The sequence below is a fragment of the Chlamydia serpentis genome (assembly GCF_900239945.1).
GTDB lineage: Bacteria > Chlamydiota > Chlamydiia > Chlamydiales > Chlamydiaceae > Chlamydia > Chlamydia serpentis.
The window spans coordinates 749731-807401 of record NZ_LT993738.1 but is presented as its reverse complement, the minus strand read 5'-3'; the positions used below and the strand labels follow the sequence as shown (position 1 = coordinate 807401).

Here is a 57671-nt window from a genome sequence, read left to right as displayed (position 1 = left end):
AATTATTATTTCAACCTTTGGTTTCCTTTCTAAAAGAAGTGGATAAAGGCTCTGTAATTTTATTGCATAGTTGTTGTCATAATCCTACAGGAGTAGATTTCACAGATGTCATGTGGAAAGAGCTTGCTATTTTAATGAAAGAACGTGAATTGATTCCTTTTTTTGATACAGCATATCAGGGATTTGCTTATGGAATAAATGAAGATAGAAAACCTATAGAGATTTTTATATCAGAAGGAAATACTATTTTAGTGGCTGCTTCAGCAAGTAAAAATTTTTCTCTTTATGGTGAGCGTGTTGGATATTTTGCTGTTTTTAGTACATTTGCGGATGACTTGATTAAAATTCGTAGTTGTTTAGAAGAGAAAATTCGAGGGAACTATTCATCACCTCAACGTTGGGGTGCAGAAATTGTTTCTACGATTTTGAGTAATCCGTATTTGAAAGAAGAATGGACATCAGAAGTCAATTGTATACGCGAGTCTTTAGATAAAATGAGATCCAGGTTTGTTCAGGCTTTGCGTAGAGTTGCGGGTCATACATTTGACTTTTTGTTATCTCAACATGGATTTTTTGCTTATCCGGGATTTTCTGAGAACCAGGTTCTCTTTTTAAGAGAACAAAAAGCTGTCTATACAACAGCTGGAGGAAGAATTAACTTAAACGGTATTACGGAAAAAAACATAGATTATGTAGTAGAAAGTTTTATTCAAGCTTATGAGCTATCCTAGCGTACGCAATAAAAAAATAAAAATATATATATATATACTTGTTGCTTTAGGGGTGCTTTCTTTCCGTAGTCTTCCTAAAAACGCTTATGATAACATAAGAAGCAACTTTGTTTCTCTACATGCAAAACTCTTTCCTAAGATTAAACCCGCTCCCTATTCCGATCTCGCTAATTTAGAATTAGAAAACCTTATTCTTAAGGAAAGGGTTGCTGCTTTGGAGGGAAAACTTGCTTTTTATAAAGTGTCAAATCATACCCCCTCTTTATTTCCTGAGATCTTAACCCCTTATTTTCATAACTTGGTAGAAGGTAGGGTTATCTATCGAGACTATGCTCATTGGTCTAGTTCTTGTTGGGTGAACATAGGAAAAAGTCATGGAATAAGAAAAAACTCTCCAGTACTTTCTGGAAAGGTGTTGGTTGGACTTGTGGATTATGTTGGAGAAAATCAATCTCGGATACGATTAATTACAGATGTAGGAATGAAACCTTCGGTAGTTGCTATGAGGGGGAAAATTCAAGTATTATGGATAAAAGATAGTCTTAACGAATTAATCACACAAGTAGAAGAGCTTTCTCATGCTTATATTCTTGAAAAAGATAAATACGAAAAAATTATACTCCTTAAAGAATTAGACTCGTTAATACAAGGAGAGCAAGAAAATCAAATCCTCTCGAGAGGTATACTTTCTGGAATCGGCGGGGCTTTTTGGAGAGAGGGATCTTTATCCTTAGAAGGAGAGGGATTTTGCTCCAGCGAAGGTAAGAGTTTATTGCCTGGAGATATTCTAGTTACAACAGGATTAGATGGAATATTTCCTCCTGGATTACTTGTGGCTCGGGTTACTAAAGTAAAAGCTCCTCGAGATGGAGCATGCACATTTAAGATAGAAGCTCAGCCTTTAGAGAGGAATATGATGGAGCTCTCTCGTCTTTTTATTTTACCTCCCCTAGAGTTTAACCCTAATGATAGACCTGATATTTTTGGGTTGCTTTGGGATTAAAGTTTAGGTTTTCTTTGAATGCATTTTTTAAAGTAAAAAAACCATTTCCGTTCGTATCTATACCACGAATAAAGATAACACCAAACTCGACATCGTCATTTATGTCGAATTGACTTAAAAATTTCTTAGTGGCTTTTACATAAATCTTTCCTTGATAGTCTAGTTTTTCTTGATGGATATAAATAGCTATATTGGTTGCTGAATAATCTGAGGTGGTTTCTCCTAAAAATGATGTTTTCCAATCTATGATGTAGTATTTCCCTTTATACTCGAATAAAAGGTCGATAGTCCCTTGCCAAAGCTCATCATTTTCTAAAAATAAGAATGGGGTTTCTCGAAACATTTTATTGGGTGAAATCTGAGATAAAGAAAATGTCTGGGATGCGAATGGTAAAGGAGAAAAAAATGTCTTAGAAATTAGACTAACAATGGTGTCCTCGAATCCTTCAAGATGGCTATGTTTTACGAAACGCATGACCGTAGATTTTAGGTAATCTGCATCCTGTAATAGATGAAATTGAATAGACTCTAAGATTTTATGTATTAGAACGCCTGTTTTTTCTCCAATGGGAAGTTGTTGTTTCGAAAGTAGTTTAGATGGGGAAAAATATTGCTGATCTTTATGAGTATCTAACATGAACTTTGTAGAAGAGAAAGAAAAGATTGTTTTTGGATGAGGTGCTTTTAAAGAAAAAGTCTTCAAAGGTGGTAGAGAGAAAGTTTTGGTAATTTGCTTATTTTGCGTAGATAATGAATAGGAGAATAGTTCTGAATATTTTTGAGACAAATCAATGGCTAAGTCATAAGGCGAGGAATGCACGCCTACTAATTTCACATAATTTGTTAATGCAGATATCTTCTGTAAAGAGGAAGACTGTTTGCTTATAGGTAGGTATAGTTGTTTTTTTGCCCGAGTGAGAGCCACATACATTTCGCGTAGTAATTCTGAGGAGCTTTTATTTTTTTTGTTTCTATCAATTCCTGGGCAAAAGACTACTTCATATTCCAGACCTTTAGAAGAATGAATCGTGGTGATTTTTAGAGTCTCCAAGTCTTCAGAATAGGAAGATATAGTGAGTTCTTCTTCCCACATTCCAGTTTCAGAGAAATTTTTCAAATGAAGAAGCTGATGATGGGGATAAGAAGAAATTGTATCTAAATAACCACAAAGTTTTTCCATTTCTTGGAAAATAAGATCTCCTTGAGAAGATTTTAATAATACCTCCCCTTGTGTGCACATTATATGATAAAATGTTGCTAAAAATTTGTACTTCAAGATGTAAGTCTGTAATGATTGAAAATAAATAGTATATTTTTCTTTTTTACTAGTGACTTCATCTATAGAAAGCCCAAAAAGAGTAGAGAGTAAAATCTTACTAATTTTTTCGTAATTTTCTGGATAAAGGATTGCTTCTAGTAAAGCTATAGTAAGAACGTAGGTTTCTGTCAGATGCAATATAGACTTGTTTTTAGAAAATGCAACAGGCAGTGTTGCATAAGACATTAGCTCGAAGGCTTGCTTAGAGTCAGAGACCAAGATAACCATCTGTCCTAAAGGAATGCCTTGTTCTTTTTTTAACCGTTCAGCCTCTGAAAATATCCATAGGGCTTGGTCTTTAATATTTTCATATAAGAAGAAATGAATAGGAGCATAATAGGGAGTAACTTCAAATGTCTCAGTGCTCTGAGGATTTAAAGGATAGTATTCTATGGGTGGATAGCCATGGATCTCTAAGAAAGGGGAGATTTTTCCAAACATCAGATTTATTGCTTGCATCAGCTTGGGCGTGGCACGATAGTTGTTAATGAGTTGAAGTTGCATATCTTCTGAAAAAGAAGATTTTGCCTTAAGGTAGGTAGGTAGATCCGCATTTCGCCATTCATAGATAGATTGTTTAGGATCCCCAATAAGAAACAGAGAACCTAAGAATTCATCAGGAAGGAACAAATGTGAAAAAATATTCCATTGGTATTTGTCGGTATCTTGAAATTCATCAATTAGGACGAGTTGATATCGCTTTCTTATAGAATCAACTACAGGTTGTGCTTCGGGTGATAACAGGAGTTTCTCTAATGCTAAGACACTTTCATCAGGAGAAAGCCATGGGGTATAGTTCTGCTTAAGGTGGAATTGGACATCACGTAACAGAGTGTTGAAGATAGTATCTAAATTACAAAATTGTAGCGTAAGTTCTATCCAAGACATCTCTTCTAAAAGAGTAAAAGCAGGACAGGGTTTATAACGTGTGAGACGGTGTTTAAAATTGAAAGTTTCTGCAATTTTAAAAAATGAAAACAACGTACTATGCGTTTCTGAAGAATAAAGAAGATCTACAAAATGCTCAAGATCATCAAGAATAGAAAAAGGCTGCTTTTTAAATCCTGAGGTGAGAGCAATCAGCTGCTCTAGAAAACTTTGTTTTGGAAAGTCTAAAAGCGATGGACGTATTTTTTGATGCCAACGAGTAATTTGCTTCATTGTTGTAGAACGTGGGGGAAGATAGGAAGGGACTTTTTGGCTATAACTGGTAAGAAGTTTATCAATCAGAGAAGATGTATATTTAGAAGTTACATTATACCGAACTGCTAGTAGATGAAATTGTTCAACAAAAAGAACGTTTTTCCAAAGATCTTGTTTTAAGTAGTTCCGGATATGATAAAGGATTAACTGAGGATGACTCAGAGAAGGATTTTTATGAATTAGACGTCTACCGGGGAAATATTGTTCTAAAACAAAATTACAAAAGCCATGGATGGTAAATAAAGACATTTGATCTAGAGTAGAAAGAGCATTCCGTATCTTCATGTAAATCTGTTTTACATTAGAATTGATATTTAAATATCGAGGTAGAGAAACAGTTTGAGAGTTTAAAGCTTCCTTTAATTGTTTTAGACTATGCGAAAGATTATCTTTTATTCGCATTTTGAGCTCGTTAGTGGAAGCATTAGTAAATGTAATTGCTAAGACATGTTCTATGTGAGTTAAAGAACCTTCGATTAGAGCTCGTAAAATAATTTGTTCTATGGTGAATGTTTTTCCTGTGCCAGCAGAGGCTTCCAGGAAAAATTTTCCTTCAATTGAAGAATTGCAATCAAAAATGTTAAACGGCTGCACAGGTACCTTTAAAAAGAGATAATATTTTTAGGCGTTCCGATTCACTAATGTTTTTTAAGATCCCTTGGATGTTGCGATTATGAAATTTCCAGAAAATTGGGAAGTTAGGATTTTTTAAGTCTTCATCTATAGCAGCAAACACTGCATGATGAAACTTCTCCTCATCATGCAGTGTTTGCCAGCACGCTGGAGAGAGTATTGGGATAGGTTTCGAACACATGAGATTATAGACCTCTAAGATTCTAAGGAGGTAGTCTTTAGCATCTAGAAAAGGAGGAAAGATGATTTCCTTAGATTTAAAAGATAGCAGTTTTATTAAAACGGAATTTAAGTCTAGGTGCCCACAAGCCTGTAGTGCTGCTAATGCTAAATACTTTTCTAAGAGTTCTTTTTGTTCGAATAGAGTATCTGGAATCGCTCCTGAATTTTTTTTTGTTTTTTTTAGAGGTCCGCTAGGATCAATGGCGCATAAATAGATTCCTTGACTGCATACACCATGAATGGTTCCGTGAATCTGGGTTAGACTCTCTTTCAAAGAAAGAGAAAGGGGAGGCAAAAGAAAATGTTGATGATAGGGTCTTTCTTCAAAAATTGATGAAGAGAAAACTACTGTATAAGGTGAATATTTAACATCTTTATTCAGATTGTCAAAGCACACGCCCATCTTTTCTCTGTAGTAAGTAAATAGCTCCTCTGAATGGAGAGATATATTATGCGCAGGGTCTCTCTCTTTGTCTAGAAACAGCTCCTTCCAAAACTTTTCGATCTGATGTTTTGTCGGAAAGAGTTTAGGTTGTTTTTTGAGATGTTCTGGAGGAGAAATTTTGACATTGTAGTTGGTTTTTAAAAAGAGATCTAAGGGTGCGAAGATTCCGTTAACAATTTCGTAAAGAGATAAATGATCAGGAAGATTCGAGGTGTTTGTTTCTTGAATAAATAGCGAAGGGAAGAGAGATTTTTCAGAATAGAAAGCTTTGGCAAGAAAGTAATTATATGCTTGTGAAGTGTGCAACTGAACTTTATTAGTGAAAAAATTAATGAGATAAGGCTGTGTTGCTAAGGTTTTTGTAGGTAAATTTAGCGTTTCTTTAATGTGATTTAAGAATGGGCTGGGCAGGTTGAATTGGGCTGCTGAAGATATATAAGTAATGTGAAGCTCGTATTTTGTAGAAACTAGAATTTGTAAGAAATGAAAATTTTCTTCATCTTCTGTAGAAGAAAATGCAAGTTCTTCGTGTGTTGTCGCCTTGTTTAAAAGATCTAAAATGCTAAAAGATGTTGTTTTGTTGGCTCCTAGGATAAAGGTATAGCCTTTAGGTATCAAACTCAAGCTACTTAAACTGCCTACATAGGGTCCTGGTTTGTCATAGAAGGGACAGGGCTTGTGTAAGTGAAGCAAAAAGTCTAAGCAGAAATCAGTGAAGAAAGTAAGAGAACATGAATATGTAGCAAACGTTGGGAATAGAGAATTTTTCAGAGATGTAATAAAAGACATTTCTTCTGGAGACAAGAGAAATATTTTTTCTAAAAAAGAAAATAAATGATGAAAAAGATCTTCATAACTATGTTTAGGTTTGGTAATAAAAAGATTTATACAATCTTGAATTGCATAAATTAGGGGTACTGTTGTTTCCCAAATTTCTACTTGGCTAACCCGTCCTCCTTCTTGATCAAACGGATATTCTTCTATTATCAAATCACCTAAAGCTTTCACTTGTTGACCTAAGACTCTATCCTTGGTCGGTATTCTTTCCCATTCTGCAGAAAGCTTTTTAATCAGATAGGTTATCTTACTTTGCTCTAAGGGCTGCTGTAATTGTGGATGTGTAAGTAGCTCTAGAATATAATTTAAGTCCCCTTGTGTTTGTAAAATCGATGAGAGCAAAAGGATTTTATTTCTGAGATCTTCAGCTCGTGCATCTACCTCATCGATAAAATATATAGGTAAATGGGGTTGGAAAAGAGCATTTAAATGCACTCTATAGCTATCTATATGAGAAGATAAGATGAAGATTTCTTCAGGTAAGACTCCTTGATGCAAAAGTTCAGTAACCTTACAGAATAGTTCTTGAACTTCTCTAGAAGCATTAAGCGCTTTATAAATGGAAATAGTTGGCTTAGTTTGGGAGATATTTTCAGGAAATATTGGTTTCAAATCTAAAATTGAATTTTGCAGCACCCCTAACGCATGGTCATTTTTTGAAGTAATAAATAATTCTTGATAGTCTATCTCTCTATCTAAGAAAAAATTTTGTGATGCTTGAGACTTATGGGCCAAATTGGCAAGTAATGTTTGCCTATCTGACAAGACATAATGTTCCCAAGCATTTTTTATTGGTGATTCGGGAAGCTGATTCCAAAAAAAATCAATAGCCCTGTCTGAAAGTAGGTCGCCAAAATATTCTCGACAAGGAGAAAAGCAATAGAAATAAACAGGAAAAAATTTACTCAAATTGATAAAAAATTCTGATATATGCTTTGGGAGATGAGCATAACCAAAGATATGAAGAGAGCAGTCCTGATGTTGGGGTAGTGTATTTAGAATAGTAGAGAAAATCTCTTCATAGGAAGAAAAATGACCTTCTAAATCTTGAAACAGTTGTTGGTAGTGTTTAGCATTGTCTTTAGGAGTTTGTGAAAAGGTATAGAATTTTTTGAATAGAGAGGCTAGTTTTTTCGATGCTTCATAATTTGGTTGAGATAAAAATTCATTACTTTTTTGAAATCGAGAATTTCCATGCGTGTTTTCTAAAATATTGTTTATCAACAGAGGAAGCGTAAGGTAGTCTGGAATATTGGGTTGTGATTGACAGATACTTGAGAAGAAGTGTTTGACAATGGAATCAGAAGAAGTAAAAATAGTTGATCCCATGAAAATGTGATCTGACAAGGCGTTCAAAAGCTGTTGTTTTATCCAATGCCCCGTAGCCGCATTTGCAACAAGAATCCACCGTTTGGTAAAAGGTTTTTGATACGTGGACGTAATATCCTCTGCAAGCTGTGCTAAGAGGTGAGGGAGCGAGTTACTGAAACTTGCTCGACAATGTTTGGTGGAATTCATGACTGTTTCGGTTAAAAAAAAATCGTTTAGGGCATTGGTAATTACTCATTTCCTGACGATTATAAATGATAATTTATATAAATTTCTTTTAGCCTTTTTTCTATTGGAAGGCAAAACTTTAACAGAAAATGCAAAGATTTTGTCTTGTGTAAGTTTCTTTTTTGCGCTTCCCTTTCTTTTATTGGCTCCGTTGGCCGGAAGTTTAGCAGATCGCTTTCAGAAACGGAATATTATCTTGGCTACTCGGTTTATTGAAATTTTATGTACCGTACTGGGTGCTTACTTTTTCTTTATCCAATCTATAATTGGGGGTTATTTAGTTTTAATTCTAATGGCGTGTCACACTACGGTATTTGCACCAGCCAAACTAGGAATTCTTCCAGAGATGCTTCCTTCAGAACAACTCTCCCAAGCAAATGGTATTATGACCGCAGCTAGTTATACAGGAAGTATTTTAGGCTCTTGCTTTGCTCCTCTTTTAGTAGATTTGACTCATCGTCTTGATGTAAATAGTTATGTTTGGTCTACATTACTCTGTGTTGTTGTCTCTATCATTAGCACCGTAATTTCTTTTAGCATTCGTCCTAGCAATGTGAAAAATGTTAAGCAGAAGATTACCTTTGCAACATTCAATGACTTATGGAAAATTTTAAAAGAAACACGGACAATCCATTATTTGACCGCATCAATTTTTTTAGGGTCCTTCTTTTTATTGATAGGTGCTTATACACAGTTAGAGATTATACCGTTTGTAGAATTTACTTTAAAATATCCTAAACATTATGGGGCCTACCTGTTTCCAATTGTGGCTTTAGGTGTGGGTATGGGTTCATACATTACAGGAAAAATTTCTGGAAAAGATATTAAGGTTGGTTACGTTCCCCTAGCTTGTATTGGTCTTGCTCTAGTATTTATGGGGCTCTATGCTTTTGCTTGTTCCATAGTTATGGTTTTGTTTTTTTTATTTGTTCTTGGGTTCTTAGGAGGGGTATATCAAGTTCCTTTACATGCTTATGTCCAATATGCGAGTCCAGAACATAAGAGAGGACAAATTTTAGCAGCAAATAATTTCTTAGACTTCTTTGGAGTATTAGTGGCTGCCGGAGTCATTCGAATTTTAGGAAGTAGCCTAGGCCTATCTCCTGAAAAAAGTTTCTTTTATGTAGGATGGCTTGTCTTTGTTGTGTCTATCTGGACATTATGGATATGGAGAGAACATATTTATCGTCTACTATTAGGTATTATCTTAAAAAAACAGCTGGGTCCTTATTTAAAAACGCAACAGTCCTCAACTTGTAAATGCTATTTTATTCAAGTACAGAGTTATAGAGAAATACGACGTGTTTTAGCTATGGTAACTAAAACAATAAGAACTAAGGTAATTATTTTAGATCAAAAGTTAGTGCCAGGATGGAGAACGTGGTTGTTGTCTTGCTGTGTTCCTACAGTGGTTGCTGATTTAGCAACTCATGATTCTGCATCTCAATATGCCTGGGCCATTTTACAGGCAGATTCTTTAAAATCAGCTTTAAAAAAGTTGCCAGACCTCTGTGTTGTATGCTTGGGGTTATCAAATAGTGTGGAGAAGTTTATCTCGACACTAGAAGCACAGGGCATAGAACTGCGTTTTATAGAACTTTTGCAGAAAGAAGAAAACAAAAGAACTATTTATACGCTAGCTTTTCCTTACACAGAGTAGTGCTTAGCCTAATTAAAGATAAAAAATTGAAGCTAAGACAATAATCTTGCGAGGCTAAATGATCGCGCTTCGCTTTTTAAATCTTTATGTACGCTAATTGACGTTTTGTATATAAAGCTGCTCCGTTTGTTTATGTGAGGGATATTCTTTTGCTGTTGAAGTGATCGGTTTTCTCCGACTTTAACTGAGAATTTAATTACAAGATGGTTTATTTCAGAACAGTCGTTTTTAAGATCTTTTCTTTTTGTTCAAATAAGAGATATCTTGACATAGGAAGTCTTTGATTTTTCTGATTTATTTAAAGATTTCTAGCTGCTTATTCCTTTTTCTTTTTCATCTTACTAAATCACTAAATTTTCGGTACGCAACTATATTTTGTTGTGTTGTGCTTTAAACGAAGATATTATGGAGAAAAAGCTATGTTGTTCATGCTTATGATGGTTATTGGAATAGCAGGAGGCTCTGGGGCAGGGAAAACAACTTTAACCCGAAATATTAAAAAAATTTTTGGCAAAGATGTTAGTGTCATTAGCCAGGATAATTACTACAAAGACGTATCATATCTCACGCTTGAAGAGCGTTCACAATTAAATTTTGATCATCCAGAAGCATTTGATAATGATTTATTGATTCGCGATATAAAACATCTAAAAAATAATCAGATTGTCTGTGCTCCAATTTATGATTTTACTACAAATAATCGATCTCAAACAGAGACCGAAACAATATATCCTTCTAAGGTTATCATTGTTGAAGGCATTTTAGTGTTTGAAAATCAAACTCTTCGAGATCTAATGGATATTAGGGTTTTTTTAGATACTGACGCTGATGAAAGGATATTACGACGTTTCATACGAGACATTAAAGAACGGGGATCCAATGTAGATAGAATAATAAACCGCTATCTTTCTATAGGGAAACGCATGCATCATCAATACATAGAACCTACTCGAGAATACGCTGACATCGTTATACCTGGAAACTATCGACGAGATGTGGTTGTCAATATCCTATGTCAGAATATTAAAAGTTATATTGAACAAAGAGAAGAGCACATAGATATAGCCAAATGACCTATTGAAAATAATCTCATTGGACGTCTTAAAGGTTGAAGAGATTTATAGTAGGCAACAGCTTGTAGAATTTTCATCTTCTCCAATTTCACACAGGTGAGCACGTCGAAACGGTTTATTTCCTCGTGAACTATCAAATTTGCGAACCCGTGGGCTTTGAGAGCATTCATGAGAGCAACAGCCTTTATATGGGTGAATACAGTCAGAACAACAGATAAATAGAGAATTGCAGTCGGTATTGGCACAATTGTAATAAAAATCACAAGCAATTTTACAAAAACAGCATTCTGCTATAGGAGTCACATTTTGATCTTTTTCATCAATAGGAATAGCTAGGCGATCATCGAAAACAAATAACTTTCCTAACCACTTACCTGTCCCCACTTGTTGACCATAAGCAATTACACCACCGTCAAGTTGATAGACTTCTTTAAAGCCTTTTTCTAATAAGACTGGAGAGTAAAGCTCACAACGAATTCCTCCTGTACAATACATCATAATAGGAGTCGTTTCGGGATTGTATTCCTGAGCAAGACGCTCAGCATATTCTGGGAATGCTTTGAAAGTTTCAATGTCAGGTAAGGTGGCATTGTCAAAATGCCCGATTTTCCACTCATAGTTGTTTCTAACATCTAAAACAAGACAACGATTTTCTTGTAATTTCTCATGCCATTCTTGAGGAGAAATATGTTTAGCTTGCTGAGAGAGATCTACTTCACGACCTAAAGCAGCAAGTTCTTTACGATACTTTACTGTGATTCTTGGAAAGATATTTTCTTTAATATGATGGATTTTAAACTTAATCTTTGAGAAAACAGGACGTTTTTTAAGCCAATCCATATAGAGTTCAGCATCAAGTTTATAGCCACTGAATTGTCCGTTGATACCCTGCTCTGAAATATAAATACGACAAGAAACATCTAAGTTCTCTAAAAACTTTTTGTGTAAAGCAATTTCTTCATGTGGATTATCCACACGAGTAATATAGTAATAGGCTAGTGCATAATATTTCTTTTCCATGATAAATACTTTAACATAATCTGAGAAATAATTGCATTGTAGAAAATTGGCATTGGAACTAAAATGCTCTTTGGTATTTTGTCAAGTTATGAGTGCGAGTTTTATTTTTATTGTTCTTGTGCTTTCGGCTTTGTACATTTGTGCCAAAACTACGTCCCTAAGTGAAGTCAGAGGGGCGAAGATGATTTCCAAGGACTAAATATAAGGACTGAAATACATGGCTCGATATTGTGGCCCTAAAAATAGAGTGGCACGGCGTTTTGGTGCGAACATCTTTGGCAGAAGCCGAAATCCTTTGTTAAAGAAGCCTCACCCTCCAGGTCAGCATGGTATGCAGAGAAAGAAAAAGTCTGACTATGGACTCCAGCTCGAAGAAAAACAGAAGCTTAAGGCTTGCTATGGAATGATCATGGAAAAGCAGTTAGTTAAAGCTTTCAAAGAAGTTGTACATAAGCAGGGAAATATTGCTCAGATGTTCTTGGAAAGATTTGAGTGTCGTCTTGATAATATGGTCTATCGTATGGGATTTGCAAAAACAATTTTTGCTGCTCAACAACTTGTTTCCCATGGTCATGTATTAGTCAATGGGCGAAGAGTAGACAGACGCTCGTTTTTCCTCCGTCCTGGCATGCAAGTTTCTCTAAATGAAAAATCAAAACGACTACAATCTGTGAAAAATGCCCTAGAAAGTAAGGACGAAAGCTCTCTGCCTTCTTATATTTCTTTAGATAAGGCAAGTTTCAAAGGAGAACTGCTTATATCACCTGAGCAAGATCAAATAGAGGCTCAATTGCCTTTACCTATTAATATTTCTGTAGTTTGTGAATTTCTGTCTCACAGAACCTAATTGCGATTATTAAGAAATTCTTTCAGAAAACGCCGTTCTAACAAGGACGGCGTTTTTTTTCTGAAGTTTTTTTGGTTAAAAAATAGCAGTTTTTAACTGCGAAGATAACCAAATTATTGATTGTGATTTTTTGAAAGTTCCAAAAGTTCTCGAATTTCTTTTTGCCAGTTTTCAGGACCTCCAGGAGTTTCTAAATATTTAGGAATTTTTTTAGTTTGTTCATTTGTCATTAGAAATTTAAAAGATTCCTTCCCTATGTAGCCTTTCCCAATAGGCGCGTGACGATCTTTATTTTGTCCTAATGGAAACATAGAGTCATTGAGATGAAAAGCGCGTAAATACGATAGACCTACGTATTTATCAAATTCTTCAAGAACATTTCGCCATCCCTTTTGTGAAGTGATATCATAACCCGCAGCAAAAATATGACATGTATCTATACATACGCCAATGGGAATTTTATGCTTAAGATTTTGAACAAGATAACCTAGTTCTTGAAAAGTACTGCCAATTAAACTTCCTTGTCCTGCTGTAGTTTCTAGTAAGACAACAAGAGGAGGCGAATTATCAAATAAAGAAGCAGACAAGCTAAAGCTTTGAATAATTTTATCAAGACAATCTTCTTGAGAACTCTTAAGAGCGGCCCCGGGATGAAAATTAACGAAAGAGATTCCTAAAGTAATACAATCAGTAATTTCCTGATAAATACCAATACGACTTTTCTCCAGAATTATAGGATCGGGCGCCCCAGGGTTAATTAAGTATCCTGCATGACTCATAATATAGGAAAGATGGGTTTCTTTAAGTGCTTTTTTAAAATCAGTCACAGTTTCTTCTTGTAGAGTACGTCTCTGCCATTGTCTTTGATTTGCAGTAAAAATTTGAACTGTAGAAGCTCCGATATCTCGGCCTTCATAAATGGCATTTTTAAGTCCTCCAGCAATAGAGGTGTGTGCACCTAGTAAAAGGTCGTTAGGGGGAGGAAGTATTTTCATAATATCTTGTGTCATTTTTTCTTAAAGTTCTTTATTTTAATAAGAAATATTTCTGCTTTATTGTGATTTTAATTTTTAGGATTTTGCAATTCGATTAAAGTTTAGTAAAAGCATATCATGTTTTGTAAATAGATCGTTTGCTTCTCTTGTTTTTTGGAGAGAATGAAATCTATAGTCTGGTTATGACATAGAAAAATATATTTTAAAGAATCATTCCAAAAACTTTTGTAAAATCTTTGTTTAATAAGAAGAAAAATATCAGTTCTATATAGAAAAAACTACTAAAGTTATAGTGGACATCGTAAAAATTATGAAAATGTACATCTTGTTAATGTGAAATTTAAGTCTTTTTGAAGACCTCCTATTTGCTTAGAGCAACTTTTTTACAATTTTGATTATTGAAATAGTGTTGTTGAAAAAATGCCATTGTTCTTAACAACCATATATCAAAATCTAAGAACAAGTCGTAATAATTTTCAAATGAGAGTTATAAATAGAACATAAGGATAAAAGGAAAGAGAGCTTAATGAGTAGAAAAGACAGTGAAGTTTCCGTAGCCCGCTCAATTTTTAACATTTTATCTGGAACTTTCTGTAGTCGTGTTACGGGAATATTTCGAGAAATTACAATGGCCACCTATTTTGGAGCAGACCCTATTGTGGCTGCTTTTTGGCTGGGTTTCCGAACGGTATTTTTCTTAAGAAAAATTTTAGGGGGGCTGATTTTGGAACAGGCCTTCATTCCTTATTTTGAATTTCTTCGTGCTCAAAGTATAGATCGTGCCGCGTTCTTTTTCCGACGCTTTTCTAGATTGATTAAAGGCTGCGCTATCTTATTTACGCTACTTGTTGAGTTAATTTTAGGGGTTGTGCTTCAGTATGTTGAAGGAGGATCTTACGATATTATTCTTATTACTATGATACTCCTGCCTTGTGGAATTTTCTTAATGATGTATAACGTAAATGGGGCTTTACTGCACTGTGAAAACAAATTTTTTGGTGTCGGATTAGCTCCTGTTGTTGTAAACATCATTTGGATTTTCTTTGTTATAGCTGCTCGTCATTCAGACTCAAGAGAGCGTATTATTGGTTTATCAGTAGCTTTAGTTGTTGGTTTTTTCTTGGAGTGGTTAATCACTGTCCCTGGAGTGTGGAAATTTTTATTAAGTGCTAAAACTCCTCCTAAAGAACACGATAGTGTTAGAGCTTTACTTGCTCCTTTATCCTTAGGAATTCTGACCTCAAGCATATTTCAACTCAATTTACTTTCTGATATCTGCTTAGCAAGATATGTTCACGAAATAGGACCATTATATTTAATGTATTCTTTAAAGATTTATCAGTTGCCTATACATCTATTTGGTTTTGGCGTGTTTACTGTTCTTTTACCTGCAATTTCTCGTTGTGTACAACGAGAAGATCACGACCGGGGATTAGAACTTATGAAGTTTGTTCTTAACCTGACTATTTCTGTAATGATTATTATGACAGCGGGTCTGTTGCTTTTAGCTTTGCCTGGAGTTCGGGTTCTTTATGAACATGGTTTGTTCCCTCAAAGTGCTGTGTATGCCATTGTTCGTGTGCTTCGAGGCTACAGTCCAAGTATTATTCCTATGGCTTTAGCTCCTTTAGTATCGGTTCTTTTTTATGCCCAACGACATTATACAGTGCCACTGTTTATAGGTATTGGCACCGCCCTGGCGAACATTGTTCTAAGTTTAATTTTAGGTCGGTGGATCTTAAAAGATGTTTCAGGCATTTCCTATGCTACTTCAATAACTGCCTGGGTACAGCTATACTTCCTCTGGTATTATTCCTCCAAAAGGCTTCCCATGTATTCTAAACTACTTTGGGAAAGCATACGACGGTCTACGAAAGTTATGGGAACCACAATACTTGCCTGTATGATTACTTTAGGTTTAAATTTTCTCACACGAACTACATACGTCATCTTTTTAACCCCCCTCACACCGCTTGCTTGGCCATTATCATCGATATTTGCTCAGGCTGTAGCTTTTTTATCTGAGAGCTTCATTTTCTTGGCTTTTTTGTTTGGTTTTGCAAAACTACTTCGAGTAGAAGATCTTATTAATTTGACTTCTTTTGAATACTGGCGTGGACAACGTGGTCTTTTACAAAGACAACACTTAATGCAAGATAATCAGAATTAATTCGTTAGCTCCTTTCCTTTTGGCTTTAGATTTTGATAGCTTGCGTGGTCTTCTGTTTCTATACTTAATATTGATACTAAGGATACTATGAAAAGACAGGTATATCAATGGTTAGGGAGTGTGGTGCTGCTAGCGCTGACAAATTTAGGCTATGCTGAACTTCCTATCTCTGAACAAAAAGGAAAAAATCTATCCTATACAACTCTAGATGAAGTAAAAGAATACCTAAGTAAACGGGGCTTTGTAGAAACGCGAAAGCAAGATGGCGTTTTAAGAATAGCTGGAGATGTAAGAGCTCGATGGTTGTATTCTAGAGAGGATATAAAGCGTCCTTCAAAGGAAGATAAGTACAATCCTTTACCAGTAAATCGTTATCGTAGCGAATTTTATCTTTATATTGATTATCGAGCTGAAAGGAATTGGCTATCTTCTAAGATGAATTGGATGGCAGTTGCAGGAGGAGAACAAACTGCAGCTGGTGTTGATATTAACAGAGCGTTTCTAGGATACCGTTTGTATAAGAATCCTGATACTCGTACAGATTTTTTTGTAGAAGTCGGACGATCTAGTTTAGGAGATCTTTTTGAGTCAGAGGTGGAATTCCAAACTAACTTTGATGGAGTGCATTTATATTGGACACGTCAACTTTCTGCGAATTACCCTTATCAAGTGATTGTTCATGGAGGCCCTTTTGTTGTGAACATGGCTAAAAAACACTATGCTTGGGTTGTAGAGGGAATTGTAAATCGTTTACCCAAACAGTTTTTTGTAAAGTGTAGTGTTGTTGACTGGAATACCTTTACTCCGGTTGAAACTTCATCAACAGAAAAAGCTGTCACAAATACTATGAAATATAAGTACTTGGTGTGGCAATGGTTAGTGGGAAAACATAGTCAGATCCCTTGGATAAATGGAAAGAAAAAACCTCTCTATCTTTATGGAGCAGTTTTGACAAACGCTTTGGCCAAGGCTACTAAAACAACTTTAAATAAAAAGGAAAACATTGCTTGGTTTGTTGGCGGAACTTTAGGGGGACTTAGAAAAGCTGGAGATTGGTCAGCAACAATACGCTATGAATATGTTCAGGCATTATCAGTTCCAGAAATAGACGTTTCTGGCATCGGTCGTGGTAACTTATTGAAGTTTTGGTTTGCCCAGGCTATTGCGGCTAATTATGATCCTAAAGAGGCTAATGGTTTTACGAATTATAAAGGATCTTCTTTTTTATATATGTATGGGATTACAGATTCTTTATCTTTCAGAGCTTATGCGGCTTACTCAAAACCTGCAAACAGTAAGTTAGGGAACGACTTCACTTTTAGAAAGTTCGATCTTGGCATAATTTCAGCATTTTAATTTTGTTTTTAACAAAATCTTTAAAAATAGGCTCACATTAATTATTAGTGTGAGCTTTTTTTTTATTATTTATAATGAAACTAAAGATTTTTTATTATTTTTTGAGTTTTTATGGTTAATCCTATTGGTGGTCCAGGTCCTATAGACGAAACAGAACGCACGGCTTCAGCAGATCTTTCTTCGCGAGGAATAGAGGCGAGTGCAGCAAATAAGAGCGCAGAAGCTGAAAAGATAGCAGGGACTAAAGCTAAACCCGAAGAGCCTAAAACAGATTCTGTAGGTCGTTGGAGCCTTTTGCGCTCTGCAAGAAACTCTTTGATGAACCTCCTGGATAGGCTCAGTGCTGCTTTTACATCTACCAGGGCTTCAGCTACCGGTGCAACAAGCGGTACAGCTCCTACACCAACGTTTGATGACTATAAGACCCAAGCAGAGTCAGCATATAATACCATCCTTACCTCAACATCACTACCAGATGTAGAAGCAGCTTTGGTAAGTTTGCAGAATGCTGTAGATAACATGAAAAAAACGGCTAGTACCGATGAGGAAAAAGCAATTGCTAGTGATTGGGAAGTTAAGAATACCCAAGCAATTCAAGTTGGAGCACAAATTAAAGAGTTAGCGAAATACCTTTCGGATAATGAGGATATTTATAGATCATTAGAGACCTTGACTTCTTTTGATCTTCTTCAGGCTGCCTTGCAACAAGCCGTGATGAACAATGAACAAGCTGCACAATTGCTTAAAGAGATGCAAGACAACCCAGTAATTCCAGGAAAAACACCAGCGATTGCTCAATCTCTAGTTGATCAAACAAGTGCGCAGAATGACCTTATACAGCAAGATGGTGGTCTAATTAGAAATGCGTACTATGCGGCACAGAACGCTAACGGTGCTGTGGAAGAGGCTAAGGCGAATAACAGTCAAAACAATGTTGATGCTGCTAAAGCGAGTATTGCGGCAGCAAAAACACGAATAGAGGAAGCTTTAAAAAAGTTTCCCAATTCTTCTATTCTTAAGGATGCTCAAGCTTTGGTCAATCAAGCTGAAAAAGAACTTAAAAACATCAAGCCTGCGGATGGAAGTGATGTTCCAAATCCAGGAGCCACGGTTGGTAGCTCTCAGCAAAACACAAACACTGTCGGTAATATGCGTGTTGCCATGCTTTTAGATGACGCAGCAAATGAGAGTGCTTCAATTTTATTATCTGGATTTCGTCAGATGATTCATATGTTCAATACGCAAAATCCTGATGCTAAAGCTGCAGAACAGGAACTTGGAGCACAGGCTGGAGAAGCAGCAGCAGCAGGAAAGACTGACGCTGCACAAGCATTACTAGGTGCACAAAAAGCTTTACAAGAAGCTTTGGGTAAAGCAGCGCAACAAGAAGGTATACTTAATGCTTTAGGTAAAATTGCTTCTGCAGCTGTCGTGAGCTCGGGAGTTGCCCCTGCTTCAGCAAGTACTATAGGATCATCTGTAAAACAGCTTTACAAAACATCACAATCTTCCGGTAAGGATTATAAATCACAGATATCAGCAGGCTATGAGGCTTACAAAACCATTAACAACGCCTATGCTAATGCTAGAAATAATGCAACTCGTGATGTGATAAATAATGTAAGTACTCCGGCTTTAACGCGATCTGTGCCTAGACCACGAACAGAAGCTCGCGGAGCAGAAAAAGCGGATCAATCTGTAGCTAGAATGATCTCTGAAGGTAGTTCTACTCTTGGGGATGTCTACGGTCAGGTTTCAGCGTTAGAGTCAGTGATGTCCATGATACAAAGTAATTTCCAAGCAAATAATGAGGAGATTAAGAAAAAGCTTACATCAGCAGTTACAAAACCTCCGCAGTTTGGCTATCCTTATATACAAATTTCTGATGATTCTACACAAAAGTTCATAGCTAAGTTAGAAAGCTTATTTGCTGAAGGGTCTAGAACAGCTGCTGAAATTAAAGCACTGTCTTTTGAAACTAATTCTTCCTTTATTCAGCAGGTATTGGTCAATATTGGTTCTCTATATGCCAGTTATCTTCAATAACATATGATTGATCAGTCTATTGATAGATTGTAGGAAAATCCCTGCAAAAAGAGTAGCCAATATAATGTTGATTTGAATTTGTAGACTTTCTTTGCTTCTAATTTATAGATTTATTTACTTTGTATCATGGACATCACTGACTCTAACGCTGAAACCTGACCGTAGACATCCCCAAGAGTAGAACTACCTTCAGAGATCATTCTAGCTACAGATTGATCCGCTTTTTCTGCTCCGCGAGCTTCTGTTTGTGTAAATGATTCCGACAGCCCTTTGGATTCTTTAAACAAGTTATAAGAAAACTTTTATACTAGATAATTGTTCATTTTGCTTAAGAGGAAACGGAGAAAATCTTAAGATATAGAAAAATTTATAAGGTTAAACCTAATTAGAATAGATTGCGGAGGCAAGCTGAGATAAAATTCCATTTAATACTTGCATAGATGTAGATACCAATGTCCACTCCTGCTGAATGTTGGTCATTTGATTTTGTAGGTTTAGTTGCTGAGTTTGACTTTGAGAAGTATAATTTTGTTGGTCAGATTGCACTTGAGTAAATAGAGGCCCCAAACCCCCTGTTGCACTGATGTTAGGGAAACCACTAGTTAAAAAACTTTCTAAAGCAGCTAGAGTCGGAATCCAATTGTCAAAACCAAGAATTTGAAATACACTTTTTTCATATTTACCGTCAGCTGCTGTTTTAAGACTCATTGTGATACTAACGAATAACGATTCTAAGACTGTAAGTTGATTCAAGGTGACTGACAAGCTGTACTGATAGTAAGTTGTTGCATTAAGCATTTCTTGTTTTTGTGCTGAAGTTGCTCCAGGAAGATTTTGAATTTTTTTGAGGAGTTCATTGACTAAAGTAATAGCTTGTTTGCATTTAGCAGTATCACGAGCAATATATTCTCGTTCTCTGGAAGCAGCTAAAAGAGTTTCGTAGTAATCCCCAGCAAAGAGATCTTGACCAGTTTTACTCTGAACTAAATAAGAAGATAAACTATAATAAACCGAGGTGGTAGAAAATTCATTTGTGATTTGCAAAAGGCTATTTAAGGCATTTGCCGCGATGTTATTGAAGTTAATTTCTTCAATTAAAGGTTCTAAAAAAGCTTCTTGTTTAGGCAATTGCGATTTTAATATCATCGAAATTAAAGCATTCCCAAGACTTTCAGATGCTAGCCAAGCAGCTACAGCAAATTGACGATTTTCTGTAAAAGAAGCTTGTTGTGGATCTAAATCATCATACTTCTTTTGTAGAGCTGCTATTTGTAATTGTAATTGTGTAGTATAAGCTGATGCAGATGTATTAAATTCATTAAGAATTCTTTGGGCATTGCTTACATAATCGTTTCTAACAGTTCCTACGTTAATCATAGCTTCTTGAATAAAACCAGCTAAGTTTGGTTGTAAAGCACCATTTTTTGTCGTAAGAGAGTTGCCAAACACTGGATCATTAGCAAATTGGTACATTTGATCACCAATATCATGGAAGAAATGACGGGTGTTTTTGAACTCATTGCCACGTCTTTGAAGATAATCTTTAATTTGATTTTGACTTGTTACCGCAGTTCCTAAAGAATACTCTGCTAATTCTTGATATGCAGCCATTTTTGCAATCCAGCCGCTTACCCAAGAACCACCTTCGATGATTATGATTTTTAAATATTCATTCACACTTTTGTCGAAAATTGCTTTTGCGTTAGTGGATAACCTCTCATACATGTAAGAAAGGCAGAGTAGTCCTCCATACATTTCCATAGAAGTTGTTAGTACAGCAGAAGTATAGTTATTTGTGATACCTGTTCGAAGTGCGTTTGCTTGACTAATCCAGGTGACAAAACAATTCTGTGCTTGTTGGAAAATGCTCAACTCTTCTTCTAGCATTTTTCGATTGTTTGCAACTGTACGTTGAGTGCTAGAGAGGTTGTGAACCGAAGTTCGATACATTGCTGTGATTTTTCCTCGATACTCAGCAATTTGTCTATTTGAGAGATAGTTTTCTAAAGCTTTTGTATTAGGAAGCTGTGTTCCTGTATAAATTGTTTTTAATTCAATTGCTGTAAAATTGGTCTTATCCGATAGAGGAATTAAAGTTTGTAGCATAGTGATGATTTCTTCATCTCCAGCAAGAGCGGGTGCTTGTTTAACAGCATCGTTTATAGATTTTAAAATAGTGCTTAGAATCATCATACCATTGACATCATTGACATTGTCTGGAGTGATTGTTGGAGGTATAGGCATATTTTGTATGGCAGTTTCATTCATGCTTGTAATGGGGCCACCAACTTGTGAACGGTATGTATGTAAAGGTTGTTCAATGAATTCTTTAATAAATTCGGTGGCATAGGTGTCGGGATACGCTTGCAGGATTTTTTCAATTTCTTCCGGAGGGACTCCCTGAGCTTCTAAAGAGGCTTTAATCTCATCTTGCTTTGCTTTAATTTCAGTGGCTTTTTCTTGTTTTACATGAGAAATTAAATTTTCTTCTGAAGGAACAGAAGCACTAGCAAATACAGCTCTTTCTTGTTCAGGTGTTAATGATGTTAGGTTTAGATAGGACTTCATTAATTGACGAACCGTAGATATTGTCGATAAAGAGCTTAAATTAATTTCCGTAACAGAGTCGACTAATTCCGTTAGACCTGCATCAATAATAGGAACTAAAGCAAGAGCCGCTGTAGATAATAAATCGGCAGGAGATCGCAGTGCTCGTCCTGGAGCACTGGCTTGGAGAGGTAAGTTTTTTAAATATGACCGAACTTCGGTAGTTGGAAAGATCGTATTATTAGGATTTAAGAAACAAGCAATATTTGCATTTTCTGATTGCAGAGCATTCATTAAATGTCTTAAAGCATAAATTCCTGAATTAAGTTCTTCTAAGTTTATAGCAGGGACGGATCTAGGATCAAAACCAGAGTATTTGTGATCAAGTTTAATAATGTGCGCGCTTTCACCAGAAATTGTTCTTGGTCGGTTTTGAATAGAAAAGGTAGACATATAAAATAATTGATAATTTTTATTTTATTTTCTTATTTTATTCTATTTTTTTTCTATGCGACTTTTTAGTTAAAAAATAATTTGTTTGTATACAGTTGATGGTTTTGTTTTTAAAGAAAAGATTAATTTTTTAGATTATAAAAATAATATTTTCATGTTAATGTTAATTAAAAATAATTCTTTGCTTATTTAAAGTAGACATTGATATGATTTATAGTTCTTCTATTTCAACATCTTGTAGTAAACTTCGTATAGTATTCCCAATACAGTCTTACGCACAAAAACATACGGATTTATTCGAACACATCGTTAGTCATGAAAGAGTTACCGCTGACCGATACATACTAGAAAAGTTGATTCAAGTTTTAGAACAGAAGGGAAATGAGCGCTACCGCCATGCGGTAGAACAACTACATAAACATCAAGTCGAGAGTAAGACAGTCATGACTTCTATTCCTGTGATAGCTATTCATGAAAAACCTCTTTCCTCTGACAACGCCTCTATTGTTGTTACGGCAAGCACGCCAATAGCTGGCTCAGGAACTTACTATAACGCAGTCAAGCAGAAATGGGGTCAAGATCTTATTGTTAATATCAATAGTGTAATGATCAAAATCATGGCTGCAGTCCAGTCTAAGAATCCTACAAATAGGGATGTTTTTGAAAAGTTAAATACAGAGCTTCAGCGTCTGCTGACTGCAGGTACTAATTTAACAGAACAGGATTTTGAGTCTTTATACACTTTTCCTGATCAGATTTTCGTCGCAATACAACGGGCAGATACATTTACTGGAGGGATGAAAACAGATTTTACTAACCAGTTAGCAAATCAATATGGAAATGAAGCTACTTTAGTTCAAACATTTGCAGATGGTAGAGTAGAAGGGTTGAACGATATTCTCTCTGCAGTAGAGGGCATGCTAACACCAGAGCAGTTTGTCAGCTTTGGAGAGATTAAACAAGAGTTACAGACTTTAGCCGATCATGTAGGTAATTTTGATGAGGCAGGACTACAACAGATCACAGATGCTGGAGAGAAACTAGCTGCATTGATAGATTCTTCTGAACTTTCCAGAAATGATAAAATTAGTTTCTGTCAGGACATAACAGGATTATATAAAGATCAAGTTAATGCTTTAACATCTTTTGATACTGTAGTTGCAGCCAGCATCTATGTTAACCAGCATCAGGGAACTATGTTCTCTAATCTGACTAGCTTTGTAGGCTCTTTAATTGGGGTGTTTGCCCCAATTGACTTGAGTGTATCACAGGGAGACATCAGTAGTGCAGCTATAGCTGGAGCTTTGCAGACAGCACGGGGTATCAATTCGCGTTTTAATGAATTAACTACAGAACAAAAAACACTTATTAATGAATGTGTAAAATCTTTGGATTCCTTTAAAGGCGGTGAGCATCTCGGTGCTATTTGGGCATACTTCACTGCATCTACTGTAGTTGCTTTAAATCCCAGTGCTACGATGGAGGATGTTAAGTCTGCTATTTTAGAAGAAGCTAAAGAACTGGATAACACAGACTTTTATTTAGCTCCAGCTATGAAAGGTGCAATGAATCAAATTGTAAATTCTAATGGACAGTTTTCTATAACAGTTAACTCAAACAATTTTCAGTATACTATATATATAAACAACAGTGGAAAAGTTGAGATTAATCAGATCCTTTTAAACTATGGCTCTACAGGGTTTTTACCTGAAATTACCCGGCTAGCACAAGGAAGTGCTGAGGCAACAGCACGAGCATATTTTCGGTTTAAGGCTCTTGCTAATGTAGAATCAGAAACTATGGGGAACAAAATACAAGAGCTCCAGGAGCAGCTCAAGCAGTTCACGAGTATGAAAAACGAACTGTTTAATGGACAATTGTTAGCGCAAGCAAGTGAATTGCGAGCCTTGCCCCTACCATCAGCTGTGGCTTCTGTTTTAATAGATCGCTACATGCCTAAAGAGGTGGATTATTTAAATGAAATTTACACCAAGCTGTACTACAGTAACTTAGGATCATCCGTAGGAAATAATGTCCTTAATTCTACCTCTCAGTATGTTAATGGAGCTACATATTTCAATTTTGCTAGTTATGTGGGTCAACAACCAGCAGTAGGTGCTGGAGGATCTGATGCTTTTCCGGGATCTCAACAGAGCGCTCAGGCAAAACTAGACCTAGAGCGGAAACAGGCTGCTTTATATCTTCAAGAGACACGTCAAGCACTTACAGTTCTTGCAGAAGAAAGAGATAGAGTCCTTAAGGATGATAAACTCACTAATGAGCAACGCTCAACGATTCTAGATAACCTAAGGGATTACGAAGATAATATCAATGCTATATCAGGATCTCTGGTGTTATTACAGAACTATCTTCTGCCGTTGTCTATATCTGCAGGTTCTGTGGCAGGGACGTTTATAGTTAATGGCGGTCAAACGCAATGGCAGTCTCGTTTGCAGATTCTAGAAGAAGCTTTAGTTTCAGGATTAGTAGGGAATACGATTAGTGGGGGAATGTTCCCTTTACAGTCCACAATACAGTCAGATCAACAATCTTTTGCAGATATGGGGCAGAATTTCCAATTAGACTTGCAGATGCACTTAACTTCTATGCAACAAGAGTGGACCGTAGTGGCTACTTCTTTACAACTTTTAAATCAGATGTACTTAAGTTTAGCAAGAAGTTTAACAGGATAGAGATAAATTTTTTAGGTTGAATCTCTAATTTTTATAAAAATTTTTAATCTCAAAAAGATATTGGCATGTTTTTTGCTCCTCTTCTTTATGAATCGTTAAGGAGAGGCCTTATGTACCCAACATTTCATATTCAACAGCAGTTAGCTCGCTTAGAGTTTATCAATGACCAATTGACTACAGAATTAGAACAAGTTAATGATTTATTATGTAGTTTAGGATTCCCTCAAGGACTTGCAACAATCAAAGCCATTGCTGAAGAAGTTCTTTCTGAGGATGAACCTCTGGATTAGATTATCACTAAGACTGTATACTACCGAAGATATTGCTACTCTATCTTAAGGACTATGGAACTAAGTTTCTATGGGCTTTCTGTATTACCACTAAGGGTCACCCTTAGTGGTAATATGCAATTGTTATTGATTTTCTTTTTTCGATATTTATGTCTAAGCCAGAACACAAACCTAATATTCCTTATATTACTAAAGCTACGATGAAGGGTTTGCGTATAAAGACTCTTGCGTATCTTGCTTCTTTAAAAGATGCTAGGCAACTTGTTTATTATTTTTTAAAAGATCCTCGTTCCTGTGTTCGATTAGCACGAGCATTGCTTGTTCCTAAGGAAGCATTGCAGAAAGGAAATCTGTTTTTTTATAACTGCAATACCGTAAATGATCTTATAGAAGAGCTAAATTGTCCTAACCGAAAATTGTTAATTGGATTTTCATACTGTCAAAAGCCTAAACGATGTCCTAAAGGTCGTTTTAATGACGCTTGTCAATATGATCCTACGAATCCTATCTGTACTTCATGTTCTATAGGGACAATGATGTGTTTGAATGTATATCGATATGATATTGTGATCATCCCTACATTTATAGACATAGCTAAACATCTATACGCCTTAAAGAAGCGCTATCCTAAAGATCAAATTCTTTTTGCAGTTACTGCTTGCGAGCTTTCGTTAAAGATGTTTGGAGATTATGCTTCCGTCATGAATTTGAAAGGGGTGGGTATTAGACTCACAGGACGCATTTGCAATACTTTTAAGGCGTTTAAACTAGCAGAGCGGGGAATTAAGCCTGGTGTGACGATTCTTGAGGAAGATGGCTTTGAAGCATTAGCACAAATCCTTGGTGGCAGTAATTTTCCTGATTCTAAAGTGTCCTAAACAACCTATTAGTATGAGAATGAATCTCCTAAATAATGTTGTTTTACCATAGGGTTACTGATCATTTGACTTGAGGAGCCTTCAAAAAAAATTTTTCCATCAATAATTAAATAGCACCTGTCAGCAATAGAAAGGAGCTCTTTAGCATTATGATCCGTAATTAAAATACCGATCCCACGCCCCGCAAGGATTTTAATCAAGTACTTGACGTTTTGAATCACTAGAGGATCTACGTTAGCGAAAGGCTCGTCTAATAGTAATACGCTAGGATTTAAAGCTAATACGCAGGCAATCTCTAATCTACGTCGCTCTCCTCCAGAAAGTGTACCTGCTTTTTTATGAAGGCAAGAACCAAGCTGCAGGTCATCTACCAAAGTATTTAAAAGATGAGATTGTTGTTTACGTGCTTTGTAAATGATTTCTAAAATACAGATAAGATTATTTTGAACGGTCAATTCTTTAAAAATTGTAGGCTCTTGGGCCAGGTAACCAATGCCTAACCGTGCACGGTGGTCCATAGTTTTCTTTGTGACATCTACATTTTTAAAAATAATCTTTCCAGAATCAGGACGAATTAACCCTACAGTAAGATAAAATGCTGTTGTTTTTCCTGCACCATTAGGGCCTAGTAGACCAACAATCTCACCGGGATTTATTTGAAAGGAAACATCATTTGTAACAGGCTTTTTGTTATACTTCTTTACAAGGTTACAGACAGAAAGTATAGGCATAAAAGCTTATTTCCTTAATAGAGATAGATAAAGAGTTTTCATGCCTCCTGAAGAACTATCGTTCTTGTCTGAAGATTCGTAACCAGGTAAAGGGTCTATTTGGAAACGGCAGTCATAAACATGTAAGGAACCATCTCGATAATTCAGTAGTCCGGAGTTTCCTTGGAACTGCATTTGTTTTTCAAAATTTTCAGTTAGAACATAACCAGATAGTCTAGAAAGATATTCTTTGCAGGAATAGTTAGATTGTGGGAAATGAAGTTCCATACAAGATTTATCTACCTTGCAGTTGAAGAATCGATCCTCCGAAGAACAAATTTGTTTACAAACTCCAACCTTTTTTATTTTTAAAAAAGGTGGGGCTTCTTGAAAATGTTTATTCATGCAAGAAACATTGCAGATTTGATCCACTTGAATAATGGCTACCACGGTTCCAAACGCTAGAAGAAGAAGTCCTAAAGAATAAAAAAGTCCACAATATAAAAATTTTGTCATGCCGAAACCATGTTAAAAGAACTTATACAAGTGAATAATTGATTCCAGATAGGAAGAAGAGCAGCAAATTCATCTAAACTCAACATAGAAGTTGCATCACTTTTAGCCATTTTAGGATTGGGATGTGTTTCTATAAAAAGACCATGAGCTCCTGCAGCTAGAGCAGCTCGAGAAAGTGTCGGAATAAATTCTGTTTGTCCCCCACTTTGGGTCGATAGAGCTCCAGGTAGTTGTACAGAATGTGTGGCATCAAAAATCACAGGAAAACCTGTCCGCCCTAAGACAGCTATGGAACGCATGTCCGACACAAGATTATTATAGCCAAAGCAGCATCCTCTTTCTGTAAGAATGATTTTATCATTTCCTGTAGAGAGGATTTTATCAATCGGGCCTTGCATATCCCAAGGAGAAAGAAATTGCCCTTTCTTTAAGTTAACTATAGCTCCAGTCTCTCCAGTTGCAACTAGAAGATCTGTTTGTCTGCAAAGGAAAGCAGGAACTTGAAGAATATCACAAATCTCGGAAGCAATGTAAGCTTCTTGAGGATTATGAACGTCTGTAAGAATTTTTACTCCAATCGTTTCTTTGACTTTAGCAAGGATACGGAGTCCCTCTATTAAGCCGGGTCCTCGAAATGAACCTAAGGAAGAGCGATTTGCTTTGTCATAGCTACTTTTAAAAATCCATTCGATGGTATCTGCATAAGGGGCTAAAAGAGATTGTAATTTTAAAGCGATCTCCAATGTAATATCTTCTCCCTCAATAACACAGGGACCAGCAATTAGGATCATTTTATTGTCGAACATGACTTTCCTTTTTTAAGATAAAGCAATTATTGATTCTAAGTTTCCAGGTTATAAGATCGAAGAATACAATCCAAGTTGCTCATTAATTTTAAGTATAAAATTAAACATGACAAGAAAACGACCTGACAGAATTGACTTTTTTCTTATTAGATTTATACTAAATAGAGCACTTTTCTAGTGTATTTCCGTGCTCAGCACTCCAGTTAACGTTGAAGTACTGCAAGAATATGGACCGATAGCTCAGTGGATAGAGCATTCGCCTTCTAAGCGAATGGTCGCAGGTTCGAGTCCTGCTCGGTCCGATTTTATAGTTAATCTTATGTAGCTATTTGCATAATGCTAGCCTTTGGTTATTGCCTCAGGGCTAGCAACTTGAATAAGAAAGGCTTAAGCAAAGTTTAAAATTACTTATCTTCCATGATTTCTAAACTAACTCTGACATTGTTTCTGCTTGCTACAGAAACTAGTAGGGTACGAATAGCTTTGATTGTGCGGCCTTCCTTCCCAATAATCTTCCCAATATCGGGTTTAGCAACACTTAATTCATAGATAATCGTATGAGTACCCTGAACTTCTTTAATGTGTACTTCTTCAGGACGGTCAACTAGATTTTTAATGATATAGGCTAAAAATTCTTTCATAAAGTGATCCTATTAAATGATTCGCATGGTCTTTAAAAAGAGATTCAATATTAATTAATTTTAATTTGTTTTATAAAATAAGGAAACTTTTTAATGAATGGTTGTTTATTTAAAAACTAATTCTGGTAGCTTGTTGTTCAATACAATTTTATCATTTTGAAATTCTTTTATTAAGAGAGAACGCATATCTTCAGGTAAACTAGCTGTTAACGAACAAAATTGTAGAGTCTCTGGATGAGTAAAATCTAGGCTATAGGCATGCAATTGTTGTTTGTCAAGGCCGTAACTATGGTTTACTGAGGGAATCCCATAGACTGGATCTCCAAGAATAGGAGTTCCTAAATGCTTCATGTGTACTCTGAGTTGGTGAGTTCTTCCTGTCTCAGGAGATAAGGCAACTAAGCTCAGTTTTCCGTTACAGGCAAGAACTTGGCAATGAGTAATAGCTTCTTTTCCTTGAGAGCTTACAGTCATTTCTTTACGCTTATTATGATGTCTACTAATGCTTGTATGAATTGTCATAACATCTGGCTTGCCTATACAAATTGCTAAATAGCTTTTCTTTAATCTCTTAGTAGCAAAAAGCTCACAATAAACTTTTTTTGCTTGCCGAGTTTTTGCTGTAATAATTAATCCCGAAGTGTCTTTATCAAGTCTGTGTACGATTCCTGGCCTCCAAGGTTCTTCAGGAAACTCTTCTTTTAATCTCTCCCCTATCTCATTGAGAAGAGCATGGACCAGTGTTCCATGAAAATGACCAGGAGCAGGGTGAACTACCATATTCCTCGGCTTATTTATTACTAAAATCATCGGGTCTTCATAGACTTTATTTAGCGGAATAGCTTCAGGAATTAACTCAAGAGGCTCTTCTTTTTCTTGGATATCTATGGTGATTAAATCGCCAAAATTTACACGTGTAGACACCTTCGTGTTTGTTTGGCCATTGATTTGGACAAGCCCAGCTAAAATATGCTGTTGGTAAAAAGCTCGAGAATATTTAGGACATATCTCAGTAAGATACTTATCTAAACGCTCCAGATTTTCTTTGGTTACAGTAAATGAAATAATAGTTTTCATTGGAATTTTGATAACTTTGCTTACTAGTTTAATATTGATACAGTTAAGGATCTAGACTTTTTATTAAAAGGCTTATTTATTTTCTGATCCTTAAAGACTTAGAAATTTTTTAATAATTTAATGCTTTTGATACAGATGTAAGCATTTTAGTGAAAAAATGTAATCCACTCTGGACTAATCTACCTAATTAATGAACGACCGTAAATCATTAAACATGAAACTTGAATCAAACAAAAGGTCACAAAATCCTTAACAATGAATTAGCGATTTTGGCTAAAAGAATCGAGATCTTTCAGAGTAATCTGCTCAATTTTTGAGCAAACAAGAAGCCTTAAAGGAGAAAGGTCGGAACATAAAAACAGAGACTTTAATAAGCTCGAAACATGAAGAACAGTTTTTTCCCAGTCCTCAATAGACAGAGGGAATCTAGGAAGTTCTTTAGCTAAGTAAGGAATATTCTGATGAGTAATGATTCTAAGATATAAAGACGAGTTAAGTAAAGACTCCCAACGTTTTGGCGAACGCAGTAGGCGTTCTTGTGTGGGAGCATCTATTGGAAGAGCTAAGAAATACGTAAAAGACATTACTGCTCTTTGTACACAGATCGCATACGCTTAGAGGCTTTTTGTGCTCGATCCATATCTTTATGAACAAGTCCAAATGTTGAAATTAAAATAGATTGAATGAAGTTATCGTACATCTTTTGTCCCTCTTCGACTCCTCGTTGTTCGATGAGAGCTAGACGTAGCTGATCAAGGGTTTTTACAGGACCTTCGAAGTGAGGCATATTTGCCATAGTCATATATTCAGGAATCCCGGGCTTTTCTGTTTTAGGTGTCTCTAGAGTTTTAGGTTCAGGTGGTCTTATGTGAATATAACGTGGTTCCATAATCTCAGTCTGTAGTAATTATAGTCTCTGATTTAATTCTAATTTAAAAAGAAAATATTTTGCTATCTTTTATTTTTAGGATTTTTAAGTAAACTTAATTGCTTAAATTAAGCTTTGTTGTTTCAAAGTAGGCATGTTTTTTGCCTTAAAGTTTGTGATTTGCGTTTTTCTCTCTCCTAAATGACCGTATCGTTCTAAAAGTCCTTTGAGATATTTGATGGTTACTTCTTTTATTCTTCCAAGATCTTTTTTTACCACACTCTGTTTTTTCTCTAAGGCTAAAAGCTCTTTAGTGCACGTCTCTTCATTAAAACACAAAATTTTCTTAATAGTTAATCCAGCGAGTTGAGAGGTATCTTCTTTTGTAGGGGGAGTTGCAAGATGGGTAATCCAGGGTGTTAACGCTTTTAATACAGCCTGATGTAAGTCATCAGCAGAAACCTTTTTGTTTTTTGCTAGGGATTCTCTGATGGAATCGTAGAGTTTATGTTTAATAAAAATGTATTCTAAAGTTTTATGGTGGTGATCTAAGGCTAGTTGTTCCTGAAGCAACAAAAGTTCTTTTTTAAGGTAGCCCTGTAGAGCTTCAGTGTGGAGTTTAAGTACTTCCGATATGGAACACTCTACAGGTTTGTTATTGTAAATCACAGTGGGTTTAGAATAGAGTACCGCTTGACATTCCGTATGCTCAAATAAAGTAGGAATCACATCTTTTGCTCGAAAACCTTTCGGAAGTTTAATTTCAATATGAGGAACATCAGTAGAAAAATCCTGGATCGTATCAATCTTAATAGTTCCTCGTTTTGCTGCATTTTCTATAGAGCGAATCAATGTTTCTGTTGTGGATTGGGGACAGATTTGTTTAATAATTAGAGTTCTGTCATTAATGATGTCTATCGAAGCTTGTATAGTAATCGTTCCTAAACCATCTTGATAATTAGAAGCATCCATAATTCCTCCTGAAGGGAAATCAGGAACTAAGCTAACGTTTTTATTGTTTAAAATAGCAATCTGAGCCTTTAAGAGTTCTGCAAAATTGTGAGGGAAAATTTTAGTCGTCATCCCTACAGCTATCCCATCTACACCATGGATTAGAAGTAGGGGAATCTTTGCAGGTAAGATATCAGGTTCTTTCTCTCTCCCGTCATAGGAATCGTGAAAACTGATTAAATCTGTATTGAAGAGAGTTTCTCGAGCTAAGGGACTGAGCCGGGCCTCTATATAACGGGCAGCAGCATGAGGATCACCTGTAAGGGGGTTCCCAAAATTACCTTGAGTGTCGATAAGGTACCCTTTGTTTGCTAAAATAACGAGGGCTTCTATAATGGGAGCATCTCCATGGGGATGGAGAGCCATAGTCCTTCCAGCTATATTGGCAACTTTATGCATTTTTCTGTCGTCCATCAGGAATAAAGTCCATAAGAGACGGCGTTGTACAGGTTTTAAGCCATCAAGAATATGCGGAATAGCCCTTTCTAAAATTACGTAAGAGGCGTAATGCATAAAATGTGTTCTAAAAAGATCAGAAACGTCACGCATAAATTAAAAGTCAGTAATAAGATTATCTATAATAAATTGTTTTCGCTCTTTTGTATTTTTCCCCATATAAAATTGTAAAATTGAAGAGACATTCTCTAAGGGAGTAATCGTAACTGGAGTAAGTCGTATGTCAGGACCTATGAAGGCAGCGAATTCTTTAGGAGAAATCTCTCCTAAACCTTTGAATCTTGTTATTTCTAACGAAGAGTCTTTTTTCCCAAATTGCTTTAAAGTGTCGAGCTTTTCTTGCTCAGAATAACAATAGAGAGTGATTTCTTTATTTCTAACCTTAAATAAAGGGGTTTCTAAGATAAAGAGGTGATTATTTTCTACAAGAGGTAAAAGTGTTTTGAGGAAAAAAGTAATTAAAAGATTGCGGATGTGCATTCCATCCACATCAGCATCAGTTGCAAGAATGACCTTGTTATAACGTAGATGTTGGGTATTATTTTGAGTAATGCCAAGAGCTGTCGCTAGATAAAATAACTCGTCATTTTTGTACATTTTGGCCTCTTCCAAAGAAAAGACATTCATAGGCTTTCCTCGCAGAGAAAAGACAGCTTGAGTTAAAGGATTTCTTGAAGCAAGAATGGAAGCAGAGGCCGATTCGCCTTCAGTAATGAAAATAGACGAGGTTTCACCGTAAAGAGATCGATCATTATAGTGAAATTTACAGTCCCTAAGTTTGGGAATTTTATAGTGAACTTTCTTTTGCTTGGTTTTGAGCTCTTGTTTTATAAATTGAATGTTTTTTCGTGTTTTTTCATTGAATTTTATCTTTTCTAATAGAAGATCCGCAGTAGTCTTGTCTTTACGTAAAGCTTCTACAATCGCCTGCTTCACATCTTTAACTAAAGACGCGCGAATTTGTGTATTCCCAAGTTTATTCTTAGTTTGAGATTCAAAAATAGGAGAAGCTATTTTTATTGCTATGCAACCGACGACACCTTCTCGAATATCATTAGCAACAAACATTTTCCCAAAAAATTCATTTATACCCTTTACTATCGCTTCTTTAAATGCTGCAAGGTGCGTACCTCCATCAAGAGTTGCTTGCCCGTTGACAAAAGAAAAATAACGTTCGGCACTACCTTCTAGGTGAGAAAAGATAAATGAAAGATTATCGCTATGAAAAAAAAGGGGAGAGTATAAGGGTTCTTCGTGAACCTCATCCTCAAAAAGATCTTTTATGCCATTCTGGGAAAAGAATACTTGGTCATTAAAAAAAATTTCTAACCCAGGATGTAAATAGGTATACTGACGGATCTTATCTTTTAGAAAGTCATGATTAAAGGCAAAATTAGGAAAGATTACGGGGTCAGGAGAGAAGGAAACAAAAGTCCCATCAGAATCTTTGGTAGAGCCTTGTTGGGAATCTTGAAGGACTCCTCGATGGAAGATAGCATAATGGTATTTTTTCTTTCTTACAGAACGTACAGAAAATCTTTCTGATAGTGCATTAACAGCTTTAAGTCCTACTCCATTCAACCCTACTGAAAAGTGGAAAATGTCTTGGGTATACTTAGCTCCTGTGTTGATTTTAGAGACGCAGTCTATCAGCTTCCCTAAAGGAATACCACGACCCTGATCTTGGATGGTAATTTGTTTATCATTAGCAGAAATCGTTAAAGATTTTCCATGCCCCATGATGAATTCATCAATGCCATTATCAACAACTTCTTTAAAAAGAGTATAGATACCGTCTTCTCGTTGTGAGCCATCTCCGAGTCTTCCAATGTACATTCCAGCCCGGAGACGGATGTGTTCAAGGGAGGCTAAAGAAAGAATGCTTGCTTCTGTATATGCCGCCATATGTAATATTTTTTGAATTTTCAAGAAAAGCGGATGATAAATCCTTTGACCGATTATCTATTCTGCAAAGAGAAAGGGACAAGATTAGCGTATAACGTCAACCCTAGTTGTAATTCAAAATCTTTGCTTTAGCAATTTATTACTTTATTAGTGCCTTAGCTTTAAATTGTATGTCCGCTAAAGCTATATTCTTAGGATGAAATTCTTATAACCTCCTTAGAAATCTAGGGCGCATCTTACCCCAACATCTTTTTCCTAATCAAGGAAGAACAAAATATAAAAACATAACCCATGCTACTGGTTTACAGTAGACATTTGCTAAAGTCTATAACGTACAGTCTATTTTCAATATTCTCAGAATAGTTCACAACATCGATCTTTTAGGAGGGTGATCAACCTTAAGAGTTTGATATCGGGCATTCAAGGATTATTTGATGGCTTCTAATTTTCTGTTCGTCTATACAGCTAAGTTACTTTTCATTGGTGAATTTGGTATAAGTTCCCTTCATACTGTTCTGAAATTATCGAATTGTGCTTATGGTATTAGGAGTTGTTGGAATTAGTTATCGCGAAGCCGCTTTGAAAGAAAGAGAACGTGCTATTCAGTACTTAAAATCTTTTGAAGAAAATCTTTTTTTAGCTCAAAATTGTTTGGGTCCGAGAGGAGCATTCGTTTCTCTGCTTACTTGTCATCGAGCAGAATTGTATTACTATTCAGCAAGTCCTCAGATTGCCCAAGCAGCTTTACTTTCAGAATTTACTTCTTGTGGAGTTCGTCCTTATTGTCATAGAGGCATGTCTTGTTTTAGTCACTTGTTTTGCGTTACTAGTGGTCTAGATAGCTTGATTTTTGGAGAAACAGAAATTCAAGGACAGGTTAAACGAGCTTATTTAAAGACAGCAAAACAACGCAGTCTACCCTTCGATCTCCACTTTTTATTTCAAAAAGCTTTAAAGGAGGGGAAGGATTATCGCTCACAAACAATATTCCCGCGTAATGAAGTGACTATAGAAACCGTTATTCGAGAATCGTTGCTGATCTACGGTAAGTCTGTAGATGCTAACCTTTTATTTGTAGGGTACTCGGATATTAATAGAAAAGTAGCGGGGAGTTTGTATCAAAATGGGTATTATAATATTACCTTTTGTTCTAGACAAAAAGTAACCTCGCCGTATTTAACCTTACCTCGAGAAGCTCTGTCGTTTAGGCAATCTTATGATGTAATTTTCTTTGGTTCTTCGGAGCCTGCCTCTCAATTTTTAGATCTTTCCTATCAAACTCTTGCTAGCGTTCCTCATCGTATTATATTTGATTTTAATGTGCCGCGAACGTTTCTATGGAAAGAACCCCCTAAAGATTTTATTTATTTAGATATGGATTTTATTAGTGAATATATGCAAAAAAGGTTGCCGTGTAGCGAAAAAGAAGCAAACAAAGCGAAATTTTTTTTAACTTGTGCCGCAAAAAAGCAATGGGAAATTTATGAAAAAAAGAGCTCACATATATCCCAGAGGCAAATTTCAACTTCTTGCGTTCATTCTGTTCTAAGCTATTGATGCTTTAATGCCTAATTCATCTCTTGACATATACAGCTTTCGAAAATACTCTAAGCTTTCATTAGAAGTACGAACGCCCCCGATATCTATGCGCCAATGAACGTATTTTGGTTGACTGATGGGTTATATTATTAAATCTTGTAATGAATTCAGCTCGATTTTTCTTGTGGTCTCTTGTTCTTTATAATGAAAAAGATGAACAAAAAAAATCACTTAATGCTGTTTCTACAAATAAGAAATCATTTTTATTTTTAAAGTTCGTATTGGCATAACTCGATTTAAAGGAACAAAAAGCAGGTTTTAGAAATGAGATTGTCTAGATTCCTCGTGGAGCAAAGACAACCATTGCTGCGTTGGAAAACACGAGTATGTTGGAAAAATTAATAAAAAATTTTGCCACGTATATGGGTATAACGTCAACGCTTGAGTTTGATGCTGATGGAGCCTATGTCCTGCCTATAAGTGAGATAATTAAAGTACGCGTTCAGCAAAATGCTGATAACGATATTGTTTTAAGTGCTTCTTTAGGAGCTTTCCTTCCATCTGCTGATACACCAAAATTATACTTGCAAATGATGATTGGTAATTTATTTGGTAGGGAAACAGGAGGTAGCGCTTTAGGGCTAGATTCCGAAGGCCGTGTTGTCATGGTGCGTAGATTTTCTGGGGATACTACCTATGATGATTTTGTACGTTATGTTGAGAGCTTTATGAATTTTGCAGAAACGTGGTTGTCAGATCTGGGCCTAGGTAAATAGTAACAAGGTGGAGTAAATGGCAGTACGATTAATTGTTGATGAAGGCCCCTTGTCTGGTTTAATTTTTATCTTGGAAGATGGGGTAAGTTGGTCTATAGGACGTGATTCTAGTGCTAATGACATTCCCATTGAAGATATCAAGCTCGCTGCTTCGCAAGCTCTTATCAATAAGACAGACGAAAACTATTATATTACAAATTTAGATGATGCTAATCCTATTTTTGTAAATGGCGTTGAAATCACAGAAACTACACAATTAGAAAATGAAGATAGTCTAATACTAGGAAGTAATCATTATTCTTTCTTGTTAGATGATTTTGATCCTCAAGATCTTGTTTATGATTTTGAGCTGCCTCAAGAAAATTTCCCTAATGCTTCAGAGAATTTGTCCGATAATAATCAACAAGGCCAAGTTCCAGAGCCTCCGCCAACTTCGCAAGCAGATGGTTTGAAGAAGTCCAAAGGAACTGAGGCAAGTAGTGCTCCAATTACAAACAAGGACCAAGAACTTGCTGATGCTTTTCTTGCATCAGCAAAAAAGGTAAAAAATCAGCCAAAAGGCAAAATCGCTCAGGAGGATTCCTTAGAATCTTTGCAAGAATCTTCGAATCCGAAGGCACAAAATGCAAATGATTCTCCGGAAGGAGAGGAAGGAAATAAACAACCCCAGAATGCCATTATGGAAGATAACGGAGCTTCGTCTAGTCAAGATCCGCAACCAAAGTCAGCAAATCCGACTTCTGAGAACGCTTCTATGGATAATAGTCCCTCGAAAAAAAATAAATCTGTGAAAGAAAAAAAAATAGAGAAAAAAAAAGAGCTTGATTTAACACAAAAAACAGACAAATCTAAGGCAGAAGTAATAGCTTCCGATGTAGAAAAAGACTTAGAGGATAAGAAATCAGAAGAAGCCTTTCTAGAAGAGGAAGAGCATCTTGCTGAAAGTAATGGAGAGGATCAAGAAGAGTCTGGTATTGATAGTGATGGAAATGAAAAAGCTCAGGCGGATAATAAAGAACAGTCTAAGAAGATAGAACATACGAAGAATTCTGTTCTATCTCCCTTTCATATTCAAGATCTTTTCCGATTTGATCAGACAATTTTTCCTGCGGAAATCGACGAAATTGCTAAAAAAAATATCTCTATAGATTTAACTCAGCCTTCGCGTTTTCTACTTAAAGTACTATCTGGCGCTAATATTGGAGCTGAATTCCATTTAGATTCAGGAAAAACCTATATTTTAGGTACAGATCCTACAACTTGTGACATAGTGTTTAATGATTTAAGTGTTTCTCATCAGCATGCAAAAATTAGTGTAGGTAATGATGGTGGTATCATTATCGAAGATCTCGAGAGTAAAAATGGCGTGATTGTTGAAGGAAGGAAAATTGATAAAACTTCTACGTTAAGTTCAAATCAGGCTGTAGCTTTAGGGACTACGTTGTTTTTACTTATAGATCATCATGCTCCTGCTGATACTATAGTAGCTTCTCTATCCCCTGAAGATTATAATTTATTTGGAAGACAGCAAGATGCTGAAGAGCTAGAAAAACAAGAGGCTCTACAACAAGAAGAACAATATAAGAAATCGACACTACCAGCAGGATCCTTCATTCTTACTTTGTTTATTGGTGGATTAGCTATCCTATTTGGTATAGGGACGGCCTCTCTTTTTCATACAAAGGAGGTTGTTCCTTTAGAAAATATTAACTATCAAGAAGATCTTGCTCAGGTAATTAATCAGTTTCCTACTGTGCGCTATACGTTTAATAAAACAAACAGTCAACTTTTTTTAATTGGCCATGTGAAAAATAGTACAGATAAAAGTGAACTACTTTATAAAGTAGATGCTCTTTCCTTTGTAAAATCTATAGATGACAACGTGATAGATGATGAAGCCGTTTGGCAAGAAATGAATATCTTGTTGTCAAAACGACCTGAGTTTAAAGGCATCAGCATGCATTCTCCAGAACCAGGAAAGTTTATTATCACAGGCTATGTTAAAACAGAAGATCAAGCTGCTTGCTTAGTCGATTATTTAAATATACATTTTAATTATCTATCACTACTAGAGAATAAAGTTGTTGTTGAAACGCAAATGCTCAAGGCAATAGCGGGTCACCTTCTTCAAGGAGGTTTTGCAAATATTCACGTAGCCTTTGTAAACGGTGAGGTTATTCTTACTGGCTATGTAAATAATGATGATGCAGATAAGTTCCGTGCTGTTGTCCAAGAACTTTCCAATATTCCTGGAGTCAGATTAGTTAAGAATTTTGCTGTCTTACTTCCTGCTGAAGAGGGAATTATAGATTTAAACTTGCGTTATCCCAATCGTTATCGTGTCACAGGCTATTCTAGATACGGGGAAATAAGTATAAATGTAGTTGTCAATGGTAGGATCCTAACGCGTGGAGATGTTATTGATGGTATGACAGTAACAAGTATACAACCTAACACTATCTTTTTAGAAAAGGAAGGGTTGAAATATAAAATCGACTACAATAAATAACCAAGTATCGGGATTTATTAATTATTTATATTTAGGTAGATATTCTATGTTTAATATGGAAAATACAACAGCGAAAGAAAAAAATGCTCAGCCGCTGTTAGACTTAGAACAAGATATGCAAGATCAGAACAAAGCTCAAGAACTTAAAAATAAAGTTCAAAATAAAGTTCACAAGTTAAACGCACTTCTTCGAGAAGGATCAGACAAAGAATCTTTTGGGCAACAACAGGCGTTGTTAGCAGGCTATGTGGCTCTGCAAAAAGTTTTGGGTCGGATCAACCGCAAGATGATATAAAGATCCAGAGGGGAGAAATCTATGGCTACGAATAAAAGCTGCACAGCATTTGATTTTAATAAGATGCTTGACGGTGTATGTACTTACGTTAAGGGTGTTCAGCAATATTTAACTGAATTAGAAACATCAACACAAGGTACTGTGGACTTGGGAACCATGTTTAATTTGCAATTCCGTATGCAGATTTTATCACAGTATATGGAATCTGTATCAAACATTCTAACTGCTGTGAATACAGAGATGATCACAATGGCTAGAGCCGTTAAGGGAAGTTAATAATATAAGGAAAGGATCATGGGAGATTTGGAAATATTTGAAGCAGACTTTGCTTTGTTATTTGAAGCAGGGCTTTTGGCCATTAAACAAGGAGATGAAGAGAGCGCAAGAAAACTTTTTCAGTCTTTGCATATTCTAAACCCTAATCATTATGGTCATGATCTGGGACTAGCGTTAATTTCTTTGCATAAAATGGAGCTTTTTGACGCGGAAGAACGTTTAAATGCTCTTATACAAGGAAACGAAGACAATTGGAGTATAAAAGCCTTTTTATCTCTTACGCATATGCTAATTGTTTTACATCAAGGAAGCTCTTTTGAAGTCCGTAGAGAGAGTTTAGAAAGTTGCCTCAAATTTGCTGATCAAGTGATGGCAAATTGTGAAATAGAATCTACACGAGCTCTTGCTCAATCTGTGTTAGATTGGCACGATACTTTAGTTACAAAGAGCGCAGGTCCTTTGGGCTGAGTTTTTGGCTAAATAAAGAATAGTAAGATGGTTTTTTTGTATGATAGACCCTATAGAATATTTTCCTAATCTTGATGAAAATGCAGAAATTCAATCTGTAAATCAAAATACAGGCACTCCTTTACCCAGTGAATTAAAAAAAGAGATACCTTCATTTGCTTTGGGATCACATGCTACGCCTAAAGGAGATGCTCTTGTTGAAGGATTTAAGCCTAACCCCATGGCATTGATGCAAGATCAAAATTCTAATTTAGTTGATCCTGAGTTGCAAAATGCTTTGGAATCAGAAGAGCTTCAAGAGCAGATAAATAATCTTAAAGGACGCCTTTGGGATTTTCGTACGACATTCGAAGATAGTCAGACAACAGCACAGTTTGCAGATGAACATTTTCAAGCTGTAGGCGTTATCATAGATTTAATTAGCGATGACTTAAATACGATTGCTGTGCATACCCAACAAGATGCTAAAACACGAGATCAAACAGAAGATGCCTCAGTGACAAGAAAAGTAATCAACTGGGTTTCTTCTGGGGAAGAAGTCCTAAATCGCGCTCTACTCTATTTTTCTGATAGAGATGGTAGTCGCGAAAGTTTAGCAAATTTCCTCAAAGTACAATATGCTGTGCAGCGGGCTACTCAAAGAGCAGAGCTTTTTGCTAGTATTGTAGGCACCTCTGTAAGTAGTGTGAAAACGATTATGACAACGCAATTGGGCTAACATGGATCAATTAACAACAGATTTTAATGCGCTCATGTCTCAACTCAGCGATGTGAATCTTACGACTGTAGTAGGACGCATTACAGAAGTCGTTGGTATGTTGATCAAAGCCGTAGTTCCTAACGTACGTGTTGGAGAAGTGTGTTTAGTAAAACGTAGTGGTATGGAGCCCTTAGTTACAGAAGTTGTCGGTTTTACCCAAAGTTTTGCTTTTCTCTCTCCGTTAGGAGAGCTGACAGGAGTTAGTCCTTCTTCCGAAGTCATCCCTACAGGCTTGCCTCTACATATCCGCGCAGGTAATGGTTTGTTAGGTCGAGTTCTGAATGGGTTGGGAGAACCTATAGACGTAGAAGCTAAGGGCCCACTACAGAATGTTGATGAAACTTTTCCTATTTTTCGTGCGCCTCCCGATCCTTTACACAGGGCAAAATTACGACAGATTTTATCTACAGGTGTACGTTGTATAGACGGTATGCTTACGGTTGCAAGGGGGCAGCGTATTGGAATTTTTGCTGGTGCCGGAGTAGGGAAATCTTCACTTCTAGGTATGATCGCAAGAAATGCTGAAGAAGCTGACGTTAATGTAATTGCGCTTATTGGAGAAAGAGGGCGTGAAGTACGTGAGTTCATTGAGGGGGACTTAGGAGAAGAAGGAATGAAACGTTCGGTAGTCGTTGTTTCTACCTCTGATCAATCGTCACAATTACGACTTAATGCTGCTTATGTGGGAACTGCAATTGCAGAGTATTTTCGTGACCAAGGTAAAACTGTAGTCCTTATGATGGATTCTGTTACACGATTTGCTCGTGCATTAAGGGAAGTGGGTTTAGCTGCTGGAGAACCTCCTGCTAGAGCAGGGTACACTCCCTCAGTTTTTTCCACACTACCACGCCTCTTAGAAAGATCAGGAGCCTCTGACAAAGGAACAATTACAGCGTTTTATACAGTCTTAGTAGCAGGTGATGATATGAATGAACCTGTTGCAGACGAAGTTAAATCTATTCTTGACGGGCATATTGTCCTATCTAACGCTCTAGCTCAGGCATATCATTATCCTGCAATCGATGTACTCGCCTCTATTAGTCGATTGTTGACAGCTATTGTTCCTGAAGAACAAAGACGCATAATAGGGAAAGCAAGGGAAGTTTTGGCTAAATATAAAGCCAATGAGATGCTCATTCGTATTGGAGAATATCGTCGGGGCTCTGATCGTGAAGTAGATTTTGCTATTGACCATATTGACAAGTTGAATCGCTTTTTAAAGCAAGATATCCATGAAAAAACAAATTATGAGGAAGCAGCACAGCAACTGCGCGCCATTTTCCGCTAAATAAAGAGTAGTATACTGTGGCAAAATATCCGCTAGAGCCTGTTTTAACGATTAAAAAGGATCGTGTAGATAGAGCTGAAAAAATTGTTAAAGAAAAACGACGCCTTTTAGAAATAGAACAAGAGAAATTAAGAGAAAAAGAAGCCGAGCGCGATAAAGTTAAAAATCATTATATGCAAAAAATCCAGCAACTTCGTGATTTGTTGGATGAAGGCACAACGAGTGACGCTGTTTTGCAGATTAAGTCTTACATTAAAGTAGTCGCAGTGCAGCTCTCAGAAGAAGAAGAAAAGGTAAACAAACAGAAAGATGCTGTGCTGGCTGCTTCTAAAGAACTTGAAAAAGCAGAAGTAAATTTAGCTAAGCGTAGAAAAGAGGAAGAGAAAACGCGACTTCATAAAGAAGAGTGGATGAAGGAAGCTCTCAAAGAAGAAGCTCGTGCTGAAGAAAAAGAACAAGATGAGATGGGGCAATTGCTTTTTCAACTGCGCCAGAAAAAAAAACGTGAATCAGGGGGACGCTAGTTCATGGAATTAAACAAAACAACAGAATCATTATACAGCTCTAAAACAGATACACGTAATGTGCATCACGACTCTCAAGCTATTCCTGAACCTAAAGATAATCGTGATGTTCAGGTGTTTTCTTTAGAAGGAAAGCAACAAACACGCCAAGAAAAAGCCTCTTCAAATAAAAGTCATTCACGTACAGAATCTAGAAAGCTTTCTGATGATGATAAGCGTGTTAATGATGAAATCGCTGAGGCAGGGGGAAAAGAGGAAGAGCTAAAAGAAGAGTCTCAAGAGCTTTGCTTTGCTGAAAATGCTTTTGCTGGTATGTCTCTCATAGATATTGCAGGAGTCGGATCGACAGAAACTATTGTGGAAGTTGCTCCTGTAGCTGTAGCTGGCATCGATACGCAGTGGATACAAGATCTCATTCTTTCTACTGTAGAATCGATGGTTATTTCTGAAATGAACGGTGATCAGCTTGTGGAATTGGTATTAGATGCTAATGCTAATGTTCCTGAAGTCTTTGCTGGAGCTAATCTTACATTAGTGCAATCTGGGAAAGAGCTTTCTGTGAAATTCTCAAGTTTTGTAGATGCTGCGCAGATGACCGAGGCGGCTAATCTTGTAGTAAATAATCCTAGTCAGCTTACTTCTTTAGTAAATGCTTTGAAAAATTATCAACTGACTTTAAAAGAATTTACTGTTGGAAATCTTTTAGTACAGCTTCCTAAACTTGAAGAAATGCAAACACCTTTACATATGATTGCCTCTACAATCCGTCATAGAGATGAAGAGAGGGATCAAAGAGATCAGAACTCAAAACAACAACAAGACGATAAAGAACAAAATTCCTATACAATTGAAGAAGCACGTTTATAAAGGTAACTTATGGCAGTAACAGCCGATCCTAGTGCAAGTTGGTTAAAATCTCGGAATAGTTTTTTAAGGTCCCTAGGAAAGTCTGAGGAGCAGATTGCTGCTCCTCAGTTCCCAAAGGAACTTAGCCAACATAAAATCAGAGAGAAATTTCGAATCGAAGATGTCCAAATTTCTATAAGCTTTCGGGGATCTATAACTGCTCTAGAAGCAACTAAAGAATTTGGTCTGCATCTCTTAATACAACCTATGGTAGTCCAGCCTTGGGAAGTAGGAACTATATTGTTCCTAACATCTGAAGAGGACCTCCAGGAACTCATGGTAGCAGTATTCGATGATGCTAGTCTCGCTTCATATTTTTATGAGAAAGATAAACTCTTAGGTTTTCATTACTATTTTGTAGCAGAAATTTGTAAATTATTTGAAGAGTTACAGTGGGTTCCCTCTTTATCTGCTAAAGTAGCTGGTGAGGCCTTATTTACTGCTAAAAGTCTAAAAGGTTCTTACCAGGTTGTAGATATTTCTCTGCGCCTAGACGGCAAAAATGTTCACTTCCGTCTATTATTACCTCAAGAAACTTTTCAAAGTTCTCAAAAGTTTTTCTCTGATCTAAGTGAAGAGGCAGATTTTCACAATATAGATCAAACACAATTGCTCTCTCTTTCTGTAGAAGTGGGATATTCTCAGCTGACTCAAGAGGAATGGCATCAGGTAGTTCCAGGATCATTTATTATGTTAGATAGTTGCCTTTATGATCCTGAAACAGAAGAAAGCGGAGCTCTACTTACAGTGCAAAATCATCAGTTTTTTGGTGGGCGTTTTTTAAGTCTCTCTTCAGGAGAATTTAAGATCACAAGTTATCCTAATCTTGCTCATGAAGACCCTCCTCTTCCTGATAATCAACCAGCTCCTGCAGCTCCCCTTCCTGGATACAGTAAGCTGGTAGTTGAAGTGGCGAGGTATTCGTTAGCTGTTGATGAATTTATTAAGCTGAATTTAGGGAGTGTATTGAATTTGCGAGCCCATCCAGCACATGGTATAGATATTATCTTAGATGGAGCTAAGGTCGGAAGGGGCGAAATTATTGCTTTGGGAGATGTTTTAGGGATTCGCGTTTTAGAGGTATAAAGAAAGATTTGATTTATGGATTGTCGTAGCGACATCCCTCTTCCTGAATCTCAGGTGATTGGCGGATATCATGTTAAAAAAATTTTAAGCAAGAAGTTAAGAAGTAGAGTTCTTCAAGGATTGCATCCTGAAACACGTCATACTACGGTTATAAAAGTTTTTTCCCCTTTTGATTCTTTCAATAGCCGTGCTGTTCATAATTTTCTTAAGGAAGCTCAGAGTCTTCATCAAATTGTTCACCCTAATATTGTTAAATTTTATCGCTATGGTAAATGGCAAGATTGCTTGTATCTTGCTATGGAATATATAGAGGGTGTTTCTTTAAGAGATTTTATCCTTAGCCAGTTTATCTCTTTACCTCGAGCTATAAATATCATCTTTGATATTGCGCAGGCTTTGGAGTATTTGCATAATCGGGATATCCTCCACAAAGATATAAAACCTGAAAACATTTTAATTACGTCTCAGGGAAAAATCAAACTTATAGATTTTGGACTCGCTGCTTGGGACTCGGAGATCTATTCTAGCCATCCTGAAGTTGCGGGCACTCCCTATTATATGAGTCCGGAACAACGTCAAGGAGAGCCTCATTCTACTGCTTCGGATATCTATGCTTTAGGGTTATTAGCTTATGAACTTATCTTAGGACATCTTTCTTTAGGAAGAGTCTTTATATCCTTGGTTCCTGAAAGGATAAGTAAAATTTTATCAAAAGCTCTACAGCCCTCGCCTCAAGCTCGCTATCGCTCGATTCGAGAGTTTATCCAAGATTTGCAGCACTACCGTATGTCTGGAGATATGGATAAAGATTTACGAGTCAAAGATCAGACTACAGCATTCTATGAACAACTCCAAGAACAGCGATACTGGTTAGCATCAAAAACATTAGAGTTTCCCAATTTTATATCTGGTCGTGTCTATCATCAAGGATATCCCTTGTATCCTCATGCATATTATGATACGTTGCTTGAAGAAGATGTTTTTAATCTATGGTTGGGCTATAGTCCTACCAGTAATGTAACTGTGGCTTTATCTGTTATAAAAAGTTTGGTTTCCCAACAAGATATAAGACGTCCTCTTTTAGATAGAATATGCGAAATTAATGAGTTCTTGATTCGTATGGAAGTACCTATGGATGAAGCGGGTATCTCTATACTTTGTCTTGATATTTCGAAAGAAAATAAGGAACTCTCTTGGATAGCTTGTGGGAAAACCGTTTTCTGGATAAAAAGACAGGGAAGCGTTTGCCGAGACTTTGTGAGCTTTTCTCCAGGGTTGGGGAAAATTTCTTCTTTACAAATTCGAGAAACCAAGGTTGCATGGGAAATAGGTGATGAAGCTGTAGTAAGTACGCTACAATTAGATGAATCTTTTGCGTCTTTCAAAACCCTATCACTCGCAGAGTTGCAAGATAGAAGGCAAAAAGCTATATTCTGTCCTATAGAGAGCATATGTGATGGAATCCCAGGTTGTGCGAATGGAAGTGCTTATCCCTCAACGCTCATTAGCTTAAAAAGAATCCGGTGAAAACTGTGACATTGAACATTGGAAGAAAAGTCTTGCAACTCATCAAAAAAAAGAAAAAAAAGATCGGGATTTTAAGTGCTCTCTTTTTTTTAGATTTAGTTTTACTCGGTGTAAGTTCGCAAAAGTCAGTAGATACTTCTGACAGTGTAAAACACAATCCTAGAGACCAAAAAAAACATCTAGCTGCTTGTCCTAAAAACTCAGCAGCTTCGCTTGCAGCAAAAAAATATCAGAGTAAAAAAACAACTCCTGGTTCTATTCCAAGTAAAGTTTTCTCTAAATTAGAACCCGCAAACACAAATTTTAAAAAGAATGCAGGATCAGTATTGCCTGCAAAACCTACAACTTTACGAGAACTTGAAGAGAGAAAGAAATCTCGAATAGAGTATAAATCTAGTACAAATATAAAGAAGTCTCCTCGTTTTTTACCCAAACAAGAAGAAGAACCCGTACCTGCAGTGTCTCAAGAAGAACTTGATAATATTCAGGTTTGGGAAGATAAGCAGCAATATGCTCGCCGAGCAATCAATGCTGTTAACCTAAGTATAAAAAAACAACTTGAAGAACAAGTTTCTTCAACAAATTCTGAAAAAGAGATCAAAACTACAACAAAATCAACGACTAACTCTTCTAAACAAAATATCTCAAGTCCTTTGCAACCCTCGCCTATGAAAGAGAAAACAGTAGTTACACCTACTGTATCTCAAGAAAAGTCCGAGGAAGAAAAGGTGAAGGAACGTTTATCAAAACGAGAAATTACCTGTGAAGATCTTAAAGATAATGGTTATACTGTAAATTTTGAAGATATTTCAATTCTAGAGTTATTGCAATTTGTAAGCAAAATTTCTGGTACTAACTTTGTCTTTGATAGTAATGATCTGCAATTCAATGTAACTATTGTTTCCCACGATCCTACTTCTGTGGATGATTTATCTACTATTTTACTGCAAGTCTTGAAAATGCATGACTTGAAAGTTGTCGAACAAGGAAATAATGTCCTTATTTATCGTAACCCACATCTTTCTAAACTTTCTACAGTAGTAACAGACAGTTCTTTAAAAGAAACTTGTGAAGCTGTTGTTGTTACTCGAGTATTCCGTCTTTATAGTGTCAGTCCTGCTGCAGCCGTAAGTATCATTCAACCTTTACTTTCTCATGATGCTATTGTTAGTGCCTCAGAAGCTACCCGACATATCATTATTTCAGATATCGCCGGTAATGTTGATAAAGTTAGTGATTTGCTGGCTGCTTTAGATTCCCCAGGTGCAGCTATAGATATGACTGAGTACGAAGTTAAGTACGCCAATCCTGCCGCTCTTGTTAGCTATTGCCAAGATGTTCTTGGTACTATGGCTGAAGATGAGGCCTTCCAGATGTTTATTCAACCTGGAACTAATAAAATTTTCGTAGTCTCTTCTCCACGTCTTGCTAATAAAGCCGAACAACTCTTAAAGTCTTTAGATGTTCCAGAAATGGCACATACTCTAGATGATGCTGTGAGTACATCCTTAGCTTTGGGTGGCACAGGAACCAGCAATCCTAAGAGTTTGCGATTTTTCATGTACAAGCTGAAATATCAAAATGGAGAGGTAATTGCTAATGCTCTCCAAGATATTGGTTATAATTTATATGTAACTACGGCTATGGATGAAGATTTCATTAATACTCTGAATAGTATCCAATGGTTGGAAGTGAATAACTCAATAGTTATTATCGGAAACCAAGGAAATGTTGATAGAGTCGTTAGCCTGTTGAATGGTTTAGATTTACCTCCTAAACAGGTTTATATTGAAGTTTTAATTCTAGATACTAGTTTAGAAAAATCTTGGGATTTCGGAGTTCAGTGGGTGGCTTTAGGCGATGAGCAAAGTAAAGTCGCTTATGCTTCTGGATTGTTAAATAACACTGGTATAGTGACACCTACAAAAGCAACAGTACCTCCTGCTACGCCAAATCCTGGTTCAATTCCCCTTCCCACACCAGGTCAATTGACAGGATTTTCTGATATGCTGAATTCGTCATCAGCATTTGGTCTAGGAATTATCGGAAATGTCTTAAGCCATAAAGGTAAGTCATTCCTAACTTTAGGCGGCCTACTCAGTGCTCTTGATCAAGATGGTGATACTATTATTGTTTTGAATCCTAGAATTATGGCTCAGGATACACAACAAGCTTCGTTTTTTGTAGGACAAACGGTCCCATATCAAACAACAAACACTATTATTCAAGAAACGGGTACTGTAACTCAAAATATCGATTACGAAGATATTGGAGTTAATCTTGTAGTGACCTCTACAGTAGCTCCTAATAATGTAGTTACCCTCCAGATTGAACAAACTATATCAGAATTACATTCTGCTTCCGGATCCCTAACTCCAATCACAGATAAAACTTATGCAGCTACGCGCTTGCAAATTCCTGACGGCTGTTTTTTAGTTATGAGTGGTCATATTAGAGATAAAACTACGAAAGTCGTTTCAGGAGTTCCTTTACTAAACTCTATACCATTGATTCGCGGTTTATTTAGCCGTACTATAGACCAAAGGCAAAAACGTAATATTATGATGTTTATAAAGCCTAAGGTGATCAGTAGCTTTGAAGAGGGTACTCGTGTTACTAATAAGGAAGGATATAGATATAACTGGGAAGCCGATATAGGATCCATGCAAGTGGCTCCTCGCAATGCTCCTGAATGTCAGAGAGCTCCTTCTTTACAGGAGGACAGTGACTTTAAAGTGCTAGAAATAGAAGCTCAGTAGTGGTATATAAAAGAGAAAGATGATATTCTATGCCATGAATAACTTCTAACTCTGTTGCATTCAGGGGGAAAGCCAAGGAGATATATTGTCTGCCGTATGACTGTATATTTTTTTGGCTTTTTTGTTCTTTATTTCCTACTAGATGCCTAAATAGCTCAGTTGGTAGAGCAACACATTCGTAACGTGTAGGTCGTCGGTTCGACCCCGGCTTTGGGCATACTCTTTAAACACCCTACATTTAAGATCATATTAAAAGCCATTAGTAGATAAGTCTTTAGTTAACTCCTTCAATACATTAGCTCGTAAGTATGAAATCGTATCTTTCTGCAGATTCCTGGATGCTTCAGGTTGTTGTAGGGCAAGATGTGCTCGACGGGTTTGCCAAAATAATGGATTCCATATCGGATGACTTTGAGACGTTTTGATCCATCCTAAATCTATACCAAGTTGTATCCAGCTTAAAGCATCTAAAGTTTCTTTCAGTTCAAGCTGGCATGAATGGGTAAGTAGCCCCAGAGCACGGAGGCTATGATTTTTTAAACTGCAGGAATTCTCTTCAGAAAGCCGTTTTTTTGCTGCAACCTCAGCAACACTAACTTTGGATGCTGCTATCCTTAGAGAGGAAAGAAGTTGTTCTTCAGTTAGTCCTAGAGAACAGCGATTAGATAATACAACAATATTACCAGGAAATCCTGCCGTGCCCGGTAAAAGGCTGGAAGTTACTAACTCAGCCTCTGCATCCAAAAGATCCATAAATTCCTGACAATATAGCAGTGCAGGAACATGTAAGAAACATTGGGTTTTTAAACCCGTACCACAATTTTTAGGATTAGTTGTTAAAAATCCAAATTCCGAAGAAAAAGCAAAAGATAGCTTATTATGAAGACAGCTATCTAAATGTACTAGTTGATCAAGAGTCTTTTCAACATTTCCCTGAAAATCGATCGTATGTATTATCAGATGATCTTGGAAGTTTATAGCAGCTAAAAAGTCTCCCGACCTACTAACTATAAGAGCCTCACCTTCAGGATTTCCTGTCACATCATAGGGGAGCAAGAAATGTTCAAATAGAAATTCTTTTTGCCATAGAGGGATGTCTTTTAAGGGTAGAACAATAAATTCCCCGAAACCTTCAATATTGTTGAAATGAGATGTTATAAATTGAAGAATTTCTAATTTCTGTTCTCTAGATAAAGAAGGAAGGAACTTAGATACAGAGAGATTTCTAGATAAAGAAAATGTTGTTGCAGGCCATACCTTGTTAGTCTGCCCATTTTCCTTTCTTTTTACCAAATTCTCTAATAAATCATTGGGAAGAGTCATGTGAATTTTTGGTTTTTAAATGATTAATTTGGTCACGGATTACTGCTGCTTGCTCATAGTCCTCTCGTTCTAGGGTATCTTGTAAAGCTTCATTTAATGCTATAAGTTTTAAAAGAGGGTTTGTGTTCGAAGATTCTCCAGGTGCGCGACCTATATGGAGATAACCTTGACCCTTTTCCATAGTAAATGATGAAGACACTGCGCCATCATTCTTAAGCTTAGTCGTAATCTGATTTTTGAAGTTTGTATAACACTGGTAGCAACCTAGAAGCTGCTCACCTTCTTCTCGAGAATGCCATTTGGTTTTACAATTACCACATTCTACAGTAACAACCCCGCCTACTTGAGGTAGGTTAAGGTGTTCGTTATTATAGTAGTGGCTAGGACAAGGACAGCTTAGACATACGTAAGAACGTATCGTCCTATCTTTATCTATTTCTGTATAACATATGGTCGCAGGCTTTTGACAATGATAACACTGGGGATTGGGTGGGTTCACCATGAGTTAAGCTCCGTTCCGCTTGGTACCTAGTACTCATAGCAAAAATAGAACTAAGGAGAAAATTATTTTTTAGAAAAAAGGCTAACAAGAATAACTAAATGGGTCTTGAAGGATTTGAACCTGCGACCCCCTCATTAAAAGTGAGGTGCTCTAACCGCTGAGCTAAAGACCCGAAACATCTTGTTAGTCTTATACTTTGACCCCAAGGGGATTCGAACCCCTGTTACCGGAATGAAAATCCGATGTCCTGGGCCAGGCTAGACGATGGGGCCAAGACGAATAAAGTTTACTAATTTTCTCTCTTTAGAGCAATCTTTTCCCTCTATATGGTCAAGAAAAACCCTAAGAAAAATCGAAAAGTACTAGATGCTTATATCGAAGCTATTTCCGATTCTTTTTGTTTTGTTAGTTCATCAAGTTGTTTACAGAACTTATCAGTTAAATCCTGAATCTTCTTTTCAGTGCCTTTTACAACATCTTCTGTAAGTGTAGAATCTTTTTTTAATTTATCGTTCGCTTCTCTTCGAATATTTCTAATATTGATCTTAGCTTCTTCACACTTACGGCGAAGTTGTTTAATCATCTCCTGTCGATAATCCGCAGTAGGTTCAGGAACTTTAATCCGCAGTATTGATCCCTCAACTTCTGGTTGCAAATTTAAATTCGCTGCAATAATTCCTTTGGCAATCGCCGAGGTATTATTTCCATCATAGGGAGAAATAACAAGTTGACGGACATCAGCGACAGAAATCGAAGCAATATCTGATAAACGCATTGTAGTGCCGTAAACATCCACTATAACAGTTTCTACTAATGCTGGATGAGCTTTCCCCGTTCTAAATGACTTTACTTCTTTATGAAAAAAATCTAGGGCCGCAGCCATTTTTTTCTCAGTTTCTTGGAGAACTGACATGATTGATATCCTCGCTAATTAATGTCCCAATTGTAGGATCAAACAGAGCCTTCTCTAAAGAGTGTTGTAAAAAGCTAAAGACACGAATCGGAATATGAGAATCCATACAGAGAGAAATTGCTGACGCGTCCATTACTCCTAACTGACTGCTCAAAAAATCCTTATAAGATATAAAATCATATTTTACAGAGTCCGGGAAAAGCCTAGGATCTTTATCATAGACACCATCGACATGCATAGTCGCCTTAATTAAAACATCAACATTCAATTCACAAGCTCGTAAAGCGGCTCCAGTATCTGTAGTGAGATAAGGAGATCCTGCTCCAGTGGTGCAAATAAGAATTTTACCCTGATCCAAAGCTTCAATAGATTTTTGTGGAGTATAAAGATCAGCTAACTGCGGGCAGGATAAGGTAGAGGTCAGAAGACAAGGAATATCCTCAGCTTTTAAAGCATCTGCTACTGCCATACCGTTGATCAAAGTCGCCAACATACCCATCTGGTCTGCTGATACACGATTAATTTGAAGTTCCTTTTGCTCAGCAAGCCCTCTTAAAATATTACCACCACCAATAACAATGGCAATTTCAATATCGTTATTACGAACCGCTCTTAGCTCTGATACAAGCCGGGATAAGCGCATTTCATCAATTCGGTTGCTAGAATCTTTGGATAATGCTTCCCCAGAAATCTTAAACAAGACTCGTGTAGTTTGCTTAGCCATGTTTTTGTTAAGCTCCTATTTTCCATAAAATGAACTGTTTTAATTCAACAGAACTTCCAGAGGTCTTTGAGAAATCATCTATTAAGTCACGAATAGAAAGGTCAGAGTTCTTAATAAATGGTTGTTCTAATAAACAGGCTTCTTGGAAGAATGTATTTAATTTTCCTGAAACAATTTTCTCAACTACTTCTTGGGGTTTCCCTTGGACTTGAGAAATGATAACCTCTTTTTCTTTAGCAATAACTTCAGCAGGAACACTTTCTTTGCTTAGAAATTGAGGTTGAGCAGCAACAATGTGCATAGCAATGTCTTTCGCTAAACCTTCGGCAATGGATGAGCCTATGAGGACAGTCAGAGCAACGGTTTTCCCATTACCATGAGAATAGATACCTATACTGGAGTTTGAGTCTTTAGGAAGATAGGCAACTCTATTAATACGGATGTTTTCTCCTACCGTTTGCATAGTAACTGCTCTTAACTCATCTACAGAGAGAGAAGGATCTTGAGAAGAAACTACTTGAGATAGGGCATCAACAGTATCGACTTTATATTTTAAAACATCATTGAGCAAACTGGAAACGAAGTCTCTAAATACAGCATTATTGGCTACAAAGTCGGTTTCTACATTTACTTCAATTAAAGCAGTTCCGTTATTGTCAGTTTTAGCTGCAATTACGCCTTCTTTGGTTTCCCTGTGCTCCTTTTTCCCTGCAGAGGCGAGTCCAAGCTTTCGCAAATAGACTACTGCTTCTTCTAGATTTCCTGCGCAAGCTTCTAAAGCTTCCTTACACTTTGTTAACCCCACACCAGTTTGTTGTCTTAATGTTTTTAGGGTTTCCATAGAAAAGTCGCTCATTAGTTTGCCTCGCCGTCAAATTTTTTTGCTAATAGATCTTCTTGTCGATTGTCTTCCTGGGATGGATCATTTTCACCAGTTTCAAAAGCAGCAAGATCGGGTGTTTCTAAGGATTTCACTGGAGAAACAATTTCTATACCAAGCTTATGTTTAGCATCGATAATATTTTCTTTAATGACATTGATGATCAAACGGATGCTCTTTAAAGAGTCATCATTACATGGAATGACATAGTCAATAGGAGAAGGATCACAATTTGTATCAACAAGAGCGAGAACGGGAATACCTAGCTTTTTAGCTTCTGCAACAGCAATTTTTTCGTAACTAGGATCAACAACTACTAGGAGACCAGGGGCCTTCTTCATGTAACGGATCCCTTCAAGATTTCTCAATAATTTTTGATGGCGTTTAGCTAAGAGAGCAGCTTCTTTTTTAGTAAGATAAGCTTGATTGCGTATTAAATCTTTTTCAATTTTATCTAAAGTTTTAATGGAATTACGAATCGTGGTCATATTGGTTAACATCCCACCTAACCAACGTTCGGCAACAAAGAATTCGCCAGCCTCTATAGCAGCTTCTCGCATGACACATTTTGCTTGTTTTTTTGTTCCTACAAATAGAACTGTTTTATTCTCTTGTATAACTTTGCGAATGTGGGGGAGAGCATTACGTAGTTGTTGTAAAGTTTTTGCTAGATTAATAATGTAAAGACCATTTTTTTCCTCAAAGATGTAAAGTTTCATCTTTGGGTTCCATCTTCGTGTTTGATGTCCAAAATGAGCACCAGCACCCATAAGATCTTTAACGGAAAGTTTGCAAGATTGGAATTCCAAGCTTTGTACCTCTATTTCAAAATTAGAATACGTTAACAACGGCATCTTGACATAAACGTCAAGATTTCAGTCTTGGTTGTGTTTGAAGAAAGCGCCCGATCAGAATCGAACTGACACCGGTAGCTTGGAAGGCTACAGCTCTACCATTGAGCTACGGGCGCAAACCGAATTAGAAGGTATAGTAGTGAACGAATACTTTTAAAGCAAGCATGTAATCTACGTGAAGCTATTGAGTAATAGCATAAGTAAATTATTAAATTGTCTTGATTGAGTGTGGAATATAGTAGAAATAAAAATTGCCCAGAAATTCGAAAATTCTGAGCATAAATCAGAGTCTAACAGGTAGACTCTGATAACAAGGTGAGGAGAAACTCTAAGCAAATCTTTAGAATCTGAACTGACCAGAGACGTGAGCAGCTCTCTCGTTGATTAAACGAGCTTCTGCGGTCAAAGACCATTTATCAGCGTCAACTAAAGTAGCTCCTACAGTGACTCCACAAGCCTTTCTAGACTTCATCTTATTTATCTGACAGGAAACAATTTGCATGAAATCAGCAAACTTATTAGAGCCGTCAAGAGCTGTAGCTTGGCCTAATAAAGTTGGATTCCAAGTAGTCAAGTTTAAAATAGCTGTTGCTAATTTTGGTTGCGCAATACGGATAGTATCAGCATCAAAAGTAGCTCTTGACCATTGCACGCCAATGTAAGGTACTAGAGAGTTTAGTCTATAGGATAAAGCTGCACCTACTTGCCACTCGTGATAGTTGATGGTCGCAGCCTTTAGATTGGTGGCGTTCGCTGTGCCAGCATCTGTTGGCAAGGGGAAAGCACTGGTGGCGCCTTTATAACCCTTAGGCTTATTTATACTGAATTGCGCTGTGTTACAGATAACATTGAGTTCTTCAACTTTAGGCTTAGACTGTGCGTATTGGAATTCTGCTCCCAAAGTTGCGCAACCACATTCCCATAAAGCTCCACGAGCACCCACGCTCCAAGAGAAAGTTGTGTCTGTGTACAATTCTACAATTCCATTGCTTAAAGTCGCGTTAGGTAATTCAGCTGCATCTAGAGAAGTTCCAGACACTCCAATTAAACCAACGAGGTTAAAAGTTGCGGAATTTCCTTTGATGTAACCGCTGGTCGCACCTAGAGTGCAGAATACATCAAAACGGTCCCAAATGTTTAAAGTAACGGAGCCGCCATTTGTAAACCACTCAGCATCGTGAAGGTGTTTATTGTAAGCCAAGTTTTCTCTGTCAGTAGCAGTCTTGAAATTTGCTGGAGTGTTTCCTGTAGGCTGTGCACCCATAGAAATGGTCTTAGGCACGTCGACTTTTAGAATACGGTCGAAAACATAATCTCCGTAAAATCCAACGCGTAAGCTGATAGCATCACACCAAGTGGCGCAAGGATCACAAGGATCTGCTGGAGCCCCTTCCCATATTGTACCATCAATTAATAAGCTTGGTTCGGAAGGGTTCCCTACAGGCAAGGCTTGTAAGGAGCCGCTAACACAACCAGCAAATGCGGCGGATAATAACGCCGACTTTAAGAGTTTTTTCATACTCACCTCTAAAGATTATGCTTAGTATCTTTTTTTTATGTGCTCGCTATTACTCATATTTTGGCGACACGATGTCCAAATTAAAGCCAGACAAGATATCCTGCAGGCAAATTTAGGAAGCTCTTATCAGTGAAAAACGGCCTTAAATATGAACATACAGCTCATTAGTCGAAAACATATCAAACTTTTCTTATTATAGTAAAGACGATAAGAACATTAAGTGCTTTCAGCCGCAAATTTTAACCAAGAACTTCTCTTATGAGCTATAAGAAAGCTATAGCTTTTTTGTATATTCTTTTCATTATATATGTAATGTAGTTTTATTTGAAAACACCTTCTGAATGCCTTCTTAAAGGTTTTTCTTCAGAGATTTTTTTTATTTATTTTTATTATTCAGAATATGATTTTTGATTTTAATGTGTTTTGATTAAATGAAAATTAGTTGTTTTTTGAGCATTATTTTTGCCGATTTTTGTTTGATTAAATAGACTGTTATTTTTGAAGGCCATGATTTTTTTATTCTATTTAGAAAAGTATCATTAAAAATATTCTGAAAGCATTATTTCTGTAATTGCCATAGAATAATTAAGGTCATAATATCCATAGTTATGAAACGACCTAGCAAATTTCCAATTTATCTTTCTATTGCTGAAAAGACTAACAAATTGTTGTCAGGGATTGTAATTGCTTTTGGAGTGATTGCCTTGCGCTTATGGTATCTTGCTGTTGTTGAGCACGAACAAAAGCTAGAAGAGGCATATAAACCACAGATTAGAATGATTCCTCAATATGTTGAAAGGGCAACTATTTGTGATCGTTTTGGAAAGGCATTGGCTACCAATCAGTTACAGTATAATGTGAGTATTGCTTATGGAGCTATTCGTGATTTACCTGCTCGGGCTTGGCGTCTTGATAAAGAAGGGAAAAAACAATTAATCCCTGTGCGTAAGCACTATATTTATTGTTTATCAGAGCTTTTATCGCAGGAATTACATTTAGATCGGGAGATTATTGAAGATGCGATTCATGCAAAAGCCTCTGTATTAGGTTCTGTTCCCTATTTGTTGGCCGCTAATGTCTCCGAGCGTACTTATTTGAAACTTAAAATGTTATCTAAAGATTGGCCTGGCCTGCATGTAGAAGCTGTAGTACGTCGTTATTATCCGCAAGGAAGTATAGCTTCAGATATTTTAGGCTACGTAGGGCCTATCAGTCCTGAAGAATATAAGAGAGTGACTCAAGAATTAAGTCGACTGCGTGAGTGCATCCGTGCCTATGAAGAAGGAGAGGATCCTAAATTACCTGAAGGATTAGGGAGTATAGATCAGGTGCGTGCTTTATTAGAATCTATGGAGAGTAATGCTTATAGTTTAAACGCTTTAGTGGGAAAGATGGGAGTAGAAGCGCAATGGGATTCGAAATTACGCGGTAAGATTGGGAAAAAAACGATTCTTGTCGATCGTCGTGGCAACTTCATTCAAGAAATGGAAGGGGCGATTCTAGAAACTCCTGGCACTAGGTTACAATTGGCATTATCTACAGAATTACAGGCTTATGCAGACTCTCTGCTTTTAGAATATGAAAGAACAGATTCATTTCGCAGTGCAAAGTCTTTAAAAAAACAGGAAAAACTTCCTCCTTTGTTTCCTTGGATTAAAGGAGGAGCTATCATTGCTTTAGATCCGAATAATGGAGAGGTTCTAGCTATGGCTTCTTCTCCTCGTTATCGTAATAATGATTTTGTGAATGTTAAAGTCGCTGAAGATTCTAAGGGACTACGATCTTCTATTTATCGATGGTTAGAAAATAAAGAACATATTGCAGAAATTTATGATAGAAAAGTTCCTTTATGTAGAGAAAGACGGCATCCTCTTACAGGATTATGTTATGAAGAGATTCTCCCATTAACTTTTGATTGCTTTCTAGATTTTCTTTTTCCAGAACATTCTATTATTAAATTGCAGTTAAAAACACAAAGTTTTGTAGGACAAGCAATAGAAGTGCAAAACTCTGTAAACCGTTTGCTGGCTTTATTTTCTTACCAAGAAGGGAATATTCCTAGTTCAGCCATTTTTGATGCTGTATTTCCTGATACAGAGGGACATATCCTTATACGTGAGGTGATATCTGTTCAGCAGCAAAAATGGATAGCGGAATGTTTGGATAACTATAGGGTCGATATTGAAGAAATCAAGGAAGAATTATATCAAACTTTAGGTAGTTTTTCTGCAAATTACGAAAAGATTTTATACATAGACTTGCTTAGACTCATTATA

Annotated in this window: 47 protein-coding genes and 5 tRNA genes (2 of these 52 only partly in view); 27 read left to right on the top strand and 25 right to left on the bottom strand. The window is 36.6% G+C overall.

Going from position 1 to position 57671, the window contains the following annotated elements:
• Positions 1–731 carry the 3' portion of an aromatic amino acid transaminase gene (locus tag C834KP_RS03530; protein WP_108896800.1) on the top strand. It extends 460 nt beyond the left edge of the window, so the window shows 731 of its 1191 coding nt (coding positions 461–1191); the start codon falls outside the window, past its left edge; the stop codon is at positions 729–731.
• Entirely contained in the window at positions 718–1734 is a 1017-nt protein-coding gene (locus tag C834KP_RS03525) for a rod shape-determining protein MreC (RefSeq protein WP_108896799.1), read from the top strand. The genes C834KP_RS03530 and C834KP_RS03525 overlap by 14 nt, the downstream gene beginning before the upstream one ends.
• Here C834KP_RS03525 and recB read toward each other — a convergent pair.
• Together recB and C834KP_RS03515 are read right to left on the bottom strand one after the other, a co-directional pair.
• Entirely contained in the window at positions 1694–4849 is a 3156-nt protein-coding gene (gene recB, locus C834KP_RS03520; protein ID WP_108896798.1) for an exodeoxyribonuclease V subunit beta, read from the bottom strand. The genes C834KP_RS03525 and recB overlap by 41 nt on opposite strands.
• Positions 4836–7910, bottom strand: coding sequence for an exodeoxyribonuclease V subunit gamma (locus tag C834KP_RS03515; RefSeq protein ID WP_108896797.1), 3075 nt, complete (start codon positions 7908–7910; stop codon positions 4836–4838). The genes recB and C834KP_RS03515 overlap by 14 nt, the downstream gene beginning before the upstream one ends.
• Here C834KP_RS03515 and C834KP_RS03510 point away from each other — a divergent pair.
• Together C834KP_RS03510 and udk are read left to right on the top strand one after the other, a co-directional pair.
• Complete coding sequence (locus tag C834KP_RS03510) at positions 7909–9609, top strand: MFS transporter (protein ID WP_108896796.1); 1701 nt, start codon at positions 7909–7911, stop codon at positions 9607–9609. The two genes, C834KP_RS03515 and C834KP_RS03510, sit on opposite strands and share 2 nt — an antisense overlap.
• Before the next feature lie 419 nt (positions 9610–10028).
• Positions 10029–10682: a uridine kinase gene (gene udk / locus C834KP_RS03505; protein ID WP_108896795.1), complete on the top strand. Its 654-nt coding sequence runs from the start codon at positions 10029–10031 to the stop codon at positions 10680–10682.
• Between the two features lie 45 nt (positions 10683–10727).
• Here the strand turns inward: udk and trhO are convergent, their stop codons facing one another.
• Positions 10728–11702 carry an oxygen-dependent tRNA uridine(34) hydroxylase TrhO gene (gene trhO, locus C834KP_RS03500; RefSeq protein WP_108896794.1) on the bottom strand — a complete coding sequence of 325 codons (975 nt, stop codon included), beginning with the start codon at positions 11700–11702 and terminating at the stop codon, positions 10728–10730.
• Positions 11703–11919: 217 nt separating this feature from the next.
• Here trhO and rpsD point away from each other — a divergent pair, with 217 nt between their 5' ends.
• Entirely contained in the window at positions 11920–12549 is a 630-nt protein-coding gene (gene rpsD, locus C834KP_RS03495) for a 30S ribosomal protein S4 (RefSeq protein ID WP_108896793.1), read from the top strand.
• A 113-nt stretch (positions 12550–12662) separates the two neighbouring features.
• Here the strand turns inward: rpsD and C834KP_RS03490 are convergent, their stop codons facing one another.
• On the bottom strand, positions 12663–13544 hold the full coding sequence (locus C834KP_RS03490; protein WP_108897142.1) for a deoxyribonuclease IV: 882 nt from the start codon (positions 13542–13544) through the stop codon (positions 12663–12665).
• A 526-nt stretch (positions 13545–14070) separates the two neighbouring features.
• Here C834KP_RS03490 and C834KP_RS03485 point away from each other — a divergent pair.
• The 3 genes from C834KP_RS03485 to C834KP_RS03475 all read left to right on the top strand — a co-directional run bounded on the left by C834KP_RS03485 (position 14071) and on the right by C834KP_RS03475 (position 19116).
• On the top strand, positions 14071–15714 hold the full coding sequence (locus C834KP_RS03485) for a lipid II flippase MurJ (RefSeq protein WP_108896792.1): 1644 nt from the start codon (positions 14071–14073) through the stop codon (positions 15712–15714).
• An 87-nt stretch (positions 15715–15801) separates the two neighbouring features.
• Positions 15802–17070, top strand: a complete 1269-nt coding sequence (locus C834KP_RS03480) for a hypothetical protein (RefSeq protein ID WP_108896791.1) — start codon at positions 15802–15804, stop codon at positions 17068–17070.
• Positions 17071–17181: 111 nt separating this feature from the next.
• Positions 17182–19116 carry a hypothetical protein gene (locus tag C834KP_RS03475; protein WP_108896790.1) on the top strand — a complete coding sequence of 645 codons (1935 nt, stop codon included), beginning with the start codon at positions 17182–17184 and terminating at the stop codon, positions 19114–19116.
• Positions 19117–19226: 110 nt separating this feature from the next.
• Here the strand turns inward: C834KP_RS03475 and C834KP_RS05290 are convergent, their stop codons facing one another.
• Positions 19227–19403 carry a hypothetical protein gene (locus tag C834KP_RS05290; RefSeq protein WP_157951046.1) on the bottom strand — a complete coding sequence of 59 codons (177 nt, stop codon included), beginning with the start codon at positions 19401–19403 and terminating at the stop codon, positions 19227–19229.
• Between the two features lie 94 nt (positions 19404–19497).
• Complete coding sequence (locus tag C834KP_RS03470) at positions 19498–22116, bottom strand: CT620/CT621 family type III secretion system effector (protein ID WP_108896789.1); 2619 nt, start codon at positions 22114–22116, stop codon at positions 19498–19500.
• A 206-nt stretch (positions 22117–22322) separates the two neighbouring features.
• On the opposite strand from C834KP_RS03470, the gene C834KP_RS03465 reads away from it, so the two are divergent.
• From C834KP_RS03465 to C834KP_RS03455, 3 genes are all read left to right on the top strand, one after another.
• Positions 22323–24809, top strand: coding sequence for a CT620/CT621 family type III secretion system effector (locus C834KP_RS03465; RefSeq protein WP_108896788.1), 2487 nt, complete (start codon positions 22323–22325; stop codon positions 24807–24809).
• A 110-nt stretch (positions 24810–24919) separates the two neighbouring features.
• Entirely contained in the window at positions 24920–25099 is a 180-nt protein-coding gene (locus tag C834KP_RS03460) for a hypothetical protein (RefSeq protein ID WP_231911678.1), read from the top strand.
• Between the two features lie 149 nt (positions 25100–25248).
• Positions 25249–25977 carry a hypothetical protein gene (locus tag C834KP_RS03455; RefSeq protein ID WP_231911677.1) on the top strand — a complete coding sequence of 243 codons (729 nt, stop codon included), beginning with the start codon at positions 25249–25251 and terminating at the stop codon, positions 25975–25977.
• An 8-nt stretch (positions 25978–25985) separates the two neighbouring features.
• On the opposite strand, the gene lptB is transcribed toward C834KP_RS03455, so the two are convergent.
• From lptB to kdsA, 3 genes are read right to left on the bottom strand one after another with little or no spacing between them, the layout of a single operon-like run.
• Complete coding sequence (lptB, locus tag C834KP_RS03450; RefSeq protein WP_108896786.1) at positions 25986–26708, bottom strand: LPS export ABC transporter ATP-binding protein; 723 nt, start codon at positions 26706–26708, stop codon at positions 25986–25988.
• A gap of 6 nt (positions 26709–26714) precedes the next feature.
• Complete coding sequence (locus C834KP_RS03445; protein ID WP_108896785.1) at positions 26715–27203, bottom strand: DUF1137 domain-containing protein; 489 nt, start codon at positions 27201–27203, stop codon at positions 26715–26717.
• Positions 27200–28009, bottom strand: a complete 810-nt coding sequence (kdsA, locus tag C834KP_RS03440; protein ID WP_108896784.1) for a 3-deoxy-8-phosphooctulonate synthase — start codon at positions 28007–28009, stop codon at positions 27200–27202. The genes C834KP_RS03445 and kdsA overlap by 4 nt, the downstream gene beginning before the upstream one ends.
• Positions 28010–28238: 229 nt before the next feature.
• Between kdsA and C834KP_RS03435 the strand changes: the two genes are divergently transcribed.
• A tRNA-Arg gene (locus tag C834KP_RS03435) sits at positions 28239–28311 on the top strand.
• A 102-nt stretch (positions 28312–28413) separates the two neighbouring features.
• Here the strand turns inward: C834KP_RS03435 and C834KP_RS03430 are convergent.
• From C834KP_RS03430 to C834KP_RS03405, 6 genes are all read right to left on the bottom strand, one after another.
• On the bottom strand, positions 28414–28650 hold the full coding sequence (locus C834KP_RS03430) for a KH domain-containing protein (RefSeq protein ID WP_108896783.1): 237 nt from the start codon (positions 28648–28650) through the stop codon (positions 28414–28416).
• A 105-nt stretch (positions 28651–28755) separates the two neighbouring features.
• A complete protein-coding gene (locus C834KP_RS03425) occupies positions 28756–29727 on the bottom strand; it encodes an RluA family pseudouridine synthase (RefSeq protein WP_108896782.1) in 972 nt (323 codons plus the stop codon).
• Positions 29728–29987: 260 nt separating this feature from the next.
• Positions 29988–30311 carry a hypothetical protein gene (locus C834KP_RS03420; RefSeq protein WP_108896781.1) on the bottom strand — a complete coding sequence of 108 codons (324 nt, stop codon included), beginning with the start codon at positions 30309–30311 and terminating at the stop codon, positions 29988–29990.
• Positions 30311–30616 carry a CT656 family putative T3SS effector gene (locus C834KP_RS03415; RefSeq protein WP_108896780.1) on the bottom strand — a complete coding sequence of 102 codons (306 nt, stop codon included), beginning with the start codon at positions 30614–30616 and terminating at the stop codon, positions 30311–30313. Before C834KP_RS03415 ends, C834KP_RS03420 begins: the two co-directional genes overlap by 1 nt.
• A gap of 102 nt (positions 30617–30718) precedes the next feature.
• Entirely contained in the window at positions 30719–32155 is a 1437-nt protein-coding gene (locus C834KP_RS03410; RefSeq protein WP_108896779.1) for a DNA gyrase subunit A, read from the bottom strand.
• 3 nt (positions 32156–32158) lie between these two features.
• Positions 32159–33967, bottom strand: coding sequence for a DNA topoisomerase IV subunit B (locus C834KP_RS03405; protein WP_108896778.1), 1809 nt, complete (start codon positions 33965–33967; stop codon positions 32159–32161).
• A 537-nt stretch (positions 33968–34504) separates the two neighbouring features.
• On the opposite strand from C834KP_RS03405, the gene C834KP_RS03400 reads away from it, so the two are divergent.
• The 14 genes from C834KP_RS03400 to C834KP_RS03335 all read left to right on the top strand — a co-directional run bounded on the left by C834KP_RS03400 (position 34505) and on the right by C834KP_RS03335 (position 48897).
• Positions 34505–35524 carry a glutamyl-tRNA reductase gene (locus C834KP_RS03400; protein WP_108896777.1) on the top strand — a complete coding sequence of 340 codons (1020 nt, stop codon included), beginning with the start codon at positions 34505–34507 and terminating at the stop codon, positions 35522–35524.
• A 368-nt stretch (positions 35525–35892) separates the two neighbouring features.
• The gene (locus C834KP_RS03395) at positions 35893–36282 is read left to right on the top strand and encodes a type III secretion system chaperone (RefSeq protein WP_108896776.1); all 390 of its coding nucleotides are present in this window, start codon (positions 35893–35895) and stop codon (positions 36280–36282) included.
• A gap of 16 nt (positions 36283–36298) precedes the next feature.
• Positions 36299–38791, top strand: a complete 2493-nt coding sequence (gene sctD, locus C834KP_RS03390; RefSeq protein ID WP_108896775.1) for a type III secretion system inner membrane ring subunit SctD — start codon at positions 36299–36301, stop codon at positions 38789–38791.
• Positions 38792–38807: 16 nt separating this feature from the next.
• A complete protein-coding gene (locus C834KP_RS03385) occupies positions 38808–39086 on the top strand; it encodes a DUF5398 family protein (protein WP_338031261.1) in 279 nt (92 codons plus the stop codon).
• A gap of 21 nt (positions 39087–39107) precedes the next feature.
• Positions 39108–39362, top strand: coding sequence for a DUF5407 family protein (locus tag C834KP_RS03380; RefSeq protein WP_010883348.1), 255 nt, complete (start codon positions 39108–39110; stop codon positions 39360–39362).
• Between the two features lie 18 nt (positions 39363–39380).
• Positions 39381–39830, top strand: a complete 450-nt coding sequence (locus C834KP_RS03375; RefSeq protein WP_108896773.1) for a CdsG family type III secretion system protein — start codon at positions 39381–39383, stop codon at positions 39828–39830.
• 40 nt (positions 39831–39870) lie between these two features.
• The gene (locus tag C834KP_RS03370) at positions 39871–40548 is read left to right on the top strand and encodes a CT668 family type III secretion system protein (RefSeq protein WP_108896772.1); all 678 of its coding nucleotides are present in this window, start codon (positions 39871–39873) and stop codon (positions 40546–40548) included.
• 1 nt (position 40549) lies between these two features.
• Positions 40550–41878: a type III secretion system ATPase SctN gene (gene sctN, locus C834KP_RS03365; protein WP_108896771.1), complete on the top strand. Its 1329-nt coding sequence runs from the start codon at positions 40550–40552 to the stop codon at positions 41876–41878.
• 17 nt (positions 41879–41895) lie between these two features.
• A complete protein-coding gene (locus C834KP_RS03360) occupies positions 41896–42402 on the top strand; it encodes a type III secretion T3S chaperone (protein WP_108896770.1) in 507 nt (168 codons plus the stop codon).
• A gap of 3 nt (positions 42403–42405) precedes the next feature.
• Positions 42406–43269, top strand: coding sequence for a DUF5421 family protein (locus C834KP_RS03355; RefSeq protein ID WP_108896769.1), 864 nt, complete (start codon positions 42406–42408; stop codon positions 43267–43269).
• A 9-nt stretch (positions 43270–43278) separates the two neighbouring features.
• Entirely contained in the window at positions 43279–44394 is a 1116-nt protein-coding gene (sctQ, locus tag C834KP_RS03350; RefSeq protein ID WP_108896768.1) for a type III secretion system cytoplasmic ring protein SctQ, read from the top strand.
• 15 nt (positions 44395–44409) lie between these two features.
• Positions 44410–45921, top strand: a complete 1512-nt coding sequence (locus tag C834KP_RS03345) for a serine/threonine protein kinase (RefSeq protein ID WP_108896767.1) — start codon at positions 44410–44412, stop codon at positions 45919–45921.
• Positions 45918–48680, top strand: a complete 2763-nt coding sequence (locus C834KP_RS03340) for a secretin N-terminal domain-containing protein (protein ID WP_108896766.1) — start codon at positions 45918–45920, stop codon at positions 48678–48680. The genes C834KP_RS03345 and C834KP_RS03340 overlap by 4 nt, the downstream gene beginning before the upstream one ends.
• Before the next feature lie 144 nt (positions 48681–48824).
• Positions 48825–48897 (top strand) — tRNA-Thr (locus tag C834KP_RS03335).
• A 32-nt stretch (positions 48898–48929) separates the two neighbouring features.
• On the opposite strand, the gene C834KP_RS03330 is transcribed toward C834KP_RS03335, so the two are convergent.
• From C834KP_RS03330 to C834KP_RS03285, 10 genes are all read right to left on the bottom strand, one after another.
• Entirely contained in the window at positions 48930–50003 is a 1074-nt protein-coding gene (locus tag C834KP_RS03330) for a protein arginine kinase (protein WP_108896765.1), read from the bottom strand.
• Positions 49987–50505: a UvrB/UvrC motif-containing protein gene (locus C834KP_RS03325; protein ID WP_108896764.1), complete on the bottom strand. Its 519-nt coding sequence runs from the start codon at positions 50503–50505 to the stop codon at positions 49987–49989. Before C834KP_RS03325 ends, C834KP_RS03330 begins: the two co-directional genes overlap by 17 nt.
• A 99-nt stretch (positions 50506–50604) precedes the next feature.
• Positions 50605–50677, bottom strand: a tRNA-Lys gene (locus tag C834KP_RS03320).
• A 25-nt stretch (positions 50678–50702) separates the two neighbouring features.
• Positions 50703–50777, bottom strand: a tRNA-Glu gene (locus C834KP_RS03315).
• 98 nt (positions 50778–50875) lie between these two features.
• The gene (gene frr, locus C834KP_RS03310; protein WP_108896763.1) at positions 50876–51418 is read right to left on the bottom strand and encodes a ribosome recycling factor; all 543 of its coding nucleotides are present in this window, start codon (positions 51416–51418) and stop codon (positions 50876–50878) included.
• Positions 51396–52142: a UMP kinase gene (gene pyrH, locus C834KP_RS03305; RefSeq protein ID WP_108896762.1), complete on the bottom strand. Its 747-nt coding sequence runs from the start codon at positions 52140–52142 to the stop codon at positions 51396–51398. Before pyrH ends, frr begins: the two co-directional genes overlap by 23 nt.
• Before the next feature lie 7 nt (positions 52143–52149).
• Complete coding sequence (gene tsf, locus C834KP_RS03300) at positions 52150–52998, bottom strand: translation elongation factor Ts (RefSeq protein WP_108896761.1); 849 nt, start codon at positions 52996–52998, stop codon at positions 52150–52152.
• Positions 52998–53831: a 30S ribosomal protein S2 gene (gene rpsB, locus C834KP_RS03295; RefSeq protein WP_108896760.1), complete on the bottom strand. Its 834-nt coding sequence runs from the start codon at positions 53829–53831 to the stop codon at positions 52998–53000. Before rpsB ends, tsf begins: the two co-directional genes overlap by 1 nt.
• Positions 53832–53921: 90 nt before the next feature.
• A tRNA-Gly gene (locus C834KP_RS03290) sits at positions 53922–53992 on the bottom strand.
• A 224-nt stretch (positions 53993–54216) separates the two neighbouring features.
• Positions 54217–55395: a porin gene (locus tag C834KP_RS03285; protein WP_108896759.1), complete on the bottom strand. Its 1179-nt coding sequence runs from the start codon at positions 55393–55395 to the stop codon at positions 54217–54219.
• Between the two features lie 608 nt (positions 55396–56003).
• Here C834KP_RS03285 and C834KP_RS03280 point away from each other — a divergent pair.
• Positions 56004–57671: the 5' portion of a penicillin-binding transpeptidase domain-containing protein gene (locus C834KP_RS03280; RefSeq protein ID WP_108896758.1), read on the top strand. It continues 1605 nt past the right edge of the window; the window shows 1668 of its 3273 coding nt (coding positions 1–1668); the start codon lies at positions 56004–56006; its stop codon lies beyond the right edge, outside the window.

Bases quoted from the DNA above. Each gene is read 5' to 3' on its own strand.
- C834KP_RS03475 (WP_108896790.1), top strand. From the start codon at position 17,182: ATGGTTAATCCTATTGGTGGTCCAGGTCCTATAGACGAAACAGAACGC.
- C834KP_RS03510 (WP_108896796.1), top strand. From the start codon at position 7,909: ATGACTGTTTCGGTTAAAAAAAAATCGTTTAGGGCATTGGTAATTACT.
- C834KP_RS03355 (WP_108896769.1), top strand. From the start codon at position 42,406: ATGGAATTAAACAAAACAACAGAATCATTATACAGCTCTAAAACAGAT.
- C834KP_RS03325 (WP_108896764.1), bottom strand. From the start codon at position 50,505: ATGGTGAACCCACCCAATCCCCAGTGTTATCATTGTCAAAAGCCTGCG.
- C834KP_RS03485 (WP_108896792.1), top strand. From the start codon at position 14,071: ATGAGTAGAAAAGACAGTGAAGTTTCCGTAGCCCGCTCAATTTTTAAC.
- C834KP_RS03375 (WP_108896773.1), top strand. From the start codon at position 39,381: ATGGGAGATTTGGAAATATTTGAAGCAGACTTTGCTTTGTTATTTGAA.
- C834KP_RS03430 (WP_108896783.1), bottom strand. From the start codon at position 28,650: ATGAAAGAATTTTTAGCCTATATCATTAAAAATCTAGTTGACCGTCCT.
- trhO (WP_108896794.1), bottom strand. From the start codon at position 11,702: ATGGAAAAGAAATATTATGCACTAGCCTATTACTATATTACTCGTGTG.
- C834KP_RS03490 (WP_108897142.1), bottom strand. From the start codon at position 13,544: ATGAAAATACTTCCTCCCCCTAACGACCTTTTACTAGGTGCACACACC.
- rpsD (WP_108896793.1), top strand. From the start codon at position 11,920: ATGGCTCGATATTGTGGCCCTAAAAATAGAGTGGCACGGCGTTTTGGT.
- C834KP_RS03420 (WP_108896781.1), bottom strand. From the start codon at position 30,311: ATGTCTTTTACGTATTTCTTAGCTCTTCCAATAGATGCTCCCACACAA.
- sctD (WP_108896775.1), top strand. From the start codon at position 36,299: ATGGCAGTACGATTAATTGTTGATGAAGGCCCCTTGTCTGGTTTAATT.
- C834KP_RS03445 (WP_108896785.1), bottom strand. From the start codon at position 27,203: ATGACAAAATTTTTATATTGTGGACTTTTTTATTCTTTAGGACTTCTT.
- C834KP_RS03345 (WP_108896767.1), top strand. From the start codon at position 44,410: ATGGATTGTCGTAGCGACATCCCTCTTCCTGAATCTCAGGTGATTGGC.
- C834KP_RS03480 (WP_108896791.1), top strand. From the start codon at position 15,802: ATGAAAAGACAGGTATATCAATGGTTAGGGAGTGTGGTGCTGCTAGCG.
- C834KP_RS03370 (WP_108896772.1), top strand. From the start codon at position 39,871: ATGATAGACCCTATAGAATATTTTCCTAATCTTGATGAAAATGCAGAA.
- C834KP_RS03515 (WP_108896797.1), bottom strand. From the start codon at position 7,910: ATGAATTCCACCAAACATTGTCGAGCAAGTTTCAGTAACTCGCTCCCT.
- C834KP_RS03460 (WP_231911678.1), top strand. From the start codon at position 24,920: ATGTACCCAACATTTCATATTCAACAGCAGTTAGCTCGCTTAGAGTTT.
- C834KP_RS03470 (WP_108896789.1), bottom strand. From the start codon at position 22,116: ATGTCTACCTTTTCTATTCAAAACCGACCAAGAACAATTTCTGGTGAA.
- C834KP_RS03410 (WP_108896779.1), bottom strand. From the start codon at position 32,155: ATGCGTGACGTTTCTGATCTTTTTAGAACACATTTTATGCATTACGCC.
- C834KP_RS03455 (WP_231911677.1), top strand. From the start codon at position 25,249: ATGTCTAAGCCAGAACACAAACCTAATATTCCTTATATTACTAAAGCT.
- sctN (WP_108896771.1), top strand. From the start codon at position 40,550: ATGGATCAATTAACAACAGATTTTAATGCGCTCATGTCTCAACTCAGC.
- lptB (WP_108896786.1), bottom strand. From the start codon at position 26,708: ATGCCTATACTTTCTGTCTGTAACCTTGTAAAGAAGTATAACAAAAAG.
- tsf (WP_108896761.1), bottom strand. From the start codon at position 52,998: ATGAGCGACTTTTCTATGGAAACCCTAAAAACATTAAGACAACAAACT.
- C834KP_RS03465 (WP_108896788.1), top strand. From the start codon at position 22,323: ATGATTTATAGTTCTTCTATTTCAACATCTTGTAGTAAACTTCGTATA.
- C834KP_RS03400 (WP_108896777.1), top strand. From the start codon at position 34,505: ATGGTATTAGGAGTTGTTGGAATTAGTTATCGCGAAGCCGCTTTGAAA.
- C834KP_RS03380 (WP_010883348.1), top strand. From the start codon at position 39,108: ATGGCTACGAATAAAAGCTGCACAGCATTTGATTTTAATAAGATGCTT.
- C834KP_RS03415 (WP_108896780.1), bottom strand. From the start codon at position 30,616: ATGGAACCACGTTATATTCACATAAGACCACCTGAACCTAAAACTCTA.
- C834KP_RS03425 (WP_108896782.1), bottom strand. From the start codon at position 29,727: ATGAAAACTATTATTTCATTTACTGTAACCAAAGAAAATCTGGAGCGT.
- C834KP_RS03285 (WP_108896759.1), bottom strand. From the start codon at position 55,395: ATGAAAAAACTCTTAAAGTCGGCGTTATTATCCGCCGCATTTGCTGGT.
- C834KP_RS03405 (WP_108896778.1), bottom strand. From the start codon at position 33,967: ATGGCGGCATATACAGAAGCAAGCATTCTTTCTTTAGCCTCCCTTGAA.
- kdsA (WP_108896784.1), bottom strand. From the start codon at position 28,009: ATGTTCGACAATAAAATGATCCTAATTGCTGGTCCCTGTGTTATTGAG.
- frr (WP_108896763.1), bottom strand. From the start codon at position 51,418: ATGTCAGTTCTCCAAGAAACTGAGAAAAAAATGGCTGCGGCCCTAGAT.
- sctQ (WP_108896768.1), top strand. From the start codon at position 43,279: ATGGCAGTAACAGCCGATCCTAGTGCAAGTTGGTTAAAATCTCGGAAT.
- C834KP_RS03330 (WP_108896765.1), bottom strand. From the start codon at position 50,003: ATGACTCTTCCCAATGATTTATTAGAGAATTTGGTAAAAAGAAAGGAA.
- C834KP_RS03395 (WP_108896776.1), top strand. From the start codon at position 35,893: ATGTTGGAAAAATTAATAAAAAATTTTGCCACGTATATGGGTATAACG.
- C834KP_RS03525 (WP_108896799.1), top strand. From the start codon at position 718: ATGAGCTATCCTAGCGTACGCAATAAAAAAATAAAAATATATATATAT.
- udk (WP_108896795.1), top strand. From the start codon at position 10,029: ATGTTGTTCATGCTTATGATGGTTATTGGAATAGCAGGAGGCTCTGGG.
- pyrH (WP_108896762.1), bottom strand. From the start codon at position 52,142: ATGGCTAAGCAAACTACACGAGTCTTGTTTAAGATTTCTGGGGAAGCA.